The 56,194-nt window shown below is 58.5% G+C and carries 54 protein-coding genes, 1 tRNA gene and 1 pseudogene (1 of these 56 cut by a window edge); 34 read left to right on the forward strand and 22 right to left on the reverse strand.

From position 1 onward, the window contains the following. Positions 1–329 precede the first annotated feature (329 nt). A complete protein-coding gene (locus WG29040_RS09975; RefSeq protein ID WP_127196090.1) occupies positions 330–1,640 on the reverse strand; it encodes an aminotransferase class III-fold pyridoxal phosphate-dependent enzyme in 1,311 nt (436 codons plus the stop codon). A 191-nt stretch (positions 1,641–1,831) separates the two neighbouring features. Between WG29040_RS09975 and WG29040_RS09980 the strand changes: the two genes are divergently transcribed. The 3 genes from WG29040_RS09980 to WG29040_RS24425 all read left to right on the forward strand — a co-directional run bounded on the left by WG29040_RS09980 (position 1,832) and on the right by WG29040_RS24425 (position 4,665). After that, a complete protein-coding gene (locus WG29040_RS09980; protein WP_127196091.1) occupies positions 1,832–2,569 on the forward strand; it encodes a sulfite exporter TauE/SafE family protein in 738 nt (245 codons plus the stop codon). Between the two features lie 20 nt (positions 2,570–2,589). After that, positions 2,590–3,357: an SDR family oxidoreductase gene (locus WG29040_RS09985; RefSeq protein WP_127196092.1), complete on the forward strand. Its 768-nt coding sequence runs from the start codon at positions 2,590–2,592 to the stop codon at positions 3,355–3,357. 324 nt (positions 3,358–3,681) lie between these two features. Continuing rightward, positions 3,682–4,665: a hypothetical protein gene (locus WG29040_RS24425; protein WP_177412964.1), complete on the forward strand. Its 984-nt coding sequence runs from the start codon at positions 3,682–3,684 to the stop codon at positions 4,663–4,665. A 126-nt stretch (positions 4,666–4,791) separates the two neighbouring features. Here the strand turns inward: WG29040_RS24425 and WG29040_RS09995 are convergent, their stop codons facing one another. The 5 genes from WG29040_RS09995 to WG29040_RS10015 form a co-directional block, all read right to left on the reverse strand. Then, positions 4,792–6,729 (reverse strand): autotransporter domain-containing protein, encoded by a 1,938-nt coding sequence (locus WG29040_RS09995; RefSeq protein ID WP_127196093.1) that lies wholly within the window; start codon positions 6,727–6,729, stop codon positions 4,792–4,794. A gap of 1,320 nt (positions 6,730–8,049) precedes the next feature. Further along, positions 8,050–10,476, reverse strand: a complete 2,427-nt coding sequence (locus WG29040_RS10000) for a TonB-dependent receptor (RefSeq protein ID WP_127196094.1) — start codon at positions 10,474–10,476, stop codon at positions 8,050–8,052. Between the two features lie 102 nt (positions 10,477–10,578). Next, positions 10,579–11,547, reverse strand: coding sequence for a FecR domain-containing protein (locus WG29040_RS10005; protein WP_010655598.1), 969 nt, complete (start codon positions 11,545–11,547; stop codon positions 10,579–10,581). Further along, on the reverse strand, positions 11,544–12,050 hold the full coding sequence (locus WG29040_RS10010) for a sigma-70 family RNA polymerase sigma factor (protein WP_003443479.1): 507 nt from the start codon (positions 12,048–12,050) through the stop codon (positions 11,544–11,546). The genes WG29040_RS10005 and WG29040_RS10010 overlap by 4 nt, the downstream gene beginning before the upstream one ends. A gap of 788 nt (positions 12,051–12,838) precedes the next feature. After that, on the reverse strand, positions 12,839–13,726 hold the full coding sequence (locus WG29040_RS10015) for an SDR family oxidoreductase (RefSeq protein WP_003443476.1): 888 nt from the start codon (positions 13,724–13,726) through the stop codon (positions 12,839–12,841). A 116-nt stretch (positions 13,727–13,842) separates the two neighbouring features. Here WG29040_RS10015 and WG29040_RS10020 point away from each other — a divergent pair, with 116 nt between their 5' ends. Then, on the forward strand, positions 13,843–14,760 hold the full coding sequence (locus WG29040_RS10020; RefSeq protein WP_127196201.1) for a LysR family transcriptional regulator: 918 nt from the start codon (positions 13,843–13,845) through the stop codon (positions 14,758–14,760). A gap of 26 nt (positions 14,761–14,786) precedes the next feature. Here the strand turns inward: WG29040_RS10020 and WG29040_RS10025 are convergent, their stop codons facing one another. Then, positions 14,787–15,239 carry an Lrp/AsnC family transcriptional regulator gene (locus tag WG29040_RS10025; RefSeq protein ID WP_029612224.1) on the reverse strand — a complete coding sequence of 151 codons (453 nt, stop codon included), beginning with the start codon at positions 15,237–15,239 and terminating at the stop codon, positions 14,787–14,789. A gap of 145 nt (positions 15,240–15,384) precedes the next feature. Here WG29040_RS10025 and WG29040_RS10030 point away from each other — a divergent pair, with 145 nt between their 5' ends. Beyond that, positions 15,385–16,002, forward strand: a complete 618-nt coding sequence (locus tag WG29040_RS10030; RefSeq protein ID WP_127196095.1) for a LysE family translocator — start codon at positions 15,385–15,387, stop codon at positions 16,000–16,002. Positions 16,003–16,055: 53 nt separating this feature from the next. Further along, positions 16,056–16,442, forward strand: a complete 387-nt coding sequence (locus WG29040_RS10035) for a cytochrome c family protein (RefSeq protein WP_003443457.1) — start codon at positions 16,056–16,058, stop codon at positions 16,440–16,442. On the opposite strand, the gene WG29040_RS10040 is transcribed toward WG29040_RS10035, so the two are convergent. Further along, positions 16,443–16,772: a hypothetical protein gene (locus WG29040_RS10040; RefSeq protein ID WP_003443445.1), complete on the reverse strand. Its 330-nt coding sequence runs from the start codon at positions 16,770–16,772 to the stop codon at positions 16,443–16,445. Between the two features lie 99 nt (positions 16,773–16,871). Continuing rightward, positions 16,872–17,777, reverse strand: coding sequence for a LysR family transcriptional regulator (locus WG29040_RS10045; RefSeq protein WP_010655601.1), 906 nt, complete (start codon positions 17,775–17,777; stop codon positions 16,872–16,874). Positions 17,778–17,891: 114 nt separating this feature from the next. On the opposite strand from WG29040_RS10045, the gene argC reads away from it, so the two are divergent. After that, a complete protein-coding gene (gene argC / locus WG29040_RS10050) occupies positions 17,892–18,821 on the forward strand; it encodes an N-acetyl-gamma-glutamyl-phosphate reductase (RefSeq protein WP_127196096.1) in 930 nt (309 codons plus the stop codon). Between the two features lie 55 nt (positions 18,822–18,876). On the opposite strand, the gene WG29040_RS10055 is transcribed toward argC, so the two are convergent. The 3 genes from WG29040_RS10055 to WG29040_RS10065 all read right to left on the reverse strand — a co-directional run bounded on the left by WG29040_RS10055 (position 18,877) and on the right by WG29040_RS10065 (position 20,229). Continuing rightward, entirely contained in the window at positions 18,877–19,320 is a 444-nt protein-coding gene (locus tag WG29040_RS10055; RefSeq protein ID WP_003443442.1) for a type VI secretion system amidase immunity protein Tai4, read from the reverse strand. Beyond that, positions 19,317–19,817: a type VI secretion system amidase effector protein Tae4 gene (locus WG29040_RS10060; protein ID WP_127196097.1), complete on the reverse strand. Its 501-nt coding sequence runs from the start codon at positions 19,815–19,817 to the stop codon at positions 19,317–19,319. The genes WG29040_RS10055 and WG29040_RS10060 overlap by 4 nt, the downstream gene beginning before the upstream one ends. 121 nt (positions 19,818–19,938) lie before the next feature. Further along, positions 19,939–20,229 carry a hypothetical protein gene (locus WG29040_RS10065; protein ID WP_127196098.1) on the reverse strand — a complete coding sequence of 97 codons (291 nt, stop codon included), beginning with the start codon at positions 20,227–20,229 and terminating at the stop codon, positions 19,939–19,941. 398 nt (positions 20,230–20,627) lie between these two features. On the opposite strand from WG29040_RS10065, the gene WG29040_RS10070 reads away from it, so the two are divergent. The 5 genes from WG29040_RS10070 (at position 20,628) to WG29040_RS10090 (ending at position 26,713) form a co-directional block, all read left to right on the forward strand. Further along, positions 20,628–21,638 carry a zinc-binding alcohol dehydrogenase family protein gene (locus WG29040_RS10070; protein WP_127196099.1) on the forward strand — a complete coding sequence of 337 codons (1,011 nt, stop codon included), beginning with the start codon at positions 20,628–20,630 and terminating at the stop codon, positions 21,636–21,638. 3 nt (positions 21,639–21,641) lie between these two features. Beyond that, the gene (locus WG29040_RS10075; RefSeq protein WP_127196100.1) at positions 21,642–22,781 is read left to right on the forward strand and encodes a mannitol dehydrogenase family protein; all 1,140 of its coding nucleotides are present in this window, start codon (positions 21,642–21,644) and stop codon (positions 22,779–22,781) included. Between the two features lie 30 nt (positions 22,782–22,811). Beyond that, complete coding sequence (locus WG29040_RS10080; RefSeq protein WP_127196101.1) at positions 22,812–24,341, forward strand: UxaA family hydrolase; 1,530 nt, start codon at positions 22,812–22,814, stop codon at positions 24,339–24,341. Between the two features lies 1 nt (position 24,342). Further along, positions 24,343–25,302, forward strand: coding sequence for a sugar kinase (locus tag WG29040_RS10085; protein WP_003443426.1), 960 nt, complete (start codon positions 24,343–24,345; stop codon positions 25,300–25,302). A 70-nt stretch (positions 25,303–25,372) separates the two neighbouring features. Continuing rightward, positions 25,373–26,713, forward strand: coding sequence for an MFS transporter (locus WG29040_RS10090; RefSeq protein WP_003443425.1), 1,341 nt, complete (start codon positions 25,373–25,375; stop codon positions 26,711–26,713). On the opposite strand, the gene WG29040_RS10095 is transcribed toward WG29040_RS10090, so the two are convergent. After that, positions 26,700–27,656, reverse strand: coding sequence for a LysR family transcriptional regulator (locus tag WG29040_RS10095; RefSeq protein WP_003443411.1), 957 nt, complete (start codon positions 27,654–27,656; stop codon positions 26,700–26,702). The genes WG29040_RS10090 and WG29040_RS10095 overlap by 14 nt on opposite strands. A 152-nt stretch (positions 27,657–27,808) precedes the next feature. On the opposite strand from WG29040_RS10095, the gene WG29040_RS10100 reads away from it, so the two are divergent. Then, positions 27,809–29,122, forward strand: a complete 1,314-nt coding sequence (locus tag WG29040_RS10100) for an L-fuconate dehydratase (protein ID WP_127196102.1) — start codon at positions 27,809–27,811, stop codon at positions 29,120–29,122. Between the two features lie 108 nt (positions 29,123–29,230). Further along, positions 29,231–29,932, forward strand: a complete 702-nt coding sequence (locus WG29040_RS10105) for a FadR/GntR family transcriptional regulator (RefSeq protein WP_003443407.1) — start codon at positions 29,231–29,233, stop codon at positions 29,930–29,932. Positions 29,933–29,998: 66 nt separating this feature from the next. Here WG29040_RS10105 and WG29040_RS10110 read toward each other — a convergent pair whose 3' ends face one another. The 7 genes from WG29040_RS10110 to WG29040_RS10140 form a co-directional block, all read right to left on the reverse strand. Beyond that, positions 29,999–30,445 carry a hypothetical protein gene (locus WG29040_RS10110; protein WP_003443405.1) on the reverse strand — a complete coding sequence of 149 codons (447 nt, stop codon included), beginning with the start codon at positions 30,443–30,445 and terminating at the stop codon, positions 29,999–30,001. 340 nt (positions 30,446–30,785) lie between these two features. Then, positions 30,786–31,826, reverse strand: coding sequence for a fimbrial protein (locus WG29040_RS10115; RefSeq protein ID WP_127196103.1), 1,041 nt, complete (start codon positions 31,824–31,826; stop codon positions 30,786–30,788). Positions 31,827–31,837: 11 nt separating this feature from the next. Continuing rightward, positions 31,838–34,375: a fimbria/pilus outer membrane usher protein gene (locus WG29040_RS10120; protein WP_256681538.1), complete on the reverse strand. Its 2,538-nt coding sequence runs from the start codon at positions 34,373–34,375 to the stop codon at positions 31,838–31,840. Positions 34,376–34,479: 104 nt separating this feature from the next. Then, a complete protein-coding gene (locus WG29040_RS10125; RefSeq protein ID WP_127196105.1) occupies positions 34,480–35,163 on the reverse strand; it encodes a molecular chaperone in 684 nt (227 codons plus the stop codon). A 59-nt stretch (positions 35,164–35,222) separates the two neighbouring features. Next, positions 35,223–35,750, reverse strand: a complete 528-nt coding sequence (locus WG29040_RS10130) for a fimbrial protein (protein ID WP_003443401.1) — start codon at positions 35,748–35,750, stop codon at positions 35,223–35,225. A gap of 1,137 nt (positions 35,751–36,887) precedes the next feature. Then, the gene (locus WG29040_RS10135; RefSeq protein WP_010655609.1) at positions 36,888–37,340 is read right to left on the reverse strand and encodes a hypothetical protein; all 453 of its coding nucleotides are present in this window, start codon (positions 37,338–37,340) and stop codon (positions 36,888–36,890) included. Between the two features lie 197 nt (positions 37,341–37,537). Beyond that, positions 37,538–38,155 carry a hypothetical protein gene (locus WG29040_RS10140; RefSeq protein WP_010655610.1) on the reverse strand — a complete coding sequence of 206 codons (618 nt, stop codon included), beginning with the start codon at positions 38,153–38,155 and terminating at the stop codon, positions 37,538–37,540. A 284-nt stretch (positions 38,156–38,439) separates the two neighbouring features. On the opposite strand from WG29040_RS10140, the pseudogene WG29040_RS10145 reads away from it, so the two are divergent. Beyond that, positions 38,440–38,559, forward strand: a pseudogene (locus tag WG29040_RS10145) (transposase); the annotation flags it as partial. A 384-nt stretch (positions 38,560–38,943) separates the two neighbouring features. Here WG29040_RS10145 and WG29040_RS10155 read toward each other — a convergent pair. Then, positions 38,944–39,028: transfer RNA gene (locus WG29040_RS10155), tRNA-Leu, on the reverse strand. Positions 39,029–39,134: 106 nt separating this feature from the next. On the opposite strand from WG29040_RS10155, the gene queA reads away from it, so the two are divergent. The 6 genes from queA (at position 39,135) to WG29040_RS10185 (ending at position 45,214) form a co-directional block, all read left to right on the forward strand. Continuing rightward, positions 39,135–40,196, forward strand: coding sequence for a tRNA preQ1(34) S-adenosylmethionine ribosyltransferase-isomerase QueA (queA, locus tag WG29040_RS10160; RefSeq protein ID WP_003443400.1), 1,062 nt, complete (start codon positions 39,135–39,137; stop codon positions 40,194–40,196). 11 nt (positions 40,197–40,207) lie between these two features. Then, positions 40,208–41,323 carry a tRNA guanosine(34) transglycosylase Tgt gene (gene tgt / locus WG29040_RS10165; protein WP_003443399.1) on the forward strand — a complete coding sequence of 372 codons (1,116 nt, stop codon included), beginning with the start codon at positions 40,208–40,210 and terminating at the stop codon, positions 41,321–41,323. Between the two features lie 42 nt (positions 41,324–41,365). Then, positions 41,366–41,704 carry a preprotein translocase subunit YajC gene (gene yajC / locus WG29040_RS10170; protein WP_003443398.1) on the forward strand — a complete coding sequence of 113 codons (339 nt, stop codon included), beginning with the start codon at positions 41,366–41,368 and terminating at the stop codon, positions 41,702–41,704. Positions 41,705–41,771: 67 nt separating this feature from the next. Next, positions 41,772–43,640, forward strand: coding sequence for a protein translocase subunit SecD (gene secD, locus WG29040_RS10175; RefSeq protein WP_003443396.1), 1,869 nt, complete (start codon positions 41,772–41,774; stop codon positions 43,638–43,640). Positions 43,641–43,649: 9 nt separating this feature from the next. Beyond that, positions 43,650–44,564, forward strand: a complete 915-nt coding sequence (secF, locus tag WG29040_RS10180; RefSeq protein WP_003443393.1) for a protein translocase subunit SecF — start codon at positions 43,650–43,652, stop codon at positions 44,562–44,564. A gap of 122 nt (positions 44,565–44,686) precedes the next feature. Then, on the forward strand, positions 44,687–45,214 hold the full coding sequence (locus tag WG29040_RS10185) for a glycine zipper 2TM domain-containing protein (protein ID WP_003443390.1): 528 nt from the start codon (positions 44,687–44,689) through the stop codon (positions 45,212–45,214). A 150-nt stretch (positions 45,215–45,364) separates the two neighbouring features. Here WG29040_RS10185 and suhB read toward each other — a convergent pair whose 3' ends face one another. Then, positions 45,365–46,180 carry an inositol-phosphate phosphatase gene (gene suhB, locus WG29040_RS10190; RefSeq protein ID WP_003443386.1) on the reverse strand — a complete coding sequence of 272 codons (816 nt, stop codon included), beginning with the start codon at positions 46,178–46,180 and terminating at the stop codon, positions 45,365–45,367. A 143-nt stretch (positions 46,181–46,323) separates the two neighbouring features. On the opposite strand from suhB, the gene trmJ reads away from it, so the two are divergent. The 13 genes from trmJ to pilW all read left to right on the forward strand — a co-directional run. Then, complete coding sequence (trmJ, locus tag WG29040_RS10195; RefSeq protein ID WP_003443383.1) at positions 46,324–47,094, forward strand: tRNA (cytosine(32)/uridine(32)-2'-O)-methyltransferase TrmJ; 771 nt, start codon at positions 46,324–46,326, stop codon at positions 47,092–47,094. 2 nt (positions 47,095–47,096) lie between these two features. Next, on the forward strand, positions 47,097–47,873 hold the full coding sequence (cysE, locus tag WG29040_RS10200) for a serine O-acetyltransferase (protein ID WP_003443380.1): 777 nt from the start codon (positions 47,097–47,099) through the stop codon (positions 47,871–47,873). A 243-nt stretch (positions 47,874–48,116) separates the two neighbouring features. Continuing rightward, a complete protein-coding gene (gene iscR / locus WG29040_RS10205; RefSeq protein WP_003443378.1) occupies positions 48,117–48,608 on the forward strand; it encodes a Fe-S cluster assembly transcriptional regulator IscR in 492 nt (163 codons plus the stop codon). A 49-nt stretch (positions 48,609–48,657) separates the two neighbouring features. Then, positions 48,658–49,872, forward strand: coding sequence for an IscS subfamily cysteine desulfurase (locus tag WG29040_RS10210; protein WP_003443375.1), 1,215 nt, complete (start codon positions 48,658–48,660; stop codon positions 49,870–49,872). A 95-nt stretch (positions 49,873–49,967) separates the two neighbouring features. Further along, positions 49,968–50,354, forward strand: coding sequence for a Fe-S cluster assembly scaffold IscU (iscU, locus tag WG29040_RS10215; protein ID WP_003443374.1), 387 nt, complete (start codon positions 49,968–49,970; stop codon positions 50,352–50,354). A gap of 67 nt (positions 50,355–50,421) precedes the next feature. Next, positions 50,422–50,745 (forward strand): iron-sulfur cluster assembly protein IscA, encoded by a 324-nt coding sequence (iscA, locus tag WG29040_RS10220; protein WP_003443371.1) that lies wholly within the window; start codon positions 50,422–50,424, stop codon positions 50,743–50,745. Between the two features lie 8 nt (positions 50,746–50,753). Further along, entirely contained in the window at positions 50,754–51,275 is a 522-nt protein-coding gene (gene hscB, locus WG29040_RS10225; RefSeq protein WP_003443369.1) for a co-chaperone HscB, read from the forward strand. Positions 51,276–51,326: 51 nt separating this feature from the next. Then, the gene (gene hscA / locus WG29040_RS10230; protein ID WP_127196106.1) at positions 51,327–53,189 is read left to right on the forward strand and encodes a Fe-S protein assembly chaperone HscA; all 1,863 of its coding nucleotides are present in this window, start codon (positions 51,327–51,329) and stop codon (positions 53,187–53,189) included. A gap of 3 nt (positions 53,190–53,192) precedes the next feature. Beyond that, positions 53,193–53,534: an ISC system 2Fe-2S type ferredoxin gene (fdx, locus tag WG29040_RS10235; RefSeq protein ID WP_003443365.1), complete on the forward strand. Its 342-nt coding sequence runs from the start codon at positions 53,193–53,195 to the stop codon at positions 53,532–53,534. A 12-nt stretch (positions 53,535–53,546) separates the two neighbouring features. Continuing rightward, a complete protein-coding gene (gene iscX / locus WG29040_RS10240; protein ID WP_003443363.1) occupies positions 53,547–53,747 on the forward strand; it encodes a Fe-S cluster assembly protein IscX in 201 nt (66 codons plus the stop codon). 94 nt (positions 53,748–53,841) lie between these two features. Continuing rightward, positions 53,842–54,267 (forward strand): nucleoside-diphosphate kinase, encoded by a 426-nt coding sequence (gene ndk, locus WG29040_RS10245; RefSeq protein WP_003443361.1) that lies wholly within the window; start codon positions 53,842–53,844, stop codon positions 54,265–54,267. A 28-nt stretch (positions 54,268–54,295) separates the two neighbouring features. Then, a complete protein-coding gene (rlmN, locus tag WG29040_RS10250) occupies positions 54,296–55,444 on the forward strand; it encodes a 23S rRNA (adenine(2503)-C(2))-methyltransferase RlmN (protein WP_003443359.1) in 1,149 nt (382 codons plus the stop codon). A gap of 12 nt (positions 55,445–55,456) precedes the next feature. Further along, on the forward strand, positions 55,457–56,194 hold the 5' portion of the coding sequence (gene pilW / locus WG29040_RS10255) for a type IV pilus biogenesis/stability protein PilW (protein ID WP_010655613.1). Its footprint extends 21 nt past the window's final position; the window shows 738 of its 759 coding nt (coding positions 1–738); its start codon is at positions 55,457–55,459; the stop codon falls past the right edge of the window.

Below are 56,194 nucleotides of genomic sequence, written 5' to 3' on the forward strand. Positions count from 1 at the left end.
GGATTTTATTGCCCATTACAACCACCGGCGTTGTCACTCCGCCTCGAATAACCTGCCGCCAGTTACTTTTGAGGAAATGGCGGCCTAATACTCCTACGCAATGGTCCAAAAAAACTGGACCACTACAAGCTCGCTCCTACAGGGTGGGGGTTACAACTGCTCGCGGCCGAGGGTGTCTTTGAGCACCGCGAACATCGCATCCAGATCCACCCGCGAAGTTGCGGCCGGCGTCATACAGCGCGCCCTGACTGTAGGAGCGAGCTTGCTCGCGAGCTCTTCGTTGCCGGTCTGAAAGGCTCGCGAGCAAGTTCGCTCCTACAGGGTGGGGGTTACAACTGCTCGCGGCCGAGGGTGTCTTTGAGCACCGCGAACATCGCATCCAGATCCACCCGCGAAGTTACCAGCGCCGGGGCGAAGATGATTGCATCACCGGTGGTTTTGACGTGCAGGCCGGCGTCATACAGCGCACGCTGGACCCGCGCGCCCTTGGCCCCTGGGGCTTCGCCAGGGGGCAGCTGAATGCCGCTGAGCAACCCGTAACCACGCAAATCGCTGACCTGGGGCAAGCCGCGCAAAGCGCTCAATGACTCCAGGAAATAAGGCGTCAGCTGCGCGCCTTTATTGAACAAGTCCTCATCACGGTAAATATCCAGCGCCGCCAATGCCGCCGCACAGGCCACCGGGTGCCCTGAGTAGGTATAACCGTGAAACAGCTCCGGCCCGGCGCCTTTGCTGGCGTTGATCACGGTGTCGTAGACCTGCTCGTCGACCGCCACTGCGCCCATCGGGATCGCGCCGTTGGTCAAGGCCTTGGCCATGGTGATGAGGTCGGGCCTGACCTCGAAACTCTGCGCCGCAAACCCTTGCCCGGTACGGCCGAAGCCGGTGATGACTTCATCGAATACCAGCAGGATTGCGTGCTTGTCGCAAATCTCGCGCAGGCGCTTGAGGTAGCCGGCAGGCGGCACATACACGCCGATGGAACCGGCAATCGGCTCAACGAAACACGCGGCTATGCTGTCGCCGCCATGCATGGCGATGATCCGTTCCAGATCGTCTGCCAGGTCTGCACCATGCTGCGGCTCGCCCAATTGATAGCGCTGATTTTCTTGCCAGGTATGACGCATATGACTGACGTGGGGCAGCCCGCCCGCCGCGAATGCCTGACGGTTGCGCATCATCCCGGACAGCGCCACGCCACCGAAATTTACCCCGTGATATGCCCATTCGCGGGACACAAAACGCGTGCGCTGGGCCTCGCCGCGAGCACGGTGATACGCCAGGGCGATTTTCATCGCGCTGTCCACCGACTCGGAGCCGGAGTTGGTGAAAAACACTTTGTTCAGGCCTTCAGGCAGCAGTTCGCTCAAGCGTTCGGCCAGTTCAAAGGACAACGGCGAAGCGCGCTGAAAATGCGGGGTGAAGTCCAGGGTCAGCAACTGTTTGCAAACGGCTTCGGCGATCTCGCTGCGGCCATGGCCGGCGGCACTGCAGAACAGCCCCGAGCTGCCATCGAGCAACGCGCGACCTTCACTATTCCAGTAGTGCACACCCTCGGCGCGGACAAACAATTGCGGGGCCCGCTGGAACTCGCGGTTATCGGTAAAAGGCAGCCATTGGTGATTCAGATTCATCGTCATGCGTATCACTCCTGAGGGGCAGTCCGGGTGTTCCAGTTGCTCGCAGACTAGGCACCGCAACAGCCGGTGACTTAGATCCAGACGGGCTTTTCGATGGAGCCAGTTCTGGCACCATCGAAAGCGCCGGCTGGCTCTAAGCCTGTGGGGGCGTGCTGACTACAGTGGCGCCATCGAGCACCCCGGAGCGGCGCATGAACCCTGAAACGAGTTGGGCCTTGAGCGCTCTCTGTGTGTTGGTGGCAGCGGTGGTACGCGGGCTGACCGGCTTCGGCTTTGCCGCCATCGCGGTGGTCGGGCTGGCGATGCTTGGATCGTTGCAGCAGGCGGTGCCACTGGTGTTGTTCCTGGAGGTCGCATCCAGCGTGATGCTGTTACGCAGTGCCTGGCGCGGGGCCAATTACCCCTTGCTCAGGCGTCTATTGCTGGCGGCGGCCTGCGGTGTGCCTTGCGGGATTTTGCTGTTGACCGGCAGCGACAGCCGCGGGCTGACGCTGGGGGTTTACGGGCTGGTGGGGTTGCTGGCGGTTCTGGGGCTGGCGCGGGTTCGCCTGCCAATGGGCGAGGGGCGGGCGGGGGCCTGGCTGGTGGGTGGCAGCAGCGGCGCGTTGATTGCCGCGTTCAGCATTGGCGGCCCACTGGTGGTGGCGTGGCTCAGCCATTGCGGGCTGCGGGCACAGGTGCTGCGGGCGACGCTGATCATGTTCTTTTTCGCTGTGGATATTGCTGCACTGGCGGGGCTGGCGATGGCCTCGGCTATCCCTTCGGATACAGGCTGGCAAGCGCTGCAGATGTTGCCCGCATTACTGCTCGGGCTGTGGCTGGGCCAGCAATTGTTTTTGCGTATTGAGGCCGAACAGGCTGCCCGTTTTACTCAATGGCTATTGCTGTTACTGGCAGGCACAGGCCTGTTGGGGCGGGCGTGGTCCTGATTTTTTCCAGGGGGAAACTTATGCGATCGAGTGTTTTTATCACGGGTGCCACTTCCGGTTTTGGCGAAGCCTGCGCCAGGCGTTTTGCTGCCGCTGGCTGGGCGCTGGTGCTGACCGGGCGCCGCGCCGAGCGATTACAGGCACTGGCAGATGAACTGGGGGCGCAGACCGAAGTCCTGGCACTGGTGCTCGATGTCCGCGATCGCGACGCCATGCAACAGGCCATCGAGCAACTGCCCCCGGCCTTCAACACCTTGCGCGGTCTGATCAACAACGCCGGTCTGGCCTTGGGCACCACCCCGGCCCAGCAATGTTCGCTGGATGACTGGGACACTATGGTCGACACCAATATCAAGGGCCTGCTGTACAGCACGCGCTTGCTGTTGCCGCGTCTGATTGCCCACGGCGCCGGAGCGGGAATCGTCAATCTGGGTTCGATCGCGGGTAACTGGCCATACCCCGGCAGCCATGTGTATGGCGCGAGCAAAGCCTTTGTCCGGCAGTTTTCCCTGAGCCTGCGTTGTGACCTGCAAGGCACTGGTGTGCGGGTGACCAATCTGGAGCCGGGGTTGTGTGAGAGCGAGTTTTCCCAAGTGCGCTTTGCCGGCGACCAGGCCCGGTATGACGCGTTATACACCGGCGCCCAGGCCATTCAGCCAGCAGATATTGCCGAGACGATTTTCTGGCTGCTCAACCAGCCGGCGCACATCAACATCAATAGCCTTGAACTGATGCCCGTCAGCCAGTCGTGGAGCAACTTTGCAATTGAGCGCGCTCAGGGCACGTGACGCTGGCCCCGGGGGCCATACAGCACTATGCCCAAGAGCCGTTTTGCTACCTGTCCGGCATCAGGAGTTCAACTAGGAAATATCCTAAAGACAGCCAGGAGTCCTTGCCATAGTGTGCCCGCAGGCTGGTTTCATTCAAAAAGCGGCACAGGTGGCAAACCACTCTGGAAGAGTGTTTGCAAACTTACCAGCCCGTCCCGTCAAGGAGGTACTTGCTTCAGTCAGCAGGTGCCGCTGTTGGTTTTTTTATCAATAAACAGCAAAGACATTGACGGATTAATTGCCTGTGAAGTCCTGTCTTATTCCTGGTCGTGGAGATAAAAAATGTACGGATCCCTGGCAGAACAAGTACGTGAAACAGCGCAAACAGAACAATCAAAAGAGGACATGTTATTTGCCATTCTTGCTGGAATGACCGGTGTACATCCGGGAATGTCGGCCATAAACCTTGCACGAAGCTATATGAAAGTCTGTGCCGTCAGCGGGTTGAAGCTCAACCCTTACTTTGTCAAAGACGGCAATTCCCGACCCTCCCCTAAAACCGCAAGAATGCTTGCCAATCGCAATTTCAAGGGGTTGGGTGTTACGTCTACCAGTCTTGGACTGGCTGCATTGGCTCCTGCCATCTCGCCCGTTCCGGCTCCCTTCGCGGCCATCCGTCACGCGTCTGCAACCGCCTCGACCACCCTGCATCTACACCGGCTTTCAAGATTGCTGGCGTCCTGCCAACCATTTGCCGTTGGCGACGAACAGGTCGCCCATGCAATCAAATGGCTGCAACTGGCCATAGAAGTAAAGTTGGTAAAACTGGCATTTCGGGGAACAGAAACCGCATTGTCCACCACCTCGACTCTGCTCTCGTTTACCGGCATCGGGCTGGCTGGAAAGATCCCGATGATCATGATCAGCGTGCAACTTGAACTGGCCAGACAAGGGGTCAGTAATAAATATGCCGCCCTGTGCAAGATCGCGGCAATGGAACTGCAATGGGCCGCATTTCTCGAACAAAACAACAGTAACGCCGGTCTGCCGGAATTCAATTTCAACGCATCATCCCCGGCGGCCATGATCGAAAAACTCGAGCAGAGAAAAATGCTGCTGGGTGCGGCAATAACCGGCCAGGTGCGCAGCAGTGCGCTGGACGCCCGTACCGGCAACACCGGGTTAGGACCGGCAACTCTGATCATTAAAGAAATCATGGCCAAATACACCCTGCAAGGGCAGTTCTGCTCGGGGCACGACTATATGGCCATGATCAATGAGCCCGCAGGCTGGAATGCCATTGCGGCAAAGCTCATGAACATTTAAGACCGGCTTTCCAGGGTGTGTATTCAACCCCCTTGAACGTGCTGGTCATGCCTTGGGTGTCAGGGGTGAAACCCGGCATGGGCCTGCAGGCGCGCAACGCGTTCCTGCAGGCAGTGCGGTGGTGAATCAGAACAGCCATTGAGCGCCGAGGGAGTAGCCGGTCTGGCTGCCCTCATCATTGCCAAGGCGGCCATTGATTTCGGCGTAAAGCCCCAGTTGCGGGGTGATCGCCAACTGGCTGCCGACCTGGGCCCGACCAAAGCTCTTGTCGACGCTGCCCAGTTTTGCCTCTCGGGCTTTTCCGTCCGCGAGGCTGGTCAACAGGATGTCGTCCAGACCTCCGTCACCCATTTCCCTGACCCAGGCAATGTCGCCGTACGGCTGCAGGCTCATGCCGGCCGGCAGGTCGAAACTGCCCCGTACACGCCAGCCGAGGCTGGCCTGCAGGGAGTCGAAACTTTGCTCCTCATAGGTGAGGGCAGTACGCAGCTGCTGTTTTTCGTGAAACTTGTCGATCCGGTAATGGCTGTAATCAAGCCCGGCGAAAGGACCGCTTTTGATTGGGCCGACGTCGAAGTCATAGCCGCCGATCACCCGCGCACCGAGGCTGAGGGCATCGGTTTCACCGGTCTGCTTCTGACTCAGCAGCACCGGGCCGCCGTTGGCCTGGATCAGCAGATTGCGCTTGCTGTCGAAGCTGCTGTGCCCGGCGCTCAGGTCGCCTGCCAGCCATGCCGGGCCGCCGTCGTTGAGCAAGGCATAGAGCGCCGCCTGCCAGCTGTCATTGTCGAGCTTGCCGCCATGTTCCAGCTTGTCGCGGCCATTGAGGTAACTGAGGCTGGCGCCCAGGGTCAGGCTCGGGGTCAATTGATAATCTCCCAAAGCATGCAGGCCCAGTCGACGGCCTTCGTGGAAGGGGCCACTGTCTGCGGTGTACTCGCCATCAATGCCTATTTCGCCATCAAAGGTGCCCGCCTCACGACTGGCAGACTGCAAGGTCAGCCAGCGCCGGTCCAGCAGGTTTACCTGAGTCTGGTGCTGACGTTGCAGGCTGTCCTGCATCGCACGGGCGACGGCCCCGCCAGACGCCGTTGACGCCATGAGGTCGGCATTGGTCAGCTCCAGCACCAGACGGCTGAGCAGGCGCGAATAGTCGCGCAGGCGCTGCTCGATACGTTCCTGGCCAAAGGCATCGGTGAGCACGGTTTCATTGTCTTTTTTGGGATCATGCCAGGTCGCTCCGCCCGGGATTGCCGGGTTGTCGGTCTGGGTGTAGCCGTCCATGTCCCCCAGTTCCCAGTTGGTGGCTTCGACGTAGAGCACCGGAATATTCAGTTTTTCAAAGGATTCGCCATCACTGCAGCAACCGGTGCCGGCAGGATAGGCCGCGTCCAGACCGGGGTTAGTGTGCAGGTCGATATTGAGCTCTTTGGCCAGCTTGAACGCATGTTCGCGCAGTGCCGCCAGCCCCGGGTTGGTCGCACTGTTCTTGCCGGAGTGGGCATACATCATGTCGCCGGTGATCAGGCTGTCGAGGTTGATCATGGCCAGCATGTTGTTCTTCTGGCTGGTACTCAGGCTGTTCACAAAGGCCTTGGATCCTTGCAGGCCTTCTTCTTCGGCGCCAAAGCCGATCACCTGCAGCCCGTACTCCAGCGGCAGGCCGTTGAGATTGCGGGCGATTTCGGTGAGCACGCTGGCGCCCGAACCGTTGTCGTCGACCCCTTGCAGGGCAGGGCGACCGAAGTAGGTATCAAAGTGGGCGCCGACCACCACGTATTGCGGCAGTGTGCCCGGGGCATAAGCCACGACGTTTTGCGAGCTGCGACTGTTGTCGGCGCCCCAGGAAAAATCCTGGCGGGAGATGCTGTAGGCGTCGCCCATCCGGCTTTGCATCCAGTCGGCCGCCCCGGCGAAATTGGCCGTGCCCCTATAGCGGCCCGGGTAGTCATGAATCAGCGTGTCGAGGGTGTCACCAGCGTATTCGCCGTAGTCATGGGCCTGGCCTGATGTTGACAGCAGGGCGCCGGCAACGCTGACAGCGAGTGCGAGAGGTTTGATCACAACGTCTTCCTTGAGTTTTTCTTTTTGGATTGAGGCAATACGTCTAGACCATTTGCATGATGTGCGCCCCTTTATCGACTTCTTGAACAATTGACGCCCAGCGTTAAGGGTTCGTCGCCAATATGTAAAAGAGAACCGGTTTTGAATTGAAACCCAGCGCTGCGGCGGGCCGAGAATGCCCCGCAAGCGGGCAGGCCCTGGTGCAAGTGCTGCGAAAAGTAGCACGTAGATATCGATGCTTATCTGAAGGAGCTGGCTTGAAGACAGCAGCGCCGCCATCGCGGGCAAGCCCGCTCCCACAGGGGGAGGGGCGGGTTGCGATGCTTCTCTGTAGGAGCTGGCTTGCCAGCGAGCTCTGCCTTGAAACCAGTGGCGCTGCCATCGCGGGCAAGCCCGCTCCCACAGTGGGAGCGGGCAGATTGCGATGCCTTTCTGTAGGAGCTGGCTTGCCAGCGAGCTTTGCCTTGAAACCAGCAGTGCTGCCATCGCGGGCAAGCCCGCTCCCACAGGGGGATGGGCGGATTGCGATGCTGCTTTTCTGTAGGAGCTGGCTTGCCAGCGAGCTCTGCCTGAAGTCAGCGGCGCCGCCATCGCGGGCAAGCCCGCTCCCACAGAAGGAGGGGGCGGGTTGCGATGCTTCTCTGTAGGAGCTGGCTTGCCAGCGAGCTTTGCCTTGAAACCAGCAGTGCTGCCATCGCGGGCAAGCCCGCTCCCACAGGGGGAGGGGCGGGTTGCGATGCTTCTCTGTAGGAGCTGGCTTGCCAGCGAGCTTTGCCTTGAAACCAGCAGTGCTGCCATCGCGGGCAAGCCCGCTCCCACAGGGGGAGATGGGCAGATTACGATGCCTTTCTGTAGGAGCTGGCTTGCCAGCGAGCACTGCCTTGAAGACAGCAGCGCTGCCATCGCGGGCAAGCCCGCTCCCACAGAAGGAGGGGCGGGTTACTGTGCTTGTCTGTAGGAGCTGGCTTGCCAGCGAGCTTTGCCTTGAAACCAGCAGTGCTGCCATCGCGGGCAAGCCCGCTCCCACAGGGGGAGGGGCGGATTGCGATGCTGCTTTTCTGTAGGAGCTGGCTTGCCAGCGAGCTCTGCCTGAAGTCAGCGGCGCTGCCATCGCGGGCAAGCCCGCTCCCACAGGAGGAGGGGGCAGATTGCGATGCTGCTTTTCTGTAGGAGCTGGCTTGCCAGCGAGCTCTGGCTTGAAGTCAGCGGCGCTGCCATCGCGGGCAAGCCCGCTCCCACAGAAGGAGGGGGCGGGTTGCGGTGCTTTTCTGTAGGAACTGGCTTGCCAGTAATTCAGGCTGCGAGGTCTGGGATCTGCACTCAGAAATCTGCCTTGAGCGACATCACGAAGTTGCGCGGCTCGCCGTAGAAGTTGCCGAAGCCTTCGGTGCCGACGGTGGCGTAGTAGCGCTTGTCGAACAGGTTGTTGCCGTTAAGTGCCACGGACCAGGTGTCATCGATGCGGTAGCCGATGCGGCTGTTCCAGATCGCATAACCGGCCTGGCTGATGTCGATGCCGCTGATGGGCGAGACCCGGTAGTTGCTGCTCTGGGCATTGACTCCGGCGCCGAGAGTGATGCGGTCCAGTGAACCGTCCAGGGCATAGTCGGCCCACACGCGCAGCAGGTGGCGCGGCACATAGGTGTTGTAGGCCAGACCATCCTGGTCGTCATTGGCATCTTCCAGAACCTTGGTCTGGGTGTAGGTGTAGCCGGCCAGCACTTGCAGGCGCTCAATGACTTCGCCACTGACTTCAGCTTCGAAACCTTGAGCCTGCACCTTGCCGGAGTTCTGTGAGCAAGTACTGTCCGGGCACAGCGGATTGTCCTGGGCCGCGTCTTTCTGAATGGTGCGGAACAGGTTGAAGGAACTGTTCAGGCGCCCGTCGAACCATTCGCCCTTGATCCCCACTTCATAGCTGGTGCCGATCAATGGCTTGAGGGTTTCGCCGTTGAGGGTTTTGTAGCCGCCCTGCGGGGTGAAGATGTCCGTGTAGCTGGCATAGGTGGTCAGGTTGTCGTTGAGGTCGAACAGTACGGCCGCGAATGGGGTGACCTGGCCGGTTTCGGTCGCTCTGGAACTGACTGGCGTGCTTTCGCCCTGGTACCAGGACTCGCTATCGCTGTCGGACTTGTACCAGCTCACGCGGCTACCCAGCACGAAGGTCAGCGGCTCGGTCAGCTTCAGGCGGGCCGTGGAGTAAACACCGTATTGTTTGATCCTCATGTCCATCGGCCCGCCACGTGAGGCATTACTCAGGTAGTAGCTGTCATCAGGTTTGGGCAGGTGATGATCGGGGTTGAGTACATTCTGGCGCTGGGGCAGGACGGCCACGGCGTAAAAGTCATCCTTGTGCGAACGGCTGGCGTTGGCGCCGATGGTCAACTCCTGCTCCAGGCCAAGTGCGTCGAATTTGCCGTTCAGGTAAGCGTCGAAGCCATAGTCGGTCTGGTCATAGTCATAGATGCTGCCCAGCATCAGGGTTTTGGTGCTGGTAGCACCGACCGGTACCGAACCGCTGGGGAACGCGTATTCCATGTCCTGGGTGTTTTTTGAATAGACCCCCGCGACCTTCAGTGACCAGTCGTCATTGAGTTGCTGCTTGAGGTCGCCGAACCAGGTGGTGCGCTTGCTGCGCTGGTTGTTCCAGGCGGTGTTCAGGCAGGTTGAACGTTTGAGTTTCAGGTCGCTGCCATCGGCGTAGCGCGGCAGCCCGCCCCAGCAGGGGGTGGCGTCCACATCTTCATAAGCCAGGCCCACACCGAGGGTGGTATCGGGGCTCAGGTCAAAATCCAGGGCGCCATAGTAGATCTGGTCTTTGCGTGCGCCGATGTCATAGAAATACTGCCGGGTCTGTTGGGTGAGCACCGCCCGGCCGCGCAGGGTGCCGGAATCATTTAAAGGGCCGCCGGTATCAACCTGACCCCGATAGTTGTCCCAGGTGCCTGCAGACAGTGACAGCTGGGTGTGAGGGGTGGATTCGCCGCGTTTGCGGATGAAGTTCACCGCCCCGGCCGTGCCGCCCGCGCCTTTCATCATGCCTGCGGCACCGCGCAGTACCTCGATCCGGTCGTAGATCGCCATGTCGCTGTTGAAGCTGTCGGCCTGGACGTAGCTGCTGCCGATGTCCAGCGGCACGCCGTCGTACTGGTACTGGCCGGTCATGCGAAAGCCCCGGGAGTAGAAGTACTTGCCACCCATGGGCGAGTCATAAACGGTAATGCCCGGAGTCTTTTCCATGACCTGTTCAATGGTGTTCAGGTTCTGGTCATCGAGCATTTTGCGGGTAATGACGGTAACCGATTGCGGGGTCTCTTTAAGGCTGTGTGAACCCTTGCCGATGGTCACCGCCTGTGCGGTGTAGGAGCCAGAGCCTTCGGTGGTGGCGTCGGTGCTGCGCTCGGTGATGCTGGTGACCCCCAGTTGCAATGCTTCGCCGGTTTGCGGTGCCGGTTCGACACTGAAGTTGCCTTGCCCGGTGATACGCAATTGCAAACCGCTGCCCCGCAGGGCGGCCTCCATGGCCTGTTCGGGCGACATGTGGCCGATCACCGCCGGTGCCTGTTTGCCCTGCACCAGCGCGGGTTCCAGCGACACGATCTGGCCGCTCTGACTGGCGATGGTGTTAAGGGTACTGGCCAGGTTGCCGGCCGGCAGATTGAAGCTCAGGTCTTGCGCCAGGGTAGGACTGGCCATGGTTGCCAGAGCAACGGCGAGGCAAAGGGTGTGGGGCCACGGGTTGAGCACGGCATTCTCCTGATCGTGTGAAAGTCTCAGGAGATAGGTGCGCCGAGAAAACAAAACCGGACACCGATGCGAACAATTATCAAAAAAAACTTTCCACGGCCGTTATACCGCCCCGATCAGAGTCAGCCATGGACTGTAACGATCCACACGAATTGGCAGGGTTTCAGCCAGTGCGGTGAAGGCCCGGTCGGGATCGTTGAGCGGGTACACACCCTGCACCCGCAGCCCGCGAACCTGGGGAGCAACCCGCACCAAACCACGGGTGTAAGGGCGCAGGGCCGCGACCACTTGCTCCAGAGGATCGTCCAGCACGTTCAGTTTGCCGTTAAGCCAGTCAGCGCGACGGCGCTGGTCACCCTCCACAGGGACGATTTGCCTGGCATACAGCAGGGCCGACTGACCTTCGTCCAGATTCAGGGACATGCCGTTGAACAGCTGTGCCTGCACGGAGTGTTGCAGCACCACCACCCGGCTTGCTGCAGGCTCCTGAGCCACCAGGAAGCGACTTGCCGAGGCGCGGATTTCACCTTCTGCGGTGCGTACGCAAAAGGGCCGGCCCGCATCCGCGGCCACCTCAATCACCAGCTCGCCGTGACGCAGAATCAGCAGCCGTTGCCGGTTATCGAACCTCAGGTCCACGGCGCTGTTGGCGTTCAGGCGCAGGCGGCTGCCGTCAGCCAGGTTGAAGTCCTGGCGCTGACCACGGCCGGTGGACAGATCGGCCAGCAGCGAATTACCCATCGGGCTGCGCGCGCCTAGCCACAAACCGCCACCGAGCAGGCCCAGACCGGCAATAGCGCGCAGCGTGTCGCGCCGGGTTGTGTGGGGTTGCAAGAGCAACTGACGGGCTTCACCGGCTTGTCCGGGCAGCCGATCATCCAGTGAACGCAGAGGGCTGAAGGAGCCGCTGAGGCGCTGCTGCAATTTGTCCCAGGCCTGAGCATGTGCGGGGTCTTTGGCCAGCCAGGCGTTGAAGCGCTCTTGCAGCATTGCGTCGGGAGTGCCGGCGCGCAGTTGCACCATCCAGTCGATGGTCTGTTCGCTCACAGGGTCCAGCCGCTGCTTGCTCACAGGCCGGCCTCGCTCAGGTAACACTGGCGCAATGCCTGTTTCATGTAGCGGCTGACCGTGCGTTCGGACAGCCCCAGTTTTTGCGCAATTGCCACGTAACTCAGGCCGTCCAGCTGGCTGTAAAGAAAGGTGGCTTTGACGATCATCGGCAAACCGTCGATCGCCCTGTCGATGGCAACCAGAGCTTCGATCAACTGCAACTGTTCTTCGGGGGACGGCGCCACGGCCTCGGGCAGCAAGGCCAGGCGATCGAGATAGGCGGTTTCCAGTTTGCGCCGACGGTGACGGTCGAAAATCAGGCGCCGGGCAATGGTGGACAGGTAGGCCCGGGGCTGCTCAATGCTGTCCGGATCTACCCGCGCCGCCAGCATCTGGCAAAAGGTATCGGCGGCGGTGTCCTCTGCGTCGGCGTGATTACGCAGGCGGCGCTGAATATGTTGCAGCAGCCAGCGATGGTGGCTGCTGAAAAAGAAGCCCAGTTTTTGGGTCGCGAGAGGGTGCACCGGTCGGGTTTCCAGATGTGAGTGCGAATAGTTCTCAATATTAGCGGCCACATGATGGCCACTGCAATCGCAGACTTCTGTCAGGCAATCCAGAAATGGGTTGAGGGGGTGATTCAGGCTGCGATGCTTATCTGTAGGAGCTGGCTTGCCAGCGAGCTCGGCCTTGAAGACAGCGGCGCTGCCATCGCGGGCAAGCCCGCTCCCACAGGGGGATGGGCAGATTACGATGCCTTTCTGTAGGAGCTGGCTTGCCAGCGAGCTTTGCCTTGAAACCTGCGGCGCTACCATCGCGGGCAAGCCCGCTCCCACAGGGGGAGGGGGCAGATTGCGATGCTGCTTTTCTGTAGGAGCTGGCTTGCCAGCGAGCTCTGGCTTGAAGTCAGTGGCGCTACCATCGCGGGCAAGCCCGCTCCCACAGGGGGATGGGCGGATTGCGGTGCTTTTCTGTAGGAGCTGGCTTGCCAGCGAGCTCTGCTTTGAAGACAGCAGCGCTGCCATCGCGGGCAAGCCCGCTCCCACAGGAGGAGGGGACAGATTGCGATGCTTTCTGTAGGAGCTGGCTTGCCAGCGAGCTCTGCCTGAAGTCAGCGGCGCCGCCATCGCGGGCAAGCCCGCTCCCACAGGAGGAGGGGGCAGATTGCGATGTTTTTCTGTAGGAGCTGGCTTGCCAGCGAGCTCTGGCTTGAAGTCAGCGGCGCTGCCATCGCGGGCAAGCCCGCTTCCACAGGGGGGGAGGGGCAGATTGCGGTGCCAGCGAGCTTCGATCTGAATTCAGGGGGGCGAGGTGCTCAATAGGCAAAAGCGCTGCGGTGCTTTTGCACGAAATCTTCCCAGGTCACGGGCTGGCGGCCGGTGATGGCGGGGAAGTTGTCGAAGGTCTCTTCAACCCCGGGAATCTGCCGGGCCGCCATGCGCGTGAAGTTGTCGTGCACGCAGGTCATGTAGGCCATTTCGGCTCCGGCCGCGCGCATGTTTTCCAGAAATACGTCAGGTGACTTCGCGTCGTAACGGAACGGCTGGCCCAGGACTCGGGTCATGATGGCGGCGATGTCGCCGTAGGACTGCACGTCGTAGCCCAGGCGGTAGGTCTTGCCGGCATGTTTGTGCGGGTGCAGCAAGGTTTGTGCGGCGACACGGGCGACGTCTTCGCCATCCACCCAGCTGAAACGTGCATCGCCGGTGTATTGCTCGATAACCCCCGCTTTCACTGCCTGGGTGCCGTCGTAGCTGAGCAGGTTCTGCATGAAGCATTCAGGGCGCAGGTGGGTGAACGAAAAGCCTGACCACTCGATGTAGCGTTCCACGAACTGGTGCCAGGCCCAGTGTCCGATGGTGGTGTCGTCCCGTCCGCAGGCACCCAGGTGAACGATGTGTTGCACGCCGGCTTTTTTCGCCTGGTCCACGAAGGCTTTGCTCTGGCGCAGCATGTCCACGGTGTAGCCCGTCACCAGAAACGCGCGATCGATACCTTGCAGGGCAGGGGCCAGGGTGTGTTCCTTGTCGAAATCCATAATCACCGTGCGAATGCCTTGGGCCTCGAAGGGTTTGGCCTTGGCCGGTGAACGGACGGCGGCCACCAGGGTGATGCTGTCGTCGGCCAGCAGGTTGCGCAGGGTGTCGCCGCCGATCTGGCCGGTGGCACCGGTGATCAGCACCGTTGGTTTTTGCGGGGTCATGGGAGCGCCTGTAGGTTGAGGAGTGGCATGGGCTCCAGTTTACTGGGGAAAAACGGTCGTATTTACGATACCTTTTACCGAATGACATGAATTCAGTTCACGAATACGAGGCGGGTATGTTTACTTCCGAGCGCCTGAAGGGCATCGATGTGTTTGTCTGCGTGACCGAAGCCGGCAGCTTCAAAGCTGCTGCCGAGCGCCTGAACCTGAGCCCTTCGGCCATCAGCAAAGGCATCGCCCGACTGGAAAGCCGGCTGGAGGTGCGCCTGTTCAATCGCACCACCCGGCGTTTGTCGTTGACCGATGCCGGGGCCGCGTTCTATCGGACCTGTACCGGGGTGCTGGCCGAACTGGAAGAGGCCGAGTTGTCCATGCAGGCGGAAAATACCGAGCCGCGGGGCCGGCTGCGAATTGACCTGCCGGCAGCGTTCGGGCGTCTGCAGGCGTTGCCGGTGGTGCTGAAATTTGTGCAGCAACATGCGCTGTTGCTGCCGTACATTTCGTTTTCGGACCGCTTTATCGACCCGGTTGAAGAGGGGGTTGATATCGTCGTCCGGGTCGGTGGTTCGGATGTCTGGCCCGGTGCACTGGGGCATCGTTACCTGGGACGTGAGCGGCATGTGTTCTGCGCCGCCCCGGCTTACCTGAAGATTCACGGTACGCCGGTGACGGACCGCGACCTGGAGCATCATCAGTGTGTTGCCTATGGCCGGGCCGATGGCACGGTCAGCCCCTGGAGTTTTTCCGGCAATCGGCCCGGTGAGACCGAGCGCCGGGTGATGCCGGCCAAATACATCGTCGGTGATGGCGAAGGGCAGGTCATGACGGTGCTGGCGGGTTGCGGCATTGCGCAATTACCGACCTGGCTGATCAAGCAACAGCTGGCCGACGGGTCTTTGGTGCAGGTGCTGCCGCATCTGGCCAGCGACGGCCTGGCGATCAATCTGGTGTGGCCGAAAAGCCGCCAGGCTTTACCCAAAGTCAGCGCTTTGCTGGATGCCCTGGCGGCCGGGCTGATGCCCCTCGACCGGTAATGGCGGCAGCGACTACCGGTTTTCGGCTACAGCGGCAGCACCCTGTCGTGGATCACGCTTTTCATCACCAGGGTCGAGACCAGCCGTTGTACGTTGGGCAGCGAGGTCAGGCGCTCGTCGTACAGCTGCTGAAAGGCCTGCAGGTCTTTGGCGATCACTTGCAGCAGGTAGTCCGGGTCGCCGAACAGTCTTTGCGCTTCGATAATCTGTGGAATCTGCGGCAAGGCCGCCTCGAAGTCGGCGACGGCCTGGCGGGTCACTTCGCGCAACGTCACAAACACAATCGCAGAAAAGCCCAGGCCCAGTTCTTTCGGCGCCAGCAGGGCCCGATAGCCCAAAATCACCCCCGACTCTTCCAGAGCCCGCACCCGCCGATGACAGGGCGAGAGGCTCAGCCCGACCCGGTCCGCCAGTTCGGTGAGAGAAAGACGGCCGTCCCCATGCAGCTCCGCGAGAATCTTTCGATCAATTCGATCCACCTGGAAGAACCTTCTAATATGGTCGCTAATGATTGGGATAAACGAAAGATAATCCTATCAGCAAATCTCTAATCTTCTACTGAGCGCATTCGCTTCATTCGGCGCATTGCACAATCCCCCCGGCTTCGTAGAAGGCAGACACTCCGTGACTCTCAGCATCCTGGCCGCCTTTTGGGCGGTGTCGTTCCTGTTCATCATCACCCCCGGTGCCGACTGGGCTTACGCGATTTCAGCCGGTATTCGCGGCCGCCGGGTTGCGCCTGCGGTCGCGGGCCTGCTCTCGGGCCACGTGCTGGCGACCCTGGTTGTGGCTGCAGGGGTCGGCGCGTTACTGGCCAGGAGTCCGTTGATCATGTCGCTGCTCACCCTCGGCGGGGCCCTGTATTTGCTGTGGCTGGGCATCAGCATGATTCGCCAGCCGTCCACCCCCGAGGCCGGGCAGATGCAGGTGGCGGATTCATGGTTTCGCTGGGCCTGGAAGGGCACGTGCGTCAGTGGCATGAACCCCAAGGTATTTCTGCTGTTTCTGGCCCTGTTGCCGCAATTCACCGACCCGTTATCGACGTGGCCGATCCCGGCGCAAATCATCGCCCTGGGTTCATTGCATGCGGTGAGTTGCGCAGTGGTTTATCTGCTGGTGGGGTTCAGCGCCCAGGCGGTATTGCAGACCCGGCCGGGGGCGGCGAAAAAGGTCAGCCGGGTGTCCGGGACGGTGATGATCCTTATCGCGCTGGGACTGCTGGCGGAGCAGGTTTTGCGTTGAGCCTGTAAGATTGCCGGCGAGCCCGACCCTGACCCCGGAGTGTGGAACCGCCCATGAAACAAACAGCATTACTGAGCCTGGCCCTGATCCTCGCAACCGGATTCACCGGCACCGCTGTGGCGGCCGGGGATGCCGAGGCGGGAGCCAGACTGTTCAGCAAAACCTGTGGCGGCTGTCACAGCATTGGCGAAAACGCCCGGGGCGGGTTCGGGCCGCAGCTCAACGGCATAATCGGCCGGCCAGCCGGGACCACGGCGGACTACCAGTACTCCGAGGCGATGAAAAACTCGGGTGTGGTGTGGACGCGGGACAAACTGGCCGCGTACATCGAAGCCCCGAAGAAAGTGGTGAGCGGTACGCGGATGATTTTCTGGGGCATCAGTGACCCCGAGAAGATCGACAATTTGCTGGCGTACCTTGAGACCTTTCAGGGGCAGTGATCACTGAATATCTTTGAGGTAGTCCCTGAGGGTCAGCAGCGGGGCGTCGAGTTGTTCCAGCGTGCGGGCGTTTTTCACATCCAGGGACAGGCGCTCGAGCTCGCGGCCCATTGGCTTGTCGGTGCCGCCCAGGGCGTTCAGGGCCAGGCCCAGGCAGGCATCGAGCTTGGCTTGAATGGCGCCGATATCGCCCTTGCGCACCAGCAGGGCAAAGACCTCGCGCTCGTAGTCCGCCATGACCAGGTCGTCACGCAATATCGGGCTTGAGCCTTCGGTCTCGTAGGCCAGTTTCAGCGCGAAAAGGGCGACTGTTTCCAGTGGCAATTCCATGAAGCGGGTTCCTGTGCTGTGGAGCGGGGCGGCGATCATCGCTGTTCTGCCGGCGAAAAAAAAGCCTTGGCCCTGCGCACCCCTGAAACGGGCAGGCCCTCAGGGTGCGCCAGCCTCGGCCGGCTGCGAGCTTAGCCCCCACAACACATCCAGCACATGTTGCGTGGCCCGCTCCACATCGCCGTCACGGTGGGCAATCCCCAGTTGGCGCCACAACAGGGGCTGTAACGGGCGCATGGCGATCCGGCTGTCAGGCAGCGGGGTGCAGGCTTCATGGGGCAACAACGTGGCCCCATAACCGGCCGCCACCAGGCTTTTGATTGCATCGTTGTAGTTCAGTTGAATACGCGCTGCGGGCTGGTGCCCATCGCTGGCGAACCACTCCGCGGTGAGGCGTGAAAGCCGGGTGGTGTTGTCATTCAGGATCAAGGGCTGCGCTGCCAGCCAGGCGGGGGTCACTACCTGCGGGCATTCCCCGCGCGCCGGCAGGAAGGCCATGACCGGGTCGCGCCGCCAGGGCTTGATCCGCAATTGTTTGACCGGGGTCTGTGGCAGCGCCACCAGGCCGATTTCCAGAGAGCCTTCGGCCAGCCTGTGCAAGGTTTCCCGGGAGGTGAGCACGGCGACCTGCACATCGATAGCGGGATGATGTTGGCTCAAGGTCTCCAGCGCTTGCGGCAGCAACTGGGCGATGGCCCCGGTGGAGGCTCCCAGCCGCACGCGTCCGGCCAGCCCCTGCACCTGTCGCTGCACGTCCTCAAGGGCCTGCTGCGCATCTGCCAGCAGACGCCGCGCGCGTTCCACCAGGGTGGCGCCAATCGCCGATGGCTGGACCCGGCCCCGGCTGCGGGATAACAGCCTGGCGCCTACTCGCGATTCCAGGTCGGCGATATGCAAACTGACCGTGGGCGGGGCCAGGTTCAGCACCCGGGCCGCCTCGGCAAACGAGCCCAGGTCGGCAATAGCCACCAGCGTGCGCAGCCGGTCCAGGCTGATTTCGCGCATGGATCATTCCTTGTTCAGAAAAACTGAAGTTAATCGTTTGGAAATTCAACTTTTCCTATCTTAGCCCCTCGCTGAAGATTGCCGCTCCTGATTTCCTGAGTTCGAGAGCATTCCATGGCAAGTCCTCTGATCTTCATCGACGGCGACCAAGGCACCACCGGGTTGCAAATTCATCAACGGCTACGGGATCGCCCCGACCTGCGTTTGATCAAGCTCGATCCCGAGCATCGCAAGGATGCCCGGCGTCGCGCCGAAATCATCAACGCCTGCGACATCGCGATTCTGTGCTTGCCCGATGACGCGGCACGGGACGCTGTAACCAGCATCGAAAACCCTGGCGTACGGGTAATCGACGCAAGCTCGGCGCACCGTTCCGATCCGCACTGGACCTATGGTTTCGCCGAGATGAACCCGCAACAGGCCCGGCGTATTGCCACGGCGCGGCGGGTCAGTAACCCGGGTTGTTATCCCACCGGGGCAATAGGGCTGCTGCGTCCGCTACTGGAGGCCGGTTTACTGCCTGGGGACTACCCGCTGACCATTAATGCCGTGTCGGGTTATTCCGGAAAGGGGCGGGCCGCAGTGGAGGAGTTTGAAGGGAAGGGTGCCACCACAGGGGCAGCATTCCAGGTGTATGGCCTGGGGCTGGCGCACAAACATGTGGCGGAGATCCAGCAGCAAAGCGGCCTGCTGCAGCGGCCGGTATTTATCCCGGCCTATGGTGCTTTTCGCCAGGGCATCGTGCTGACCATACCTTTGCAACTGCGCTTGCTGGCGCCGGGGGTGGACGGGTTGCGGTTGCACGAATGCCTTGTGCAGCACTACGCCGCTGCGGCCCATGTTCAGGTGATGGCGCTGCAGGAGGCCAAAGCCTTGACCGGCCTTGATCCGCAGTCGCTGAACGGGACTGATGATTTGCAATTGGTGGTGTGTGAAAACCAGCAGACCGGCCAGGTACTGCTGGCTGCCGTATTCGACAACCTAGGCAAGGGCGCTGCCGGAGCGGCGGTGCAGAACCTGGATTTGATGATGGCCGGGGACTAACGGAGGTTACCTGCAACTATTTTACGAGAGCGGAATGATCAACCCGGTGTCTGGATCACAGATTATCCTTCCTGTATTTATGCCCGGGATTGATTACCAGGTCTTTCGTCTGTTCGTCCAGTTCGCTGCTGTGATAGAGGTCCAGACATTTCAGAAAGTCGAAACGTACATCCTTGATTTCCGGTTCGACTAACGGGTTGTGGTAATTGCGCGCCAAATAACTATCGACCAGGGACTTGATAGCATCTGGCGCCCTTTCCAAGTCGTATTCGGTCCAGTCGCGTAATGCACTCACACTACTGCCGGCATCAATAGCAGCACTCTTGTCATTTTGGTAGGCGTTCGCGACACAGGTGGCCAGGATCATGTCTTTATAGTTCTGGGCATGGGGACGTGCCCCAGCGCCAGGAAAGCTAAACTGGCTGTTCTGTGCATGGCAAACTGACAGATAGAGGGCCAGGGCCGAAACAGTCAGGCCACCTCTCCAGATTATGTTCATGGCAAATTCCAAAAGTTAGCGCGGTCGGTGCTGTATCTCGCTTCTGGTTCATTGAAGTAACACTGGTCGTAGCAGATATTGCCATCGAATAGTGTTGCGTGGCCTTGAGCATCTGACCAGCCTGTAACTTCAAACAGGATCAGCCCCTTTCTACCGGCAAGGGATCCTCCACCAGTGGGCGGGTATTCCAGGATATCAGGTTGCCCCCAACGCTCCTCGAGGAATGCAACAAGATTCCTTACCCGGAAAAAATATTGGCGATTGTCCGCTCCTGATACTGTCTGTCCTGGAGTTTTTGGAATGTTCATGCCAGATTGATTCAAAATATAACTAATTCGAACGGCACAGGTATTACTCCAGCGCTGCTGGGGTATGGGGTTGTTGATATTCTTTTCAACATATCCACCAATTATTTGTGCAACTTTTGCGCCGGAGTTGACAGGGTCGTAAATTCGCTGTGAAGCAGCCCAGGCAACAGAGAAAAAAGGTCGAGTCATTTGTTATCCTTGGTTTTTATTTGGTCAAGCCATGCGCAATGGCAATAGCTTTGTTCATTGAGGAAGAACCCTGTGTCGGCCGCTATTTATTGTTATGTAACCAGTAGATTCGGAGTCTAAATCAGCGGGATTTAACTTTATGTCGGTCCTTGTTTTCAACGCTTATGGTGGCGATGTATTTAAAGTTAAAGTCCATAGCGCTACTTGGCTTTCTGTCGGGTAAAGACATCCGCTGCGAATAACTCACTCTCTGCGCAATATGTAGAACAGCATTTCCAGGTGTGAATAAGCCATACATCAGGCTGATCCTATCTTTGGCTCGCTGTTGCTTTGTGCAGGGCGAATTGTCAAGTGTGCGCAGAGTTTCAGGGGCGAGTGGGTGGGGATAAAGCGCGGGCAGCGATCCATTCATGTTGTTGCTCCAGGGGTGTCAGCAGCGCTGCACCTTGATGCCGTAACCGTCGAAAATAAATCAGAGCCCTCTGAAAAATAGTCGTCCATTAAAAATTGCCACTGCGCTCCTCCAAGCCCTGATCAAAGCCATGTTCCAAGAGCATCAAGCGCTCTCGGCGATCACTCGCACCTGATTGCAATTTGGTAAGGCCAATTCATATTTTTTATAAATTGGTCTTGCCAATGTATTTTGCCGCGTGTAGTTTTCGAGCCGTGATCATCCAGGCGGCACTCACGCTGCACACAATAAGAGGAGATCCCCATGCCCTGTCTCCATCTCCCGTTGCTGCCGTTCCCCGCCCCCTGTCTCGCCTTGCCCATACCCCGTAGCCCGCGTGCTATTGCCGGAGAATAAAAATGCTGACTGTGATTTGTAACGAGCCGCGCTCGCTCACTGCTGTCCAGAGCCCGATACCCGCCCGCCAGCCCGGCGAAACCCTGATCAGGGTCAAGCGGGTGGGGGTGTGTGGCACCGACCTGCATATCTTCACCGGCAATCAGCCCTTCCTTGAATACCCGCGGGTCATGGGCCATGAGTTTTCCGGCATCGTTGAAGCCAGCGATGAAGGCAGTGGCCTGGTGGCCGGCGACGTGGTCTACGTGATGCCGTATATCTCGTGCGGCACCTGCATCGCCTGCAGCAAAGGCAAGACCAACTGCTGCACCCGGATCCAGGTACTGGGCGTGCACTGCGACGGCGCCTTTACCGAATACCTGAGCGTTGCCCATCAGTTCATCCACAAGGCTGACGGGGTGTCGCTGGATCAGGCGGCAATGATCGAGTTCCTGTCCATCGGGGCCCATGCCGTGCGTCGCTCGAACCTGCAGGCCGGGCAGCGGGTGCTGGTGGTCGGCACCGGGCCCATTGGCATGGCGGCGGCGATTTTTGCCGGGTTGCGCGGGGCCAGAGTCACGGTGCTCGACACCCGCGACGATCGTCTGGATTTTTGCCGCCAGCACCTGGGCATTCACGCCGCGGTGAAAATCGGTGAGGGCGACAAGGACGCTCTGGCCGACCTCACCGAAGGCGATTTTTATGACGTGGTATTCGACGCCACCGGTAACGCCCGGGCCATGGAGCGCGGCTTCGAATTTATCGCCCACGGCGGCACCTACGTGATGATCTCGGTGGTGCGTGACTCGATCACCTTTTCCGACCCCGAGTTCCACAAGCGCGAAGCCACCCTGATGGGCAGCCGCAATGCCACCGGCGAAGACTTCCGCTATGTCGAGCAATGCCTGCGCGACGGCTTGATTCCCGACCGGGCCCTGAACACCCATCGCATTGCACTCAGCGAGGTGGTCAATCTGTTCCCCACTTTGCTGGACCCGCAGCAAGGCGTGGTCAAAGCCATTATCGAGTGCTAGGCGATGAGCGATAACCAATTCCCGCCGATCCTGCAGTTTGGCACCAGCCGCTTTCTCCAGGCCCATGTCGATCTTTTCGTGTCCCAGGCGCTGGAGCGTGGCGCGGCCCTGGGCCGTATTGCCGTGGTGCAGACCACCGACAGCCCGGCCAGCACTGCCCGCACCGCGGCTCTGGCCAGCGGCAAGCCGTACCGGGTGCTGATCCAGGGCATCGACCAGGGTCAGGTAGTCGAACAAAACCTCCAGGCTTCGGCGATCAGCCGCGCAGTGCATGCCGCCCAGCAGTGGCCGGCGCTGCGCCAGGGCTTTGTCGAACAGGTCCGGGTGGTGATTTCCAATACCGGTGACCGCGGTTATCTGCTGGACCCGCGGGACACTCCCGTGCTGCTCGGCGCCCAGGCCCCGGCGCCGATCAGCTTCCCGGCCAAACTTCTGGTTTTGCTCCACGATCGCTGGCAGCACAACCCGCACTCCACGCTGTCGCTGTTCCCCTGTGAACTGGTGGCGCGCAATGGCGATGTGTTGCGTGATCTGCTGGTGGGCCTGGCCCGCAGCTGGGCACTGGGCGACGCATTCGAGAGCTACCTGACGCAGAACTGCCGCTGGGCCAACTCGCTGGTGGACCGCATCGTTTCCCAGGCCCTTGAGCCGGTGGGCGCGGTGGCTGAACCCTATGCGCTGTGGGCGATCGAGCGTCAGGAGGGGCTGACGCTGCCCTGCAGCCACGAAGCCATTGTGCTGACCGATGACCTCGATCATTACGAGCGGCTAAAACTGTTCACCCTGAATCTGGGCCACAGCTATCTGGCCGAGCGCTGGCTCAGTGACGGGCGCCCCGAGCACGAGACTGTGTACCAGGCCATGCATAGCCCGGCACTGCGCGCCGATCTGGAAGCACTGTGGGCCAGCGAAGTGCTCCCGGTATTCGCCGCCCTCGGTCAGCTGGATGCCGCGCGGCGCTATGTCGACAGCGTGCGCGAGCGCTTCGCCAACCCGTTCTTGCAACATCGTCTGGCTGACATCGCCGCTAACCATAAAGACAAGAAACAGCGCCGCCTTCTGCCCCTGATCGAGCTCGCTGAGCAGGTTGCGCCAGGCCTTGAGCAACCGATATTACGGGCCGTCCTGCTCAGCCAGCACTGAGCGGCGCACCAGAACCGTTGAGGATCCACCATGAACCTTGCAAGCTCATCCTTACTTGTACTGACCCCGGGAGATGACGTCGCCGTTGCCCGCGGCGACATCGCCAAGGGCCAGGAACTGTTCGCCGACGGCCTGGGCGTGACGGCGCTGGCCGATATTGCCTCGGGGCATAAAATCGCCCTGCGCGGTGTAGCCCAGGGGCAGCCGGTGCGCAAGTACGGGCAAATCATCGGCCAGGCCAGCGCTGCCTTGCGACCTGGCGACTACGTCCATGTGCACAACCTGCAGATGCCTGCGGCCAGTTCCACCCAGGCGCTGGCCAATGTCTATCAACCCACGGTTTATCACGCCGACGAGGCCCGGTTTGCCGGCTATGTACGTGCAGATGGCCGGGTCGGCACGCGCAACTACATCGGGGTGATTTCCAGCGTCAATTGCTCGGCCACGGTGTGTAAACAGATCGCTGCGACATTCGACGCCGGGCGTCTGCGCGATTACCCCAATGTTGACGGCGTGGTCGCCATCACCCATGGCAGCGGTTGCGGCATGGGCGCCAAGGGCGAGGGCATCGAGATCCTCCAGCGCACCCTGCGCGGCTATGCCGACCACGTCAATTTTGCCGGGGTGCTGGTGATCGGCCTGGGCTGTGAAGTCAATCAACTGGCCCCGCTCATGCAGCAACTGGCCGATCGCCCGGCGTTGCTCAAGGCCAGCCTGGTGATCCAGGACGCCGGTGGCACCCGGGAAACGGTGCAGCGCGGGATAGCGCTGGTAGAGGCGATGCTCGACGGAGTCAACCGCCAGCAGCGCAGCAGCGTGTCGGCCAGACACCTCACCGTGGGTCTGCAATGCGGTGGCTCAGACGGATATTCGGGGATCAGCGCCAACCCGGCGCTGGGTGCGGCGGTCGACCTGGTGGTGGGCCATGGCGGCACCGCGATCCTCTCGGAAACCCCGGAAATTTATGGCGCCGAGCACCTGCTGACCGCCCGTGCTGCATCTGCGCAGGTTGCCGACAAGTTGATGAGCCGCATTCATTGGTGGGAAGACTATGTACGTCAGCATGACGGCGACATGAACAACAATCCGTCCCCGGGCAACAAGGCCGGGGGCATTACCACCATTCTCGAAAAGTCTCTGGGGGCGGTGGCCAAGGCCGGCGCGACGGGGCTGATGGCGGTGTATCAGTACGGCGAGGCGATTGAACAAAACGGCCTGGTGTTCATGGACACCCCGGGCTACGACCCGGTGTCGGCCACCGGTCAGGTGGCGGGCGGGGCGAACCTGATTTGCTTTACCACCGGACGCGGCTCGACTTACGGCTGCAAGCCGACACCGTCGCTGAAAATCGCCACCAATACCCGGCTGTTTCAACGCATGTCGCTGGACATGGATTTCAATGCCGGGGCGATTGTCGACGCTGAAGAGTCGGTGGCCGAGGCGGGGGCGCGTCTGTTCGAGCTGATGCTGGCAACGGCCTCTGGTCGCAAAACCTGCAGTGAAGAAAACGGGCTGGGCGACAACGAGTTTCTGCCCTGGCAAATCGGCGCGGTGATGTGACATGGGCCAACTCACCGAATCGATTGCAGTCGTTACCTGCGGCGAAGCCATGGGTCTGTTCAGCGCCCGGGATGACGGCAGCCTGCGCGAGGCCAAAGATTATGTGCGCGGCGCTGCCGGCGCCGAGTTGAATGTGGCCACCGGCCTGGCACGTCTGGGTTTTGGTGTCGGTTATATCAGCCGTCTTGGCAATGACACCCTTGGCCACTGGCTGGGTGATGTCATGGCCCGCGACGGCATTGATCACCGCTACACAGTGCTGGACCCCGCGCATCCCACCGGCCTGATGTTCAAGTCACGCCGTTCGGACGGCGGTGACCCCGACATCGAATATCACCGCAAAGGCTCGGCGGCCAGTCATCTGAGCCTGGCCGATTACCCCGGCGATTACTGCCGTGGCGCCAGGCATCTGCACATCACCGGTATCAGCCCGGCGCTGAGCGACAGCGTGCGCGAACTGATTTTTCATATGGCCGGCGATATGCGCGCGGCGGGCCGCAGTGTGTCGTTCGATCCGAATTTGCGCCCGCGGTTATGGCAATCCCAAGCCAGCATGGTGGCGTGCCTGAACGATCTGGCCGGTCTGGCTGACTGGGTCTTCCCCGGCCTGGCGGAGGGCCGGCTGCTGAGCGGCCTTGAACACCCGGCCGATATCGCCGGCTTCTACCTGGCCAAGGGCTGCTCGCTGGTGGTGCTCAAGCTGGGTGCCGAAGGTGCCTATTACGCAACCGCCAATGAGAGCGGCTACTGCCCCGGGTACCCGGTGACCCGGGTGGTGGACACCGTGGGCGCGGGTGACGGTTTCGCCGTGGGCGTGATCAGCGCCTTGCTCGAAGGTCTCGGCGTCGCCGGGGCTGTGGCCCGGGGCAATCTGATCGGCGCCCGGGTGCTGGGCTTCCCGGGTGACAGCGATGGTTTACCCACTCGCGCTGAACTCGAGAGGTTTGCAGAACAGTTCTGACACCCGCAGTAAAGATGCCTGCAGGCATCCTGGATAACACCTACTCCAACAATAAGAAGAGGTACGCTCCATGAGTTATCAAGACCTGTATGACTCGCCCGCGCTGGCGAGTGGTGTAAAGAAAGCCGCTATCCGGCTCTTGCCGTTTCTCGCACTGATGTACGCACTGGCATTTATCGACCGGGCCAACGTCGGCTTTGCCAAGATTGCCTATCAGGCCGACACCGGTATCGGCGACGCGGCCTTTGCCCTGGGGGCGGGGATCTTTTTTATCGGCTATGCGCTGTTTGAAGTGCCCAGCAACCTGATCCTGCAGCGCGTTGGCGCGCGAGTGTGGATGGCGCGAATCATGGTCACCTGGGGGCTGGTCTCGGCGTCGATGATGTTCGCCAACAGCGAAACTTCGTTCTACGTGATCCGCTTTTTGCTGGGGGTTTCTGAAGCCGGGTTCATGCCCGGGATCATCCTGTACCTGACCTACTGGTTCCCGGCCAAACAACGCTCGCGGGCCATTGGCCTGTTCTACTTCGGGGTGCCGGTAGCGATGTTGATCGGCAGTCCGCTATCGGGCTTTATCCTCGATACCCACAACCCGTTCGGTCTGGCCAACTGGCAGTGGATGTTCGTGGTTGAAGGCCTGGCCGCCTCGGTGGTCGGGGTGATTGCGTTCTTCTATCTGGCGAGCCGCCCCGGCGATGCCAAATGGCTCAGCGCCGAAGAGAAGCACGCCATGAACACCGTCATCGAAGCCGAGGAAAAGGAGAAAGGCTGCAGCAGCCACAGCTCGATTTTTGGTGTACTCAAAGACAAGCGCGTGCTGATGTTTATCGCCATCTACTTCTGCGTGCAGATCGGCAACGCCCCCCTGGCGTTCTACCTGCCGGCCAAACTGGCTTCGACCCTGGACGGTCACGTCAACACCTCGGTCGGGCTGCTACTGATGATTCCCTGGCTGTGCACCATTGTCGCCATGCGCATTGCCACGGTGTACGCCGACAAGCACAACAACCACCGGCTGGTTGCCACCTGCATGCTTGCCGTAGGCACGCTGGCCTTCGCGTCGATTTCGGTGATCAATACGCCGGTGCTGACCCTGCTGGCGTTCTGTATCGCCATTCCCGGGCTGGTGGCCAGCCAGCCGGTGTTCTGGAGTCTGCCGACCCGCCATCTGGGCGGCACCAGTGCGGCCACCGGCATCGCCTTTATCATTTCCATCGGCAATCTGGGCGGCTTTGTTTCGCCGCAGATCAAGGCCTATGCCGATAGCGTGACGGGGACCAGCAGCACCGGCTTCCAGGTGGTGGCGGCGCTGTGTTTTGTCAGCGTGTTGTTGCTGATGTTGTTGAAGCGCACACCGTCCCGGGTAGCGACTTACCCGGCGCCGGCGGATCTGACGTCTAGTCGCTCGTAATCACGCCTTGACCTTCAAGGCCGGCCTGCACCCGCAGTTCGGCCTTGACCACCTCCATGGCCGCAGTGGGTATCCGGCCCTTGCGGCTGATCAGGCCGAATGGCATCAGGCGCGCCGAAACCGCGACCGGCAGCGCTGCCAGCACCCCCAGCTTGCTGTAGTACTCGACCAGCGACAGCGGCATCAAGGTAATCATGTCGGTCTGCTGGAGCAGCGCCACGGTCAGCATCGTCGAGGCTGTTTCGAGCTGGCTGGCGGGTGCCTGCAACTGGGCCTGGCGGAAAATCTGCTGGTAGATTTCCCGCAGCGGTGCCGGCTGCGATTGCACGATCCAGGGATAGCGGGCGAGTGTCTCCAGGTTCAGCCCGGTGCTGTGCTGCAACGGATGGCCGGTGCGCGCGACGATCTGAATCAGCTCCTCATCGAACTCCTCGAAATTCAGTTCGTCGGTGGGCCGGCCCTGGGCGACACGGGCCACGACCAGGTCCAGCTGGTCGAGACTCAGGGCCTGCAGCAGTACGTCGCTGGTATCGATCACCACTGTGATGTTCAGCTTGGGGTGACGTCGGGTCAATTGCGCCAGGGCCCTTGGCAGCAGGTCGCCCGCCAGCGAGCCCATGGCGCCCAGGCGCAGGGTTCCGAGGTTGCCCGATTGCAGTGCGCTCATTTCTTCGTGCAGGCCGCTGAGATCGGCGAACACCAGTTGAGCATAACGAATCGCCGCCTCCCCCAGCTTGTTTGGCAGCAAGCCCTGATGGGTGCGGGTAAACAATGCCTCGCCCACCAGGTTCTCGAGTTCGTGCAGTGCCTTGGTCACCGCTGGCTGGGTCAGCGCCATGATTTGCGCGGTCTTGCGCAATGAGCCTTGTTCAGACACCACAAACAGCAACTGCAAATGGCGCATTCGCAGGCGGCTGCGCAACTGCTCGAGGGAGTTGATCATGGGGCTATTACCTGAGGTGATCGGTGTAGTCGAAACATTCAATTTCGCGTACTGGCAGCGCAGGACAGACTGCGCCCGCGGCACGAAAATAACATGAATAAGCCTGCTGCCAGCGGCAACGGCGCAGCCGGCTTCAATTTCAGGATAACCCCATGTCTACCCTCATTACCCAGGTCGCTGTACGTGACATTCGCTTCCCCACCTCCAAGAGCATGGACGGCTCGGATGCGATGAACTCGACGTCCGACTACTCCGCGACCTATGTCACCTTGCACACGGATTCGGACGATGGCCTGCAAGGCCACGGCCTGACCTTCACCATCGGTCGCGGCAACGATTTGTGCGTCGAAGCGGTCAAGGCCCTGGCCAAATTGTTTGTCACCGGCCGCACCCTGGAAAGCATCACCGACAACTTTGGCGCCTACTGGCATGAAATCGTTGCCGGTGACTGCCAGCTGCGCTGGGTCGGCCCGGAAAAGGGCGTGGTGCATCTGGCGACCGCGGCCATCATCAACGCGCTGTGGGACCTGTGGGCGAAGAAGGAGGGCAAGCCGGTCTGGAAACTGCTGGTGGACATGAGTCCCGAAGAGCTGGTGCGCTGTGTCGACTTCACCTTTATTACCGACGCGCTGACGCCCCAGGAAGCCATCGCAATGTTGCGTCGGGCGGCGCCGGGCAAGGCCGCGCGCGAACAGCAAATGCTGGATGAGGGCTACCCCGGTTACACCACCGCCGCCGGCTGGCTTGGTTACTCCGAAGAGAAAATGCGCCGCCTGGCCCGTGAAGCGGTCGAGGCCGGCTGGACGCATCTCAAGCAAAAGGTCGGGGCCGATATCGAGCAGGACATTCGCCGCGCGCAAATCCTGCGTGAAGAGCTGGGCTGGGATCGCAAGTTGATGATGGACGCCAACCAGACGTGGGACGTGGATCAGGCGGTGACCAACATGCGGCGGCTGGCCGAATTCGATCCCTGGTGGATTGAAGAACCCACCAGCCCGGACGATGTGCTTGGCCACGCAGCGATTCGCCAGCGTATCCATCCGATCGGTGTCGCCACCGGCGAGCACGCGCACAACCGGGTGATGTTCAAGCAGTTCTTCCAGGCCGCTGCCATGGATTTTTGCCAGCTCGATCCGGCGCGTCTGGGGGGCCTGAACGAAGTGCTGGCGGTGGTGCTGATGGCGGCCAAATTCGGCGTGCCGGTATGCCCCCATGGCGGCGGCGTCGGCCTGTGCCAGTACTCGCAGAACATTGTGCTGTTCGATTACATAGCGGTGTCGGCGTCCCTGGAAAAACGGGTACTGGAGTATGTCGACCACCTGCACGAAAACTTTCTCGAGCCGATCGTGATCCGCCGCGGGCGCTACATGCCGCCACAACAGCCGGGGTACAGCGTGACCATGAAGGAGTCCTCGCTGGAGCACTTTGAATACCCCAATGGTCCGCAGTGGCAAGACCAGCAATAGGCTCTGTACCCAATGCCGGGAAATGACTGTCAGGCTGGCGGCGAGGTTTCTGCTGCCCGCAGCGGGCTGTGTGATAGCCTTTGGCATCATTTCCCGGACTCTGCCTCGATGGTCTCCTCGTATCCTCCTTCAGAGCGCAAGCTCTATCAGAAAATCGCCGACCGGCTGCGTGAATACATCGTCCAGGGCGACTTCAAGGTCGGCTCGCGCTTGCCTCCCGAGCGCGATCTGACCCAGTTGCTGGGGGTGTCGCGGCCGTCGCTGCGCGAGGCGCTGATTGCCCTGGAAATCGAAGGCAGTATCGAAATCAGGATGGGTTCCGGGGTCTATGTGGCTGCGCGCCTGCAAGAGGGTGGCACACGCACCGTAACCCTCGGCGAGAGCCCCAACGAGTTGATGCAGGCCCGGGCGCTGATCGAAGGCGAAGCCGTGGTGCTGGCGTGCCTGCACGGGAAAAAAAGCGATTATCGCTACCTGCAGGACTGCATCGATGCCATGCGCGCGAGCATCGAAGCCAATCGTCCGCCCCTGGCTGACGACCGCAAGTTTCACCATCGGCTGGCAAAAATGACCGGCAACTCGGCGCTGGTGCGGATCATCACCTCGCTGTTCGATGAGCGCCACAGCCCGATCTCATCGCACCTCAGCGAGCATCTGGAAAACCCAGGCACCTGGGACGCCGCGGTGATCGAACACCAGGCGATCCTGCGGGCACTGGAATGCAAAGACGTGATCGCTGCCCAGACAGCCATGCGCCAGCATCTGCTGCGCTCCGAAGCGCGCTGGCTGGTGGCGCTGGAGGCGGAGTAAGCAGGTATTTCCAGGGTTTGCCCGGTGGTTACTTGAGTCCCCCATGCTGGTTGTGAGCGTTCCTCGTTACCAGCACGGATAGGGTTGGGAACCGGACCCTGCGCCAGCATTCAGACGATCGACCTGTCTCCAGGTATTAACCCACCATGCCAATGCCTTCAGAATGACTGAGTTCATGGACACCCTTAAAATATTGGCTTGTTCATTTATTTGATGGACTTGTCCTTTTTTAAACTTGCAGGGCAGATGTTTAATGTTGTCGGGCGGGGTGCGCAGATCAATACGAGTGACCTCGGCTTTATGTTCATTGCCATAACGGGATGTTAAAAGTGCCAGTATCACCTTGAGGTCAGACAACTGGTCGGTCCATTGCACCCAAGCTTGTTTGATTTCGCCGTTGATACTGCGGTCATGGCGGGCGGCCAGAAAAGCCAGCGATTCATAGAGATTCTGCGGAATACTCAATTCGAGTTTGTCAGCAGGTTCAACGTTAAATGCAGGGCTGGTATTCATGGTGCTTCTTCCTCCTTGAGTGTGGGGTATATTCCTAAGGTAACATTGTTTTTATTGGCGTCGCGGGTTAGAAAAGTCCGTTGCTAAAGCCGATAAGCAGCCGTCACCAACCCTTAAACTATCGAGTTTAATGGTCGGTTTAAAATATAGTTAAATCAGTGTTGTCGGTGTCGCCCATGCCCGTGCAAGGGGGCTGATTTTAGTTCTATTTTTATAACGCTTGTCCGGTTTTAGACTTGGCTACTATAACTTAAGCCAAATAGTTAATCCAAACCTATCCATTTTTCTTGAACGGGTCGAGTCACTGTAGTTACCTGTCTGAGGCGCAGGGTTCAATGGCTTATTTAAAGGTGACATCAATATTCGCAGAGGCTCGAAAGGGGCCGACTTTCGGATTGGTATTGAGCCACTTCAAGCTCGCCAGAAAGTTTTTCCTGACGCTGGAGCCATTCACCAGTCCCATTTCCACGGGGGTATTCATCGGGATGAAGGTCATCGGCGTGTCTTGTTGTGACAGTAAAATCCCGAAGCCGCTGTCGGTGGTCGGCAGAATGGTCGTGGTGTCCTGCACGGGGTAAGTCGAGCTGAAACTGGCGTTCAATACCTGGCCCTGGCAGTCCTGGCCACTCTCAGGGCCCGAGGTGTCGGCAGTCACGGAAAAGGGCACCTGTTTCTCTATAAAGCCGACCCGCGCATTCTGCCGCGGGATGCTGCCAAAGTTTACCGCCGAGCCATTATTGGCACTGACCGTTATTTTCGGATTGCAGGAGATGAAACGGATATTGCCCAGCCCGGAAATATAAGCGTTGAAGTTACTGTCGGCGACATTATTAAGCCCGCCGACACCGTCGACCTGAAACAAGGAATAAGCACCGGTGTTGGTGATCTTGCCGCCCGCAGGCGGCGGTGCTCCCGTGGCCTTGATATAGATTGAATACGACACGGTTATACTGAGCGACTGTGCCGGGGATAAACATCGGCTGCCCTGTTTGCGGCAGCGGGTTCCGGGGCCGACATCCTGTCTCGCGGAATTGACCAATTTGTAATCGATGCTGTTGTAGTTGACCCCGACTTCAATTGAATTATGAATATTCTTCAAATTCATTTTAGGGTCCCAATACAGATAGGCATTTTCCCCGGCGGGTTTGTTTCGGTCATCCGTACACTGGAAAGTTGAAGTGAATGTCGGGGAACGCCACAACAAGGCGCCCGCTGCTGTATTGGCAGTCGAGACCCTGATTAACTGGGCCAGCACAATATCCTGGCGAATATTGCCGTTTTCTTTACATGACAAGGCATGGCTGCTCTGCGAGAACAGTCCCAACATGATCATCAATCCGGCAGCGAGCCCCGGACGGTTATGTTTCAACAAGAAAAACATGGACTTTCCTTTTATGGTGTTACGCAGACCAGCGAAAGTTCTTGATAGCCCGTGGCCTTTTCGCCCATGGGTTTCAACTCAGGCACCTGTAACGAGCAACTTTCGCTTGGGTCTTCTCCCCACTTGACCATCAACCGGTCACCTGCAGAGGCACCCGAGATGTAAATATCTCCGTTGGTGCCCACGGTGCCGCTGTTCTTGCCTGACGCGCTGAAAATACTGGCGCCCAGGGGCGGGGAGTCAGCGTCATTGATCTTGCTGTGTACCAGCAGGCTTTGGCCGGTATGGGTTTCAAACTTCACATGGGAAATGGCGCCACGTGTGGGCACTACATCTTTGGAGGCCAGGGGAATATCCAGGCCACTGCCAATGTCTTCGGTGCGCAGCGCAACCCGGTTGTGGCGATACGGGGTGGCAGAGGTCATGACCGCATACCCGGAGCCGTCGATCGCCACGCCGGGCTGGTTTTCCAGACGCACGCCCTTGGCATCTTCGGCTTCAATCAACACGAAGGTGTTCTGCAGCGGTTGGGTCAGCGTGATCCCTCCCGGGTGGGCAACGATGCCGCCGGACACACCCAGCGAAGTTTGCTGATATTCGTTGCTGTAGCTGTAACCCGCGTTGATCAGGCCCTTGCTCCCCTGATAGCCGATGTTGGCCGAGGACGTCTGCCCGGAGTATTCGTCGTGTCCGGTCTGCACCACGTAATTGAGCCGGTTGTCGTCCAGTGCAGAACCACTCAGGCCAGTGCTGTAGGTGTTACCCGACTGCTTGCTGTGACCGACACTGAAACTGGCATTCATGTCGGACGATTCCTTGCGCAAAAAGCTGAACGGAATCGAGACGGTCAGGTTGAGGCTGCGGTCCTTGTAGCCATAGTTACTGCGGCTGTCCTGATAAAAAACCCCATAGCTGGTGTTTTTGTAGCTGCTGTTAAAGCCCGCTTGCAGGGTTCGATCCTCACCGCTACCGCCCCAGTAAGACTGGTTGCTCAGGTTGGCATACAGGGTCGAACTGCCCCCAAGGCGCTGATTGACCGACAGTTCCACACGCTGGCGTTTATTGCCGAAGGTATCGGTGTAATAGGTGCGGCGACGGGACTCGGCCCAACCCGGAACCCCCAGGTTGTCATTGTCGTTTTCGTCGTAGTACTCGTTGCGGTAAGCCCCGTTTTCATAACGGTCGCGTTCGGCAACGGCATCAGTGAAATCGTAATAACCCGAGGTTGAGTAACGGTAGCCGGCAATGCGAAACTCAGTGCCCAGGTTGTTCAGCGACTTGGAGTACAGGAAGCGCACGCTCTGCCCCTGCTTGCTGTCACCACTGGCCAGGTCGGTATCGGAAAAAGACGCGTCGACCGACACGGCGCCCCAGTTACCCAGGTTTTTACCCAGGCCGGCGACGGCCGAGCGATAGTTCTGCGCCATCATCAGGCCGCCGTAGGGCGTGATGTCGTACGCCATCCCGGCGGACAAGGTGCCTTGTACAAAGTTGGGCTTATAGCGGGTGGTGCCATCGTGATACTTGCCCGCTGTCAGCTGATAGTCCCAGATCCCCTCCCGCAACATATTGGGTACTGAAGAAAAGGGCAGGCTGAAACTGCTTCTGGAGCCATTGGCTTCAATGACCGTGACGTCCAGATTGCCGCTCAAGGTGCTCGGGTAAATATCGGTCAGGGCAAAGGGCCCCGGAGGCACATTGGTGCTGTAGATGGTGTAACCGTTCTGCCGGACTTCAACCCGGGCACTGGTCAGCGCTACGCCATGTACCACCGGGGCATATCCGCGCAGGCTTTCGGGCAACATGTCATTGGCGCTGGACAGCTGCACGCCACGGAATTGAACACTGTCAAAAACGTTATTGTCGGTGTTGGTCTGACCGATCACCAGGCGGCTGCGCAAGGACACAATATCCGTTTGTGCCCAGGTCGAAATGTTATCGAAACTGGAGCCCGCACCCGATTGCTGGCTGAGCGTCGAGTTGTTGCGCAAACGCCAGTTGCCGAGATTGACCCCGCTGTTGAGGCTCAGGAACGAGTAGTCAGAGGTTTTGTCTGCCTGATTATTGCCATAACGGTTGTGGCTGCCGTTGAAGTTGTAGTTAACAAAACCGGCATTGATGCCACGGTCATACACCTTGGGTGAAATGGAGCCTTGTGCCCGTGGCGCCAGATACAGCTGCGGCACATCGATATCCAAGTGCTGCAGTGCCGCGTCATAGTTCAGCTTTGTGCCCGGAACTTGCTGGTTCAAGGCAAAGCAATCGCTGGCATCCTGCACTTGGCGGTCGCTGAGTTTGATGCCATAGCCCTGGTAGTCATGTGCTGACAGGCACGGCACTATGGGCTGGTCCGGGGCCGCTTTCCTGAATTCGACATCGCGATGGTCAACACGCTGGCCATTCAAATAAATATCGAACGGATAGTGCCCGGGAAGGATGTCATCGCTGCCGGATAAAGCGCTGACCTGGGCGATAGAGTCGTTGCCACGGATAAAGGAGGTATTGAACTGTTCGGTGGCCATGGCAACAGGAGAAAGCAAAAATGGCACAATAAAAAAATAACCTGCGCTGTGACCCATATTGGTGTTGCGTGCCAGCGTGGACGTTGCTGTTTTGTTGTGTACCACTTTGTGTATCCCCTGAATAACCTGACTCAATTTAACGAGACATTTTTAATCTCGGTATGGCCACCATAATTATTGATATAGGTAAACGACAGGCCATTGGCGGACTGAGCATCGGGTGGCAGTGTTATATTCAAACTGTCGTAAGGTTTCACCATGTCGGCATTGACTTTCCAGGTCTTGTTACCCTGGTTAAGCGTCAATACACCCAGGGTCACGTGCAGGGGGCCGTTATTAGTCACGATTAACTTCTGCCCTTGATGCTGCCACTTCAAGGCTTGTGCCTCAGCCTGCAAGTTGGTTTTTAACACCTCAGGGCGATAAAACAATTTAATCCGGGTGCGAATCGCAACTTGCAGCACGTTCTCCTGTTTCGGCGCCGGCGGAATTTCCTGTACGTTGATCCAGAACAACGATTCGCGATCCTGCGGTAATCCTTCGCCTGAATAAATAAAGCGCAAAATGGCGTCTTTATCCGGGGCCAGCTTTAAAATAGGGGGTGTCACAATGATCGGTATATTCTGCGGTACGCGACTCGCATCCCCCGTATCCAGCCAGCTTTGAACCATATAGGTCGCGTCGCTGTCATTATGGATAGAGAGAGATGTCGATTGATTTTCACTGTTATAAATAACCCGCGTTGCGTCCACCTGAATGCCAGCAAACGTGTTCGCGGAACAGGCGAGCAAAGCACACAAGAGTACTTTTTTCATAAAGGTTTCAGCGCTCGGAAATAGGCCGTCCTTGGCCAGTAATGCTCCAGCGGGTTTAATTACTTGTATTCGATAGAGAAGGTAGCGGTCGAGTTCGCCTGACCGGCAGTCACCACGTCCTGGTAGGACTTGTAGCGGGCGCGCAGGTTGAATGTGGCAGAACCCGGGTTGGCGCCGTCAGCGGCAACAGTGACCAGCGCCGGGCTGGTAACATCCTGGCTGATTGGCAGCGTGGCGCCATTGTGGTCCAGGACTTCAATACCTACACCGGCTGCACCGCCGGTAACGGCCAGCAACTCAGGATGACCGGCAGGGGTGTTGCCATCAAAGCGCAAGGTGTAATCACCGGCTTCACACTTTTCCAGATTGATATCGAACGCTTTGGCACCGCTGGTGGAGCCTGAAGTCGGGAATGCTGTAGTCGGGTACTTGCCCAGGTAAACTTGCTTGTTTTGGTCGCGATCTGAAACTTTACAGGTGGACTGTACGATTTCACCGGTAAAGGCAACATTGCCACTTGCAGCCACTGCAGTGTAAGCAGTAACGGACAGGCTCAGTGCAGCCAGGGACACTAGAATTTTTTTCATGTTTTATTACTCATCAAATAGAGAATCAAGTAAACAGCCAGCAGAACTGCCCGGAACAAACTCGTAACTAAGCGGTGATTGAATTCACAGAAAAACCAATAATCACCATGCGAGCGCGTTCAGCAATGGCAAGGGCCATTGCTTCCAGGAACTATCGATTACGCTGTGTGAGGTCGTTTAATGTCGAATAACACACTTCTGTGTGCTGATGGCATCAACATGTTTTATGACCGGGGAAGATTATTACCGGGGGCAAACTGTCGTGTCAATACAATGGCAGAGTTGCGGATTGTTTGAGGGGTTGTCGTTTTTTTGACGTTATATGTAATGCTGGGTAATAATTTTTATCGGGAAGTTGTAATTAAGACTCTTTTAAATCCCACATTGCATGAGCGTGATAAACAGAAAATCGTATGCTGGATAAGGCATTAGCTGCGGTGTTGGAACGATAGTGCAATTTGCCTGCAAGGTGCCGGATCGCCAAAAAATGGGCAGCTTTGAAAATTTGTTTGAGTGATTAATCGCTTTCAGGAGCGGTAATGGACAGCAATATTTTTTTCGCGGCCCGACAATAAACCCTCCAGACATGCAGCGCTGGATGATTAACCCTAGGTGCATTTGCGCGGATTTTCACGGGGCGTGCAGAAATACGCCAAGTGGCGCGGGATCAATCCTGGCCACGCAAGCCTGGCTGCAGCGTAGAGGGCAGCGTTATCAATGCCATTCAGGGGTGAGGCTCACTGAGCCGCTGTGCATCTTCTTTTTTTCCGCAGGTACAGTCCACAAGCTTTTATCACGGTCGACATATATTGATTCTATCCCGCTACGATCTATAGGCTGGAGATGCCTATGGTGCAGGGGGCAATCCAAGCGATGAACAAAGTGTGGGAGGCACTTATAGCCTCTGGAATGTTCGGGCACCTCTATGAGTGATCAGGCGCTTGGCCTTGGTTGCCAGATAAAACAACTGCTTTTGGTGGAAGCTTCGAGCTTGGCACCGTGCGAATTGGTAACTTTTCGTGGTGACCACCGCTAAGGTTTGCGCCAGCCTCGCCTAAGAAGGTACGTGTCTCAGTGCGAACCTGCTGCCGGTACGCAGCCGAACGCGTACCAACTCTGCGTATTGCTGTGCGCCAGCTATTGGCCCAGATCGACCAGTGTCAGTTTGATCCCAGCAACATCTAGGCGTGCAGTCACGTCGCCCGTTTCAAAGCACCAGACACCGGGCATAGTCGTTTTAAGGCCGAGGTCGAAATCGAGGATCCTTGCTTCCTCTTTGGTGATGTGGGCAATTTTTAGTGTTCGCCGAAGCATTAGGGCGACCGCGTTTACGTCTTTGCCATCCCAAAACATCTTGAACGCTTGATCGCGGATCAGTGAGCAGGGAACAAGGTGCTCCGTGTGCCCTGTTCCATTTATAGATACTCCATAGAGGATGAGGCTTGAGTGGATGAGAGTATCGAACATCCTGGAGTGCACACGGGCCGCGCGAGGTAACAAGTCCTTTTGCTCTTCCCAGTGATGCTCCAACACCCAAGCAGCTCTCTCGAATGCTCGTTGCTTCAGGTCTTCGGGTGTATAGCTAGACACGTAACGCTTCCTTAGCTGGTAGGTGAAATACTTTGCCGTGAAAAGTAACTGCTCTTGCTCTTCGCGTGTAGCTGGCGCCTGTCTTAGGCACGTATGCCAAAGTGCGTACCGATACCGATCAATTCTGTCCTGAGAGAGATTTATCGCACTTTAGGAGTCAAGAGGAGGTGCGCGCGATGTATATCAGGCTGTCAGGGTCACTGGATGCCACATTGGCGCAAAGCGCTCTCGAGCGACTGGTCCAATGCGTACTCGCCAGTGGTAGACGCGGCTTGATTCAAGCCAACAGTTCGATAGATAAGAGTCTTTCCGGCTCGCATCTCTTTGAGAATTGACCGAGCCTTTTCACCCGTTGCTGCTGTAAAAGGCGACATGGTCCGTGCTGTAGTCTCCATCGCAGCCTTGTAGGCGTTTTCCACTACTTGCTGTTGCTGGGGATCTTTCGGCGCATAAGCTTGCATAGCTTTAAGCTGGCCCTCGGGCACATAGTCCAGCGGGGTTTCGCTGGTGCTGATCGTCCAAGCCTTGTTCTGATCGATTCTGAGCTGAACGTCACCGACAGGTATCAGAAAGCGCCCACCGCTTTTAACGCCTACTCGCAGATCACCGTTTACCGCCTCAATGTACGGGTAGTACTGATTGCTGACGGTATATATCCCGCGGCCGGTGTAATAGGTTCCTACGGTTACAGCGCAGCTCGACTTGTCCGTGAATTGGTCTGTATTGCGAACTGTCACCCATTCAACAGCAGCGTCAGGGCCAATTGCGCAGCCTGTCGTTAGCAGGGCAAGCACTAATATTGAGGGGAACTTCACTTTCACATTCCTTGTTCTGTATGGGATTGGCTGGCCAATGGCTGGTGGGCAATATATCAGGTGGTGAGTCTCATCATGCTTACCCGGAACCTGCCTACAGGTACTTGGTGCAGCTTATTCGTGGGGTGGCGTGTTCACAAATTGGTTTGATGGTGTTTTTGACTAGGGAGCTGAATAGTCCCGGGTTTCCTAGACACCTCTTTGCCTTAAACTGAGGCCAATGAGGAGGTGCCATGAGCAACCCGCGTTATCCCGAAGAATTCAAAGTCTAAGCAGTCAATCAAGTGACCGAAAAGAAGCTGCCTGTCGCTGATGTAGCGGCCCGTCTCGGCGTGTCGACGCATAGCCTCTATGCCTGGATACAGCGCTACAGCAAGCCTCAAGAAGAGCGGCAGCAGGACGATAAGTCCTTAGCCAATTGACCGGCCAAAGATCTGATTGACCCAGGTGCGGCATTTTTCGGCGACGTTGCGGGCGTCACGGACCTCAATGCTGGCCTGCAGGTCGGCGCATTCGGTGCGCGTGATGTCGTCGAGAGGTTTTCGCCAAGTGCCGGGAGTATGTCTTTGTCGAGGTAGGTGCGGATCTAGTTGAGGGGGGAGGGTGCCAGGCCTTTTTCTTCTATCCGAAAATTCGGTATTTTTCTAAGGAAACAAGTGGGGATACTGGGATGCAGGGATACAGCGGGGAGGGCAGGCAGGGGTGGATCGTCAGGCACAAAAAAACCGGCTCGGGGGCCGGTTTCTCTGTGCTGCGAGTCCTGTTAGAGACTTGCAGTTGCTGCTGTTTGGTGCCCCGAGGGAGACTCGAACTCCCACTTCTTGCGAAAACGGATTTTGAATCCGCCGCGTCTACCAATTCCGCCATCAGGGCTCAATGGCGGCGAAGTATAGAGATGAGGTTTAGGTCGGTCAACAACTTATTGGTCTATTTTTACTAAGTCCGTTAAACTTCCCGGCCCTGCTAGACGAAACCTATCATGCGCGTTGCTGACTTTACTTTCGAGCTCCCTGATTCACTCATCGCACGCCATCCTTTGGCGGAGCGCCGCAACAGTCGCCTGCTGACCCTGGATGGGGAGAGCGGGGCACTGGCACATCGTCAATTCACTGATTTGCTTGAGCATTTACGCCCGGGCGATCTGATGGTGTTTAACAATACCCGGGTAATTCCTGCTCGCTTGTTCGGCCAGAAGGCCTCGGGCGGCAAGCTGGAAATTCTGGTTGAACGGGTGCTCGACAGTCATCGGGTACTGGCGCATGTGCGCTCCAGCAAGTCGCCGAAACCAGGGTCGAAAATCCTGATTGATGGCGGCGGCGAAGCCGAGATGCTGGCGCGCCACGATGCGTTGTTCGAGCTGGGCTTTGCCGAGGAGGTTTTGCCTCTGCTGGACCGCGTCGGGCATATGCCGTTGCCACCTTATATCGACCGTCCGGATGAAGGTTCGGACCGCGAGCGCTATCAGACGGTGTACGCCGAGCGCCTCGGTGCGGTCGCGGCACCGACGGCGGGGCTGCACTTCGATGAGCCGTTGATGCAGGCGATTGCCGCCAAGGGCGTCGAGACTGCGTTCGTGACCCTGCACGTAGGTGCCGGTACGTTCCAGCCGGTGCGGGTCGAGCGTCTTGAAGATCACCATATGCACACTGAATGGCTGGAAGTCGGCCAGGATGTGGTGGATGCCGTGGCGGCGTGCCGTGCACGGGGCGGGCGGGTGATTGCGGTAGGTACGACCAGCGTCCGTTCGCTGGAGAGTGCTGCCCGCGATGGCGTGCTCAAGCCGTTCAGTGGCGATACCGATATCTTTATCTTCCCGGGCCGGCCGTTCCATGTGGTCGATGCCCTGGTGACCAATTTCCATTTGCCTGAATCCACGCTGCTGATGCTGGTTTCGGCGTTCGCCGGTTATCCCGAAACCATGGCGGCCTATAAGGCTGCGGTTGAGCATGGGTACCGCTTCTTTAGTTACGGTGATGCAATGTTCATCACCCGCAATCCTGCGCCGACGGCTCCTGCCCCGGCCCCTGAGGATCAAGCATGAGCAACTGTCGTATGTCTTTCGAGCTGCTTGCCACTGATGGCAAGGCTCGTCGCGGTCGTCTGACCTTTCCCCGCGGTGTGGTCGAGACCCCGGCCTTCATGCCGGTCGGTACCTACGGCACGGTCAAGGGGATGCTGCCGCGCGATATCGTCGATACCGGCGCGCAGATGATTCTGGGCAACACCTTTCACCTGTGGTTGCGTCCTGGCACTGAAGTGATCAAGAAGCACGGCGACCTGCACGATTTCATGAAGTGGCAAGGTCCGATCCTGACCGATTCGGGTGGTTTCCAGGTGTTCAGCCTGGGCGCCATGCGCAAGATCAAGGAAGAGGGCGTGACCTTTGCTTCGCCGGTTGATGGTGCCAAGGTGTTCATGGGGCCGGAAGAGTCGATGCAGGTCCAGCGCGATCTGGGCTCCGACGTGGTGATGATTTTTGACGAGTGCACGCCGTACCCGGCCGATGAAGACGTGGCGCGTGTTTCCATGGAGCTGTCGTTGCGCTGGGCCCAGCGTTCCAAGATTGCCCATGGTGACAACACGGCGGCCTTGTTCGGCATCGTTCAGGGCGGCATGCACCAGAACCTGCGCGAGCGTTCGCTCGAAGGCCTGAACAAGATCGGTTTTGATGGCCTGGCCATCGGCGGTCTGTCGGTGGGCGAGCCCAAGCACGAAATGATCAAGGTGCTGGATTACCTGCCCGGGATGATGCCTGCTGACAAACCTCGTTACCTTATGGGAGTTGGCAAGCCGGAAGATCTGGTTGAGGGTGTGCGCCGCGGTGTGGACATGTTCGATTGCGTGATGCCAACCCGCAATGCCCGCAACGGGCATCTGTTTATTGATACCGGTGTAATCAAGATCCGTAACGCGTTTCATCGCCATGATGATTCGCCGCTGGATCCGACCTGTGACTGCTATACGTGCCAGAACTTCTCCCGCGCTTATCTGCATCATCTGGACAAGTGCGGCGAAATGCTGGGGAGCATGCTCAATACCATCCATAATTTGCGGCACTATCAGGTGCTCATGGCTGGTTTGCGCGAGTCTATTCAACAGGGTACATTGGCCACCTTTGTCGACGCCTTCTATGCCAAGCGCGGGCTGCCTGTGCCGCCCTTGGACTGAGTTTCGGACCTTTAAGAAACAACATTGCAACTGGAGTGCTTAATGAGCTTTTTCATCTCTTCCGCTTTCGCGGACGCTGCTGCACCTGCCGCTGCTGGCCCTATGGGTGGCGGTTTTGAATGGATTTTCCTGGTCGGCTTCCTGGTCATCTTCTATCTGATGATCTGGCGTCCACAGGCCAAGCGCGCCAAAGAGCAGAAAGCCCTGTTGGGTAACCTGCAAAAAGGTGACGAGATCGTAACTACTGGCGGTATCGCCGGCAAAATCGTCAAAGTTTCCGATGCGTTCGTTGTGATTGAAGTGTCGGACACTGTTGAACTGAAAATTCAGAAAGGCTCTGTTGCAGCCACGTTGCCTAAAGGCACGCTGAAAGCGATCTAAAGTTTCAACTTTTAACAATCGACGGGGCGCGCAAGGCGCCCCGCGTTTTAAGCGGGCGGCGTGATTGATGCTGAACAAATACCCTCTGTGGAAATACATTCTGATCCTGGCTGTGCTGGCGATCGGTTTTATTTATTCCGCTCCCAATCTGTACCCTGATGACCCGGCAATCCAGATTTCGGGTGCGAGCACGGCTTTGCAGGTCAGCCAGGCTGATCTGGATCGTGCAAGCAAGGCACTGACCGATGCAGGCATTGAAGTCAAGGCAGCCTCTTTGGCCCAGGGCGGCAAAGGTGGTTTGCTGCGTCTGGTCAAGAAAGACGACCAGCTACCCGCCAAGGATGTGGTGCGCAAGGCTTTGGGTGACGACTATGTCGTAGCGCTCAACCTGGCACAGACCACGCCGCAATGGTTGCGTAGTCTGGGTGCTCACCCGATGAAACTGGGTCTGGACTTGTCTGGTGGTGTGCACTTCCTGCTGGAAGTGGACATGGATAAAGCCGTCGATGCACGTATGAAAGTGTACGAAGGCGATGTCAAAAGTCTGCTGCGTAAAGAGAAGGTGCGTTATCGCAGCCTGCCGCAACTCAATGGCGCCATTCAGTTGGGTTTCACTGATGAAGCGGTCCGTGAGCAAGCGCGTAGTCTGATCCGCAAGAACTTCAATGACTTTGACGTAACCACAGCCGATCTCAATGGTCAGCCGGTTCTGCGTCTGGCGATGACCCCGGCCAAGCTGGCGGAAATCCGTGAGTATTCCATCAAGCAAAACCTGACAACGGTCCGTAACCGGGTCAACGAGTTGGGTGTTGCCGAGCCTCTGGTTCAGCGTCAGGGTGCCAACCGCATCGTGGTTGAACTGCCGGGCGTGCAAGACACCGCCGAAGCCAAGCGTATTCTGGGCAAGACGGCCAACCTTGAGTTCCGTCTGGCAGCAGAGCCGGGCGCTTCCAAAGCCACTTCCGAGACGTTCGAATTCCGCGAAGGCAATCGTCCTGGCGCGCAAATCGAGCGCGGTCTGATCATCACCGGTGACCAGGTGACAGACGCTCAGGCAGGCTTTGACGAGCACGGTCGTCCACAGGTGAACATCAAGCTTGATGGTCACGGTGGCGAGCTGATGAGTCGTTCGACCCGCAGCAACGTGGGCCGCAGCATGGCGGTAATCTTCATCGAGCAGCGCCCGGTGACGACTTATACCAAGCAAGTGGTCGACGGTGTCGAGAAGGACGTGCCGACCCAGACGTTCAAGGAAGACAAGAAGATCATCAGCCTGGCGACCATCCAGTCGCCACTGGGCAGCCAGTTCCGGATTACCGGTCTGAATGGTCAGGGTGAGGCTTCCGAGCTTGCCTTGCTGTTGCGTGCCGGTGGTCTGGCAGCGCCAATGTACTTCGCTGAAGAGCGCACCATTGGTCCTAGCCTGGGTGCTGACAACATCACCAAGGGTATCGATGCATCGCTGTGGGGCATGCTGTTCGTGTCGATCTTCATCATTGCCATCTACCGTTTCTTCGGTGTGATTGCGACGGTGGCACTGGCGGGCAACATGGTCTTGCTGCTGGCTCTGATGTCGGTGCTGGGTGCAACCCTGACCCTGCCGGGGATTGCCGGTATCGTCTTGACCATGGGTATGGCGGTCGATGCCAACGTGCTGATCTTCTCGCGGATTCGTGAAGAGATCGCCAATGGCATGACGGTGCAGCGAGCGATCAATGAAGGCTTCAGTCGTGCATTTACGGCGATTGTCGACTCCAACCTGACAACTCTGCTGGTTGGCGGGATTCTCTTTGCCATGGGTACCGGGCCGGTCAAAGGCTTTGCGGTGACCATGTCCCTCGGGATCTTTACCTCGATGTTCACGGCCATTATGGTGACCCGCGCAATGGTCAACCTTGTGTACGGCGGTCGGGACTTCAAGAAGTTGTGGATTTAAGGGGCTGCCATGTTACGTACAATCAACTTCATGGGCGTTCGCAACGTTGCGTTCGGCGTCACTGTAGTACTCACCGTGCTGGCTTTGTTCAGCATGTTCCACAAGGGCATGAACTACGGCCTGGACTTCACTGGCGGTACGCTCATCGAGCTGACCTACGAGAAGCCGGCAGACCTGACCAAGGTGCGTACCGAGCTTGCCTCGGCAGGCTTCCATGACGCTGTAGTACAGAGCTTTGGTGCTACCACCGATCTGCTGGTGCGTATGCCTGGCGATGATCCGTTGCTGGGCAACAAGGTTGCAGCGGCTCTGGGGCAGGCCGATACGGCTAACCCTGCGGTCATCAAGCGCGTTGAGTTCGTGGGCCCGCAAGTGGGTGAAGAGCTGCGCGACCAGGGCGGCCTCGGCATGCTGATGGCGCTGGGCGGCATCATGCTGTACCTGGCCTTCCGCTTTCAGTGGAAGTTCGCGGTGGGCGCGATCGTGTCTCTGGTTCACGACGTGATCGTGACCATGGGCGTGCTGTCGTTCTTCCAGATTACCTTCGACCTGACGGTGCTGGCGGCGGTGCTGGCCATTATTGGCTACTCGCTCAACGACACCATCGTGGTATTCGACCGGGTGCGGGAGAACTTCCGGGTGCTGCGCAAGGCCAGCCTGATCGATAACATCAACATCTCGACCACGCAAACCCTGTTGCGCACCATGGCGACCTCGATCTCCACCCTGTTGGCGATCGCGGCACTGCTGATCTTCGGTGGCGATAACCTGTGGGGCTTCTCGATCGCGCTGTTCGTGGGCGTATTGGCGGGTACTTACTCGTCGATCTACATCGCCAACGTGGTGCTGATCTGGTTGAACCTGAGCGCCGAAGATTTGATTCCTCCTGTTGTGACCGACAAGGAGATCGATGACCGTCCATAACGGTTAATCATCTTCGAGTTGTTATCTAAAAAGGCGCGAGTATTGAACTCGCGCCTTTTTTTGTGCTCCAAGGCTGGGATTAGCGTGGGATTTTTCCCATCTGTGATGGTTTGGAGGTTCAAGTGAACAAGTCTTTGCTGGTAGGTGCTGTTTTAGGTGCGGTGGCTGTGACCGCCGGGGGCGCTTTTGCCACCTACACCCTGGTTAAAGGCCCTGAGTCTGCGCAGGTATTGGCTGTTCAGCCGGTCACGCAACAGATCAAGACACCGCGTGAGGTGTGCAAGGATGTGACTGTGACGCGTCAGGCGCCGGTCAAGGATCAGCATCAGATCGTCGGTAGCGTACTGGGTGCAGTCGCTGGTGGTTTGCTGGGTAATCAGGTGGGTGGTGGTAACGGCAAGAAGATCGCCACGGTGGCCGGTGCGGTCGGTGGTGGCTATGCCGGTAACAAGGTTCAGGAAGGCATGCAGAACCGCGATACCTATACCACGACGCAAACGCGCTGCAACACGGTCAACGACATCAGCGACAAGGTTGTCGGTTATGACGTGCGTTACTCGCTGGATGGCAAGGAAGGCAAGGTGCGGATGGATCATGAGCCGGGCAATGAAATTGCCGTCGACAAGCAGGGCAAGTTGATCCTGAATTAATGCCACTGCCGGGGCGGGCTGTTCAGCGGGGCATTGCGGATATCGAGTCTGCTGGTATCCGGAGTCCGGTCAAAGGTTGGTCAGGTCTTTGTTGGAATGGCAGTCAAAAAAAGCACCCCGAAGGGTGCTTTTTTTATGCGCGGAGTTCGCTTAGCGTTTCAGCGAGGCCGGTAGGTGTGGCTGGATTGCGGTCAGTACAGCTTTGAAGCACTTGGTGTTGCCGGCAACGATGTGGCCTTTTTCAAGGAAATCGTGGCCGCCGGTGAAGTCGCTGACGAGACCGCCGGCTTCCTGGATCAGCAGGGCGCCTGCTGCCATGTCCCACTCGGACAGGCCCGACTCCCAGAATGCGTCATAACGGCCGGCTGCAACGTAAGCCAGGTCCAGGCTGGCAGCACCGGCGCGGCGGATGCCGGCAGTCTGGCCAACCAGGCTGCGGAACATGCCCAGGTAGTTATCTAGGTTGTCCATCTGGTTGTCGCGGAACGGGAAGCCGGTACCCAGCAGGGCGCCATCAAGGCTGGTGCGACCGCTGACACGCAGGCGGCGACCATTGAGCTGGGCGCCACGGCCACGGCTGGCGGTGAATTCTTCCTGGCGAACCGGGTCGAGAACCACTGCGTGCTCAAGGCGGCCACGGTATTTGCAGGCGATGCTTACGGCGAAGTGTGGAACGCCGCGCAGGAAGTTGGTGGTGCCATCCAGCGGATCGATGATCCACAGGTAGTCTTCACCTTCACCGCTGCCTGGGTGCATGCCGGTTTCTTCACCGCGGATGCCGTGTGTCGGGTAGGCCTTGCGCAAGGCGTCGATGATTTTCTGTTCAGCAGCACGATCGACTTCAGAGACGTAATCCTTGGCGTCTTTTTCGTCGACCTTGATGGTATCCAGGCGCTCGATGGAGCGGAAAATCAATTCACTGGCGCTGCGGGCGGCGCGCAGCGCGATATTCAGCATGGGCTGCATGGACGTTTCACCTAGGTCGTTAAAGAAAGCCGAATATTCTATCAGAAAAGTTCAGTAGATGAAGGTTTGCATTAGCTTTCGTAGCTTATGGCGTTTCGCTTAGGTAAGATTTGCTCCCTTTTGTTGGCCTGTGAGCGCTTCCTTTGCTGCCTAATATTCGTGTCGTTCTGGTCAATACCAGTCATCCCGGGAACATCGGCGGTGCTGCGCGTGCCATGAAAAACATGGGATTGTCGCGGCTGGTTCTGGTGGAGCCCAGGTTGTTTCCGCACCATGAGGCTGATGCCCGGGCGTCGGGGGCGGGTGACATTCTTGAGAATGCACAAGTCGTTGCCACCCTGGAAGATGCCCTGGTGGGTTGTAATCTGGTGCTGGGCACCAGTGCCCGTGATCGTCGTATCCCCTGGCCGCTGCTGGACCCGCGCGAGTGCGGGCAGAAAGTGGTGGAAGAAGCGGGGCAGGGGGCTGAAATCGCCCTGGTGTTCGGTCGTGAAGATTCCGGCCTGACCAATGAAGAGCTGCAGCGTTGCCACTTTCATGTGCATATCCCTTCGGACCCCGAATTCAGCTCTCTGAATCTGGGTGCTGCCGTGCAGGTCTTGAGCTACGAGATCCGCATGTCATGGCTGGCGGCTCAGGGTCAGCCGAGCAAAATCGAAAAAGAGGAAGTGGCTTCCACTAAAAGTGGCGAGCTGGCGACCATGGATGAACTGGAGCGCTTCTATGAGCATCTGGAGCAGACCCTGGTGGCCATCGAGTTCATGGATCCGGAAAAACCGCGTCACCTCATGGCGCGCTTGCGCCGACTGTACGGGCGCAGCTCGGTCAGTCGTGCAGAAATGAACATTTTGCGTGGCATTCTCACCGAAACCCAAAAAGCAGCTCGTGGCGAGTTGCTCAAGCGCAAGGATTAATGATGTTCGAGCGTCTGCGTGAAGATATCCAGAGTGTGTTTCATCGTGATCCTGCTGCGCGTAATGCTTTTGAGGTGTTGACCTGCTACCCGGGCATGCATGCCATCTGGATTCACCGCTTGTCCGCTTTGCTGTGGGGGGCTGGCTGGAAATGGCTGGCTCGGCTGGTGTCGAACTTCGGGCGCTGGCTGACCGGGATCGAGATTCACCCGGGGGCCAAGGTGGGGCGTCGGTTTTTCATCGACCACGGCATGGGTATCGTCATTGGTGAGACGGCTGAAATCGGCGACGACGTGACCCTTTATCAGGGTGTGACGCTGGGCGGCACGAGCTGGAACAAGGGCAAGCGCCATCCGACTCTGGAAAACGGGGTTGTGGTGGGGGCGGGGGCCAAGGTTCTTGGTCCGTTTACCGTGGGTGCCGGAGCCAAGGTTGGCTCCAATGCCGTGGTGACCAAAGAGGTGCCTGCCGGGGCGACGGTTGTCGGGATCCCGGGGCGCATCATCATCAAGAGCGACGATGAGGCACAAGCCAAGCGCAAGGCCATGGCCGAGAAGATTGGCTTTGATGCTTACGGTGTCGGCGAGGACATGCCGGATCCGGTGGCGCGGGCCATTGGTCAGTTGCTGGATCATCTGCAGGCGGTCGACGGCAAGCTTGATGGCATGTGCGGGGCGCTCAAGGATCTGGGCAGCACTTATTGCGCTCAGGACCTGCCGCAGCTGCGCGAAGAGGACTTCGCCTGCGTCAAGGACAAGGATCAAGGCAAGGCGGTCTAGGTCTTGCTTTGACCCTGGGGGAGCTGGTCTGGTGACGCTGCGCTGAGCAGTCGCCGGCCTCTGGGGCCCCCGGGGTCTTGCGCGTCAGGCCTTGATGCCTCATGTGCCATTACGCCGCATACCCTGCTACAATGCGCGCGCTGTTTTGCGGGTAATCCCGACTAAAGTACTAGGTCTAATACTTGACTTAAATAGTCGGGAATAGCATACTCGCCTCCATTCCGAATTCCGTGGTACCTGTCCATGAGACTGACTACAAAAGGCCGTTACGCCGTTACTGCAATGCTTGATTTGGCGTTGCACGCACAGCACGGGCCGGTGTCCCTGGCTGATATTTCCGAACGCCAGGGCATTTCCCTATCCTACCTTGAGCAACTGTTTGCCAAGTTGCGCCGCAGCAGTCTGGTTTCCAGTGTGCGTGGCCCGGGCGGCGGCTATCAGCTGTCGCGCGACATGCAGGGTATTCAGGTAGCCCAGGTTATCGATGCAGTGAACGAGTCCGTCGATGCCACGCGTTGCCAGGGGCTTGGCGATTGCCATGCCGGCGACACGTGCCTGACCCACCATTTGTGGTGCGACCTGAGCCTGCAGATCCACGATTTTCTCAGCGGTATCAGCTTGGCTGATCTTGTCACTCGCCGTGAGGTACAAGAAGTAGCCCAGCGTCAGGATCAACGCCGCTGTAATGGCAAGGCGCCACACCTGGATAAGATCGAAGCGTCCGCCGTCGAGTGATTGCATAAAAACGACGGTGCGCCAGCCAGCCTGATTTAGGAGATAGTCCATGAAATTGCCAATTTACCTCGATTATTCAGCCACTACCCCGGTTGATCCGCGTGTTGCTCAAAAAATGAGCGACTGCCTGCTGGTTGACGGCAACTTCGGTAACCCGGCGTCGCGCTCCCACGTATTTGGCTGGAAGGCTGAAGAAGCGGTGGAGAATGGCCGTCGTCAGGTCGCCGATCTGGTTAACGCCGACCCGCGTGAAATTGTCTGGACCTCCGGTGCAACCGAGGCCAACAACCTGGCGATCAAGGGTGCCGCGCATTTCTATGCCACCAAAGGCAAGCACCTGATCACCGACAAGATTGAACACAAAGCCGTCCTCGACACCATGCGTCAGCTGGAGCGCGAAGGCTTTGAAGTGACCTATATCGAACCGGGTACCGACGGTCTGGTAACGCCGGCCATGGTTGAAGCGGCCATGCGTGATGACACCATCCTGGTTTCGATCATGCACGTGAACAACGAAATCGGCACCGTCAACGATATCGCCGCCATTGGTGAGCTGACTCGCTCGCGCGGCGTGTTGTTCCATGTCGATGCGGCCCAGTCCACTGGCAAGGTTGAAATCGACCTGGCAAAACTGAAAGTCGACATGATGTCCTTCTCGGCTCACAAGACTTACGGTCCTAAAGGTATCGGCGCACTTTATGTAAGCCGCAAGCCTCGCGTACGTATCGAAGCTGCCATGCACGGCGGCGGTCATGAGCGCGGCATGCGTTCGGGCACCCTGGCTACCCACCAGATCGTGGGCATGGGCGAAGCGTTCCAGATCGCCAAAGAAGAAATGGCCGCCGAGAACATCCGGATCAAAGCCCTGAGCGACCGTTTCTTCAAGCAGGTTGAACACCTTGAAGAGCTGTACGTCAACGGCAGCATGACCGCCCGCGTACCGCACAACCTGAACCTGAGCTTCAACTATGTTGAAGGCGAGTCGCTGATCATGGCGCTCAAGGATCTGGCCGTGTCGTCCGGTTCGGCCTGTACCTCTGCTTCCCTTGAGCCGTCCTACGTGTTGCGCGCCCTGGGCCGTAACGACGAACTGGCACACAGCTCGATCCGCTTCACCTTCGGTCGTTTCACCACTGAAGAAGAAATTGATTACGCCGCGCAGAAGGTTTGCGAGGCTGTTACCAAGCTGCGCGCACTGTCGCCGCTGTGGGACATGTACAAAGACGGCATCGACATTTCGAAAATCGAATGGGCGGCGCACTAACAATTTAAGTCGCCACAGGCAGGCGCTGTAAACGCAGCGAACAGCAGCATTGCAGCGTCTCAAGAGCGACTCTCTGATGAGTGAGGATTAGTACCATGGCTTACAGCGAAAAGGTCATCGACCACTACGAAAACCCGCGCAACGTCGGCAAGATGGACGCGGAAGACCCGGATGTCGGCACCGGCATGGTGGGTGCACCGGCGTGCGGCGACGTGATGCGTTTGCAGATCAAGGTCAACGAGCAGGGCATCATTGAAGATGCCAAGTTCAAGACCTATGGTTGCGGTTCGGCAATCGCTTCCAGCTCCCTGGCAACCGAGTGGATGAAGGGCAAGACTCTGGATGAAGCAGAGACCATCAAAAACACTCAGCTGGCTGAAGAGCTGGCCTTGCCACCGGTAAAAATTCACTGCTCGGTACTCGCAGAAGACGCCATCAAGGCAGCTGTTCGCGATTACAAGCAGAAGAAAGGTTTGATCTGATCCGTTTGCCCGCTGCCAGCAATGGCGCGGGCAGGGTGATGATACTGGCGATTCGTAAGGAGTCCTGATGGCTATCAGCATGACAGAAGCGGCGGCCCGGCATATTCGTCGTTCCCTTGACGGGCGCGGCAAGGGTGAGGGGATTCGTCTGGGTGTTCGCACTACGGGCTGTTCCGGTCTCGCCTATGTGATGGAGTTCGTTGATGAGGTCGGCAGTGAGGACCAGGTGTTTGAGAGTCATGGCGAAAAGGTGATCATCGATCCCAAGAGCCTGACCTATCTCGACGGTACCGAACTCGATTTCACCAAGGAAGGGTTGAACGAAGGCTTCAAGTTCAACAATCCCAACGTGCGCGGTGAATGTGGCTGCGGCGAAAGCTTCAACATCTGAGGCTACTCGTGGGCACTCCTTGTCATTTCGCATTATTTGAACTGCAGCCGAGCTTCACGCTGGATCTCGAGCAGTTGGCCACGCGCTACCGTGAGTTGGCGCGTGGTGTGCATCCGGATCGATTTGCTGATGCTTCCGAGCGTGAGCAACGACTGGCGCTGGAGCAATCCGCCAGCCTCAACGAGGCCTACCAGACGCTCAAAAGCCCACCCAAGCGCGCGCGTTACCTGCTTGCGATGAATGGGCGTGAGATGCCGCTGGAAGTCACGGTGCATGATCCCGAGTTTCTGATGCAGCAGATGCATTGGCGCGAAGAGCTTGAAGACTTGCAGGACAGCGCCGATATGGCAGGTATTGCTGCATTCAAGCGTCGGCTCAAAGCCGCTCAGGATCAGTTGAACGACAGCTTCGCTGCTTGCTGGAATGATGCAGCGCAGCGCGAACAGGCCGAGCGCCTGATGCGCCGCATGCAGTTCCTCGACAAGCTCACTTACGAAGTGCGCCAGTTAGAAGAGCGCCTCGACGATTAACCCAGTGCCGCCACGGTTGCACGCCTGATATACAGATAAGTCCTGATTACGATGGCCCTACTGCAGATCGCCGAACCCGGCCAAAGTCCTCAACCGCACCAGCGACGTCTGGCTGTGGGGATCGACTTGGGCACTACCAATTCGCTGGTCGCTGCTTTGCGCAGCGGTCTTTCCGAGCCGCTAGCCGATGCTGACGGCAAAGTCATCCTGCCGTCTGCGGTGCGTTATCACGCCGATCGCATCGAGGTGGGCGAGTCTGCCCGTCTGGCGGCTTCCAGTGATCCTTTCAATACCGTGCTGTCGGTCAAGCGCTTGATGGGTCGTGGTCTGTCCGACGTCAAGCAATTGGGCGAGCAGCTGCCTTATCGCTTTGTGGGCGGTGAGTCGCACATGCCGTTCATTGACACCGTGCAGGGCCCGAAAAGCCCGGTAGAGGTGTCAGCCGACATTTTGAAAGTACTGCGCGAGCGTGCTGAAAAAACCTTGGGCGGAGAATTGGTAGGGGCGGTGATCACCGTGCCGGCTTATTTCGATGACGCTCAGCGTCAGGCCACCAAGGATGCGGCGCGACTGGCCGGGCTCAATGTCTTGCGCCTGCTCAACGAGCCGACTGCTGCTGCCGTGGCGTACGGTCTTGACCAGCACGCTGAAGGCGTGGTCGCCATCTATGACCTGGGTGGCGGTACTTTCGATATCTCGATCCTGCGTTTGACCGGCGGTGTGTTTGAAGTCCTGGCCACTGGCGGCGACAGCGCCCTGGGCGGCGACGACTTTGACCATGCGATTGCCAGCTGGATTGTCGAGCAGGGAGGTTTGTCGGCGGATCTCGATCCGGGCACCCAGCGCCAATTGCTGCAAATTGCCTGCGCTGCCAAAGAAGGTCTGACCGATGCTTCGTCTGTATCCGTCGCTTATGGCGACTGGCAGGCCGAGCTGACCCGTGAAGCTTTCGATGCCCTGATCGAGCCGATGATTGCCCGCAGTCTGAAGGCTTGTCGCCGTGCTGTACGTGACTCCAATATTGAGCTTGATGAAGTTCAGGCGGTGGTGATGGTCGGTGGTTCGACCCGCGTGCCGCGTGTGCGCGAAGCGGTTGGCGAAATGTTTGGTCGTCAGCCATTGACCGATATCGACCCCGATCAGGTGGTCGCCATTGGTGCTGCGATTCAGGCCGACACCCTGGCCGGTAACAAGCGTGATGGTGGCGAACTGTTGTTGCTGGACGTGATTCCGCTGTCGCTCGGTCTTGAGACCATGGGCGGCCTGATGGAGAAGGTCATTCCGCGCAACACCACAATCCCGGTGGCTCGTGCGCAAGACTTCACCACCTATAAAGACGGCCAGACGGCCATGATGATTCATGTGCTGCAGGGCGAGCGCGAGCTGATCAGTGATTGCCGCTCCCTGGCGCGTTTTGAATTGCGTGGCATTCCGCCCATGGTGGCCGGTGCCGCCAAAATCCGCGTCACCTTCCAGGTCGATGCTGATGGTTTGCTCAATGTGACGGCCCGCGAACTGGGGTCGGGTGTCGAGGCAACCATTCAGGTCAAGCCGTCCTACGGTCTGACCGATGGTGAAATCGCCAAAATGCTCAAGGATTCGTTCCAGTACGCCAGTGACGACAAGGTCGCACGGGTGTTGCGTGAGCAGCAGGTCGATGCTCAGCGTCTGATCGAGGCGGTACAGGCGGCGCTGGATGTTGATGGCGATCGTTTGCTGGACGCCGAAGAGCGGATGGTCATCGAACTGCAAATGCAGGAACTGGCCCAATTGTTGAAAGGCACCGATGGTTATGCCATCGAGCAGCAGACCAAGCGTCTGTCGCAAGTGACCGATGCCTTCGCTGCCCGGCGCATGGACTTGACGGTTAAAGCCGCCCTGTCGGGACGCAACTTGAATGAAATCGAGGAATAACTGATGCCGCAGATCATTTTTCTGCCACACGCCGAGCATTGCCCGGACGGTATGGTTGTTGAGGCTGAGACCGGCAAAACCATTCTCGAAGTGGCCCACGACAATCACATCGAAATCGAAAGCGCGTGCGGCGGTGTTTGCGCCTGCACCACTTGTCACTGTGTGATTCGTGAAGGCTTCGACTCCCTCAATGAGGCTGACGAGCTGGAAGAAGACTACCTCGATCGGGCCTGGGGTCTGGAAGCGACCTCGCGCCTGAGCTGTCAGGCCCGGGTTGGCACTGAAGACATCACGGTCGAAATTCCGAAATACTCGCTCAACCACGCCGCCGAAGCGCCGCACTGATAAGGAATTGTCATGAGCCTTAAATGGGTTGATGTGCAGGAAATCGCGATACAACTGGCCGAAGCCCATCCGGATGTCGATCCGCTGACGGTGAATTTCGTCAAGCTGCGCAACCTGGTCATGGCGTTGCCTGAGTTCGATGACATCCCTGATCGTGGCGGCGAGAAGGTCCTCGAAGCCATTCAGGGCTTGTGGATCGAAGAAGCGGACTAAACTTGCAACGCGCGTAATTATGAAATACCCAAGAACCCGCGTATAATTCGCGGGTTTAATTTTTCGCTTAAATCACTGTTTCTGGAGTTACACCATGGCTGTTCAACGCACTTTCTCCATCATCAAGCCTGACGCTGTTGCAAAAAACGTTATCGGCGAGATCACCACCCGTTTTGAAAAAGCCGGCCTGAAGGTTGTAGCTTCCAAACTGAAGCAACTGTCCAAAGCTGAAGCTGAAGGCTTCTACGCTGAGCACAGCGCTCGTGGCTTCTTCGGCGACCTGGTTGCTTTCATGATCTCCGGTCCGGTTGTTGTTCAGGTTCTGGAAGGCGAAAACGCCATCGCTCTGAACCGCGAACTGATGGGCGCTACCAACCCTAAAGAAGCAGCTGCCGGCACTATCCGTGCTGATTTCGCTGAATCCATCGACGCTAACGCTGTTCACGGTTCCGACTCTGAAGCAGCTGCTGCTCGCGAAATCTCCTACTTTTTCGCAGCTACTGAAGTAACCACTCGCTAAGTATTGGCTCGTGAGTGAGGGTGAAGACATGATTGCAACGACTGGCAAAACAAACCTGCTGGGCCTGACTCAGCCCCAAATGGAGAAATTCTTCGACTCAATCGGGGAGAAGCGTTTCCGTGCCGGTCAGGTCATGAAGTGGATTCACCACTTTGGCGTCGATGATTTCGACGCCATGACTAACGTCAGCAAGGCCTTGCGCGACAAGCTCAAGGCCATTGCTGAGGTTCGTGGACCTGAAGTCGTCAGCGAGGACATCTCCACCGATGGCACCCGTAAATGGGTGGTTCGTGTCGAGTCCGGCAGCTGCGTCGAAACCGTTTACATTCCCCAGGGCAAACGTGGCACTTTGTGCGTTTCGTCCCAGGCTGGCTGTGCCCTGGATTGCAGTTTCTGCTCCACCGGCAAGCAAGGTTTCAATAGCAACCTCACCGCCGCCGAAGTAATCGGCCAGGTGTGGATTGCCAACAAATCCTTTGGCAGCGTCCCGGCAACCGCCGACCGTGCCATCACCAACGTGGTGATGATGGGCATGGGTGAGCCGCTGCTGAACTTTGACAACGTGATTGCCGCCATGCATCTGATGATGGATGACCTGGGCTACGGCATCTCCAAGCGCCGGGTGACACTGTCTACCTCGGGCGTGGTGCCGATGATCGATGAGCTGGCCAAGCACATCGACGTTTCCCTGGCTTTGTCGCTGCATGCACCCAACGATGCATTGCGCAGCCAGTTGGTGCCGATCAACAAAAAGTACCCGCTCAAAATGCTGCTTGAGTCCTGCCGTCGCTATATGTCGACCCTGGGCGAGAAGCGTGTCTTGACCGTTGAGTACACCATGCTCAAAGACATCAACGACCACGTCGAACATGCCGTGGAAATGATCGAGTTGCTCAAGGACACCCCTTGCAAGATCAACCTGATCCCGTTTAACCCGTTCCCGCATTCGGGCTATGAGCGTCCAAGCAATAACGCCATTCGCCGTTTCCAGGATCTGCTGCATCAAGCCGGTTATAACGTGACAGTGCGTACCACTCGCGGTGAAGACATCGACGCTGCTTGCGGCCAGTTGGTCGGTCAGGTCAATGACCGTACCCGTCGTAGCGAGCGCTGGGTTGCCGGGCACGAGCAGAGCGGCGAAGGCGATGTAACGCAAAATGCTTCGCCGGCTCCCTGAGAGAGGACATCCATGATCCTGCGCGCCGCGCTTTCTTTTGGCTTGCTCAGCTTTTTGGCTGGCTGTGTGTCATCGGGCGGCTCAAACCCGATGACCACTGACAAGGGGCGTAACGCGGCGCGCGAGGCATATGTTCAACTGGGGCTGGGTTATCTTCAGCAGGGTATGACCGAGCAGGCCAGGATCCCCTTGAGTAAAGCCCTGGAACTCGACAAGACTGATCCGGACACCAATGCTGCCCTGGCATTGGTGTTTCAGTCCGAGCAGGAGTTCGAACTGGCCGGGCAGGCCTTTCGCACAGCACTGCGTGCGCGGCCGGACGATGCCCGGATCCTGAATAACTATGGCAGCCTGCTTTTCGGGCAGCAGCGTTATCAGGAGGCCCATGATCAATTCCACAAAGCCCTGGCCGACAACCTTTATCCCGAGCGTTCGCGCATCTACGAGAACCTGGGGGTCGCTTCACTCAGGCTGGGGCAACGGGATGCGGGTCGCCAGCAGCTCGAAAAAGCCTTGCGCCTGAACCGTCAACAACCCCGTGCACTGCTCGAAATGGCTGAGTTGTCTTACGAAGACAGGCATTATGTGCCCGCACGTGACTATTACGATCGTTTTAGCCTGCTTAGCGGGCAAAATGCACGTAGTCTATTGCTCGGTGCGCGACTGGCGAGTGTTTTCGACGAGCGCACCCCAACTGCCAATTATGGCCAGCAACTAAAACGACTCTATCCCGGCACGCCGGAATATCAG

It is taken from the genome of Pseudomonas sp. PAMC 29040 (assembly GCF_003994535.1).
Taxonomy (GTDB): Bacteria; Pseudomonadota; Gammaproteobacteria; order Pseudomonadales; family Pseudomonadaceae; genus Aquipseudomonas; species Aquipseudomonas paraversuta.

What these genes read in the sequence shown, in the direction of transcription:
- WG29040_RS09975 (WP_127196090.1), bottom strand. Translation starts at nt 1,640, where the DNA reads ATGACGATGAATCTGAATCACCAATGGCTGCCTTTTACCGATAACCGC.
- WG29040_RS09980 (WP_127196091.1), top strand. Translation starts at nt 1,832, where the DNA reads ATGAACCCTGAAACGAGTTGGGCCTTGAGCGCTCTCTGTGTGTTGGTG.
- WG29040_RS09985 (WP_127196092.1), top strand. Translation starts at nt 2,590, where the DNA reads ATGCGATCGAGTGTTTTTATCACGGGTGCCACTTCCGGTTTTGGCGAA.
- WG29040_RS24425 (WP_177412964.1), top strand. Translation starts at nt 3,682, where the DNA reads ATGTACGGATCCCTGGCAGAACAAGTACGTGAAACAGCGCAAACAGAA.
- WG29040_RS10015 (WP_003443476.1), bottom strand. Translation starts at nt 13,726, where the DNA reads ATGACCCCGCAAAAACCAACGGTGCTGATCACCGGTGCCACCGGCCAG.
- WG29040_RS10020 (WP_127196201.1), top strand. Translation starts at nt 13,843, where the DNA reads ATGTTTACTTCCGAGCGCCTGAAGGGCATCGATGTGTTTGTCTGCGTG.
- WG29040_RS10035 (WP_003443457.1), top strand. Translation starts at nt 16,056, where the DNA reads ATGAAACAAACAGCATTACTGAGCCTGGCCCTGATCCTCGCAACCGGA.
- WG29040_RS10040 (WP_003443445.1), bottom strand. Translation starts at nt 16,772, where the DNA reads ATGGAATTGCCACTGGAAACAGTCGCCCTTTTCGCGCTGAAACTGGCC.
- WG29040_RS10045 (WP_010655601.1), bottom strand. Translation starts at nt 17,777, where the DNA reads ATGCGCGAAATCAGCCTGGACCGGCTGCGCACGCTGGTGGCTATTGCC.
- argC (WP_127196096.1), top strand. Translation starts at nt 17,892, where the DNA reads ATGGCAAGTCCTCTGATCTTCATCGACGGCGACCAAGGCACCACCGGG.
- WG29040_RS10055 (WP_003443442.1), bottom strand. Translation starts at nt 19,320, where the DNA reads ATGAACATAATCTGGAGAGGTGGCCTGACTGTTTCGGCCCTGGCCCTC.
- WG29040_RS10060 (WP_127196097.1), bottom strand. Translation starts at nt 19,817, where the DNA reads ATGACTCGACCTTTTTTCTCTGTTGCCTGGGCTGCTTCACAGCGAATT.
- WG29040_RS10065 (WP_127196098.1), bottom strand. Translation starts at nt 20,229, where the DNA reads ATGAATGGATCGCTGCCCGCGCTTTATCCCCACCCACTCGCCCCTGAA.
- WG29040_RS10070 (WP_127196099.1), top strand. Translation starts at nt 20,628, where the DNA reads ATGCTGACTGTGATTTGTAACGAGCCGCGCTCGCTCACTGCTGTCCAG.
- WG29040_RS10075 (WP_127196100.1), top strand. Translation starts at nt 21,642, where the DNA reads ATGAGCGATAACCAATTCCCGCCGATCCTGCAGTTTGGCACCAGCCGC.
- WG29040_RS10080 (WP_127196101.1), top strand. Translation starts at nt 22,812, where the DNA reads ATGAACCTTGCAAGCTCATCCTTACTTGTACTGACCCCGGGAGATGAC.
- WG29040_RS10085 (WP_003443426.1), top strand. Translation starts at nt 24,343, where the DNA reads ATGGGCCAACTCACCGAATCGATTGCAGTCGTTACCTGCGGCGAAGCC.
- WG29040_RS10090 (WP_003443425.1), top strand. Translation starts at nt 25,373, where the DNA reads ATGAGTTATCAAGACCTGTATGACTCGCCCGCGCTGGCGAGTGGTGTA.
- WG29040_RS10095 (WP_003443411.1), bottom strand. Translation starts at nt 27,656, where the DNA reads ATGATCAACTCCCTCGAGCAGTTGCGCAGCCGCCTGCGAATGCGCCAT.
- WG29040_RS10100 (WP_127196102.1), top strand. Translation starts at nt 27,809, where the DNA reads ATGTCTACCCTCATTACCCAGGTCGCTGTACGTGACATTCGCTTCCCC.
- WG29040_RS10105 (WP_003443407.1), top strand. Translation starts at nt 29,231, where the DNA reads ATGGTCTCCTCGTATCCTCCTTCAGAGCGCAAGCTCTATCAGAAAATC.
- WG29040_RS10110 (WP_003443405.1), bottom strand. Translation starts at nt 30,445, where the DNA reads ATGAATACCAGCCCTGCATTTAACGTTGAACCTGCTGACAAACTCGAA.
- WG29040_RS10115 (WP_127196103.1), bottom strand. Translation starts at nt 31,826, where the DNA reads ATGTTTTTCTTGTTGAAACATAACCGTCCGGGGCTCGCTGCCGGATTG.
- WG29040_RS10125 (WP_127196105.1), bottom strand. Translation starts at nt 35,163, where the DNA reads ATGAAAAAAGTACTCTTGTGTGCTTTGCTCGCCTGTTCCGCGAACACG.
- WG29040_RS10130 (WP_003443401.1), bottom strand. Translation starts at nt 35,750, where the DNA reads ATGAAAAAAATTCTAGTGTCCCTGGCTGCACTGAGCCTGTCCGTTACT.
- queA (WP_003443400.1), top strand. Translation starts at nt 39,135, where the DNA reads ATGCGCGTTGCTGACTTTACTTTCGAGCTCCCTGATTCACTCATCGCA.
- tgt (WP_003443399.1), top strand. Translation starts at nt 40,208, where the DNA reads ATGTCTTTCGAGCTGCTTGCCACTGATGGCAAGGCTCGTCGCGGTCGT.
- yajC (WP_003443398.1), top strand. Translation starts at nt 41,366, where the DNA reads ATGAGCTTTTTCATCTCTTCCGCTTTCGCGGACGCTGCTGCACCTGCC.
- secD (WP_003443396.1), top strand. Translation starts at nt 41,772, where the DNA reads ATGCTGAACAAATACCCTCTGTGGAAATACATTCTGATCCTGGCTGTG.
- secF (WP_003443393.1), top strand. Translation starts at nt 43,650, where the DNA reads ATGTTACGTACAATCAACTTCATGGGCGTTCGCAACGTTGCGTTCGGC.
- suhB (WP_003443386.1), bottom strand. Translation starts at nt 46,180, where the DNA reads ATGCAGCCCATGCTGAATATCGCGCTGCGCGCCGCCCGCAGCGCCAGT.
- cysE (WP_003443380.1), top strand. Translation starts at nt 47,097, where the DNA reads ATGTTCGAGCGTCTGCGTGAAGATATCCAGAGTGTGTTTCATCGTGAT.
- iscR (WP_003443378.1), top strand. Translation starts at nt 48,117, where the DNA reads ATGAGACTGACTACAAAAGGCCGTTACGCCGTTACTGCAATGCTTGAT.
- WG29040_RS10210 (WP_003443375.1), top strand. Translation starts at nt 48,658, where the DNA reads ATGAAATTGCCAATTTACCTCGATTATTCAGCCACTACCCCGGTTGAT.
- iscU (WP_003443374.1), top strand. Translation starts at nt 49,968, where the DNA reads ATGGCTTACAGCGAAAAGGTCATCGACCACTACGAAAACCCGCGCAAC.
- iscA (WP_003443371.1), top strand. Translation starts at nt 50,422, where the DNA reads ATGGCTATCAGCATGACAGAAGCGGCGGCCCGGCATATTCGTCGTTCC.
- hscA (WP_127196106.1), top strand. Translation starts at nt 51,327, where the DNA reads ATGGCCCTACTGCAGATCGCCGAACCCGGCCAAAGTCCTCAACCGCAC.
- fdx (WP_003443365.1), top strand. Translation starts at nt 53,193, where the DNA reads ATGCCGCAGATCATTTTTCTGCCACACGCCGAGCATTGCCCGGACGGT.
- iscX (WP_003443363.1), top strand. Translation starts at nt 53,547, where the DNA reads ATGAGCCTTAAATGGGTTGATGTGCAGGAAATCGCGATACAACTGGCC.
- ndk (WP_003443361.1), top strand. Translation starts at nt 53,842, where the DNA reads ATGGCTGTTCAACGCACTTTCTCCATCATCAAGCCTGACGCTGTTGCA.
- rlmN (WP_003443359.1), top strand. Translation starts at nt 54,296, where the DNA reads ATGATTGCAACGACTGGCAAAACAAACCTGCTGGGCCTGACTCAGCCC.